Source organism: Comamonas testosteroni ATCC 11996 (genome assembly GCF_000241525.1).
Taxonomy (GTDB): domain Bacteria; phylum Pseudomonadota; class Gammaproteobacteria; order Burkholderiales; family Burkholderiaceae_C; genus Comamonas; species Comamonas testosteroni.
Genome location: NZ_AHIL01000020.1, coordinates 1 through 54,197, shown reverse-complemented (window position 1 = coordinate 54,197; position 54,197 = coordinate 1). Strand labels below are relative to the sequence as shown.

The following is a 54,197-nucleotide window of genomic DNA, read 5'->3' as shown; positions in this document are numbered from 1 at the left end:
TGTGGCGCGAGCACCCGGGCGCCGCCCATGTCTGCTGGGCCTTGCTGGCGGGCGGGCAATCTGCGGCCGTGGATGATGGCGAGCCCAGTGGAACTGCCGGTCGCCCCATGCTGGACGTACTGCGCCATCAGGACCTGGAGGGCGTGCTGGCCACTGTGGTGCGCTACTTTGGCGGGGTCAAGCTCGGCGCCGGCGGACTGGTGCGCGCCTACACCGACGCCGTGGCACAGGCCTTGCTGCAGGCCGAAAAAGTCGCCATTCAACGCATGCAGACCTTGCAGTGCACGGCCCCCTATCCGCTGGAAGGTCTGGTGCGGCGCATGGCCGACACTGCAGGCGCGGAGTTGCTGGAGGTCGATCACGGCTCTCTGGTGCGCTTCAAGCTGCAGATGCCCGAGGCCGATGCCGCCCAGTTCGTCAGTGCCCTCAATGAAAACGGTCAGGGCCGGATTGGCTGGCTCAAGCCGGACGAGCTGTAGATCGCAAAAAAAAGCCCGCCTTTGGCGGGTTTCTGAGCGGGCAATTTCAGCAGTTGCCTTTCTTGGCCTGGCCCGGTGGGCAGCCGTGGGGATGAGGCTTTTTGTAGCCATCGTCGTAGTATCCGCCGCGGCTGTCATAGACAGCACAGCCGCTCAGCACAAACATGGCCGCTGCCAAAGCAAACATCGTTTTCATGGGGTGACCTTTTCAGATTTTTGAGGGTGCCAGTCTATAGGCGGCCCCGTCCGCATTCTGTCAACAATCCTGTTGCGGCTTTCAATTGGCCGGCTGCTGCTGCTCGACCGCAACCTGCAGGTGCAGCAAGGTGAAGTACAGGGTTACATCGCCCTGCTGGTCGATGAAGGTACCTACGGCGCGCTGCAGGCGGGCGGCAATGCACATGCACTCCATGGCCTCGGGACGGCCGCCGGGAATCCGGGCCGTGGTGAGCAGTGCGAGCTGGTTCTGGCGGCCGAACTCATGCACGACTTCCAGCGCTTGGCCATGCTGCTTGGGAATGGCTTCGTTGGCCCAGCTCCAGACAAAGCTGCCGTCCTGCTCGCTGCTGGTTCCCACCAGGCAGACCGTGGCAATCACCTCATGCAGCGGAGCTTCCAGCGCCAGCAGGGCGCGATCGAGATCCCAGCGGTACCTGGGGCTGCCCTGCAAGCCGAATTCCTGGGGCCACTGTGCATTGCGGGCCTGCATCATTTCAACGGCCTCACGGCTCCAGGCAGCCCAGTCGGTGGTTTGTGCGTCGTTGCTCATTGCATATCCATTGCTTTTCAACAAAGCGCATTGTCAGGCAAGAAGCGGGCATGCCCGGGCCCGAAATCCTATGCCCCCGTCGGCCTGCGTTCAGCTCTTCATCTGCTGCGCTATCCAGTCGGCCAGCAGTTGCTGCACCGAGCCCGCTCCCCAACTCTGTACGGCCAGCAGGCAGTAGTGCGAGCCGTCTGGCACAAAGCCCATTGGGGCCACCAGCCGGCCGGCAGCGATATCGTCCTGTACCAGAAGTTGCGGACCCATGGCCACGCCCAGGCCCGCTGCTGCTGCCTGCAAACTCAGGTAGAAATGCTCAAGCACCAGATCACCTGCTGCTTGCGCCTGCTGGATCTGGGTGGGAGGCTGATTTGGCCGGTTTTTCCACCAATCCTCCCAGGCCTTGGGTCGTGTCTTGCTGTGCAAGAGCGTTGCATCGCCATGAAGCGCCAGACCGCCATCGGACTGCAACGCAAAGAAATGCGCCAGGCGGTCCGGATGGCAGACCGGCCCCATGCGCTCTGCGCATAAGGGCTGCATTTGGACATTGCGACCGCAGTCAAAGTCGTTGCGCCGAATGGCCAGATCGATGCCGCGCCCCCATTCCACGGCACCGCCGCCCGCAACCAGATGCACGGTGTGCTGCGGGTAGCGTGCCTGGAAGTCGCCCCAGCGCGGAATCAGCCAGCGCATCAGCAGCGTGGGCTCGCACGACAGCAGCAACGGCCTTCCAGCCGCCTGCTGCCGCACTGCCTCGGCCGCACGTGCCATCTGGCCCAGACCGGCATGCACCCCGTCGAACAACAGCCTCCCCGCTGCATTGAGAAAGACACGGCGATTGCGGCGCTCGAACAGCTGCGCCCCCAACTCCTCCTCCACCGAGCGCACCGCGCGGCTGATGGCTCCATGGGTCAGGTGCAGCTCATCGGCAGCGCGGCTGAAGCTCTCCAGCCGCGCTGCCGCTTCAAAACAGCGCAAAGCGACCAGCGAAGGCATTCGTTGTGGACTGCCGGCAGAAATATGTGAGTCTGAATCACTATTTTCTTGAGAAATCATCGTTATTCAAAAAACTTTGATCGCCCTAGAGTTCACAGCTACAGGGCACTGATTGCCATTCTCGTGCAACAGAGCCATCTCACAAACTGATATTTGAACTCAACCAATACACTGTATGAACGCCTGGCCCACCGTGATTCTCGTTACCTCTCTCGCCGTCATCAGCCCCGGCGCCGACTTCGCCATGGTCACCCGCACCAGCCTGATGGAATCGCGCCGTGCGGGTCTCTGGGTGGCGCTGGGCATCGGCTGCGGCGTTCTGATCCATGTGGCCTACACCCTGCTGGGACTGGGCATGGTCCTGCAACGCCTGCCCTGGCTTTTCAATCTGCTCAAATATGCGGGCGCAGCCTATCTGGTGTGGCTCGGAATTTCTCTCTGGCGCGGTGCCAGCCGTGCAAACGGCGATCGGCCAGAGTCCCGATCCAGTGCCGAACCAGGCAAGCCCAATGCAGCCAAAGGCCATGCGCCAGGCCGCTCGCTTTTCGTCCTGGGCTTTCTGACCAATGCACTCAACCCCAAGACAGCGCTGTTCATCCTCAGCCTGTTCATGCAAATCGTCGGCCCTGCCGTGCCCATGCCCACCCAGTTGGCCTACGGCCTTTTCGTCGCCATGGCCCACATGCTGTGGTTTGCGCTGGTAGCCTGTTTTTTCTCTGCCCCGATGCTCCAGCCCAAGGTGCAAGCCATACGCCCATGGGTAGATCGCAGTCTGGGCTGCGTGCTGCTTGTCCTGGGCCTGCTGCTGATCGCCACCGGCACACCGGCTACGTCGGATCTGATGAATGTCAGCATCTGACAGGAAAAGCCCGACAAGCCCAATAGCCGCAATGGCCGCCATAGCAGCATCTGCAACGCAAACGACAGCTTTGGAGCGCTCACCCGTGCCATGCTTGTCATGGTTGGCACCTATCAGCAAAACACCAAAGGAGACAAGCACCATGAAAAGCCACTACCCCTTTCCCGATCTGAACAGCCTGCCTGAAGACATCAGGCAACGTATCGCCGAGGTACAGCAAAAGTCGGGCTTTATTCCCAATGTTTTTCTGGCCTTTGCTCGCCGGCCGGCCGAGTGGCGCGCCTTCTTTGCCTACCACGATGCGCTGATGCTCAAGGAAGACGGCAGTCTCAGCAAGGGCGAGCGCGAAATGATCGTCACCGCCACCAGCGCTGCCAATCAGTGCCTGTATTGCGTAGTGGCTCATGGCGCCATCTTGCGCATCTATGAGAAAAAGCCGCTGATTGCCGACCAGGTGGCAGTCAATTACCGCAAGGCCGACATCAGCCCGCGCGAGCGGGCCATGCTGGACTTTGCCATGAAGGTCTGTCTGCACAGCGCCGAAATCGACGATGCCGACTACGAAGCCTTGTACCCTCACGGTTTTGACGACGAAGACATCTGGGACATTGCGGCCATTACCGCCTTCTTCGGACTGTCCAACCGGATGGCCAGCTTCGCGGGCATGCAGCCCAATCCCGAGTTCTATCTGATGGGCCGGGTGCCGCGCGAGAAAAAAGCCTGAAGCAACAAGCAGTAACTCGAGGGGGCAATCGCTGCAACTTGCATCGCAATGGAGCATCATCCCTCGCAGAGCAGCGGCCAACCCGGCAAAACGCTGTTTGCCGGAGGTCATCCAGATGCGCAATACCGTTTGCTGCCTCGCCGCCCTGCTCGCCACGCTCTGTGCCACCGCAGCTCATGCCACCTCGTGGGAGCTCAAGCCCGGTGGCGACAACCGACTGGAATTCACCGCCACTTTCGAGCAAACGCCGGTCACCGGCGTGTTCAAGGACTTCCGGGTTCGCTTTGATTTCGACCCTCAAAAGCCAGGCAGCAACAGGCTGAATGTCCGCATTCGCATCAGCAGCGCCGACATGGCCAATCCGGACATCAACCAGGCCATCGCCGGCAAGGACTGGTTTGACTATGTGCGTTATCCCGAGGCAGTCTTTGATGCCAGCGAGATTCTCGACGCCCCCGGCGCAGCCGGCCACCTGGCACGTGGCACCCTGCTGCTCAAAGGCCGCAGACAGCCGCTTGTGCTGCCCTTCAGGTGGAAGCCCGAGGAACGCCGCATGGAAGGCGAATTCGTTACCCATCGCTCGATATTTGATATCGGCACAGGAAAGTGGAAGAGCAGCAATGCCGTGGGAGACGCAGTGACAGTGAGATTTCGTGTCCAACTGCGCGAGTTGCCATGACATTGCCCAGACAGCTGATTGCAGTCCTGTTCGCTCTGATCACAGGCTGCTCGCAACCTGGCATCGAGCCAGCGCAGCCTCCCGGCCCGACGGCAAGGCCTGCGGACTTTCCTGCGGCCTTCTATGCCGATGCTGCTGCACGGGGCCAGTCGGTGCTTCAGATCGATTCCTCGCATTCCCTGGTCTCGATCACCGTTCGACGCGCTGGCGCTCTGGCCAGACTGGGGCACGACCATGTGATTGCCAGCCATGAGCTGCAAGGCTATGTGGCCCCTCAGCTTGGCCGCGCCGATCTTTATGTGGCGCTGGACAGGCTATCGGTTGACGAACCCGCTCTGCGTGCCAAGGCGGCTCTGGACACCCAGCCCAGCGCTGCCGATATTGAAGCGACGCGTGCCAATATGCTGAGCAAGCTGCTGCAAACCTCGGTCCATCCGTTTGCACTGATCCAGGCACATGCGTCCCCGCAAGCAGACGGCGATGTATTGCTGGCCCTGGAACTCACTCTTCACGGCGTCACACGCAGCCTGAGTGCACCGGCCCGAATCCGGAAGACGCCAGGCGAACTCCATATCAGCGGCTCGCTGAGCATCGATCAATCGAGCTTTGGCATCACGCCTTTGTCCATCCTGGGCGGTGCAATCCAGGTCCGCGACAGGCTCGAATTGAACTTCGAAGTGCGCGCAGTGCCACCTCAGAAGCAGGAACCCCGGTCATGAGAACAGCGCTTGTGGGTGCCTGCGGTGCAGCGGTGGCCCTGCTTTGCGGCGGTGTCCAGGTTTCGGCACAGGAGCTGCGCATAGAGACTGCCGAGAACAATGAGGCCATGACGGTGAATGCCTGGACCGTCATGCAAGTCAGGCTGGCCACGGCCTGGAGCGTGATTTCCGACTACGACCATCTGGCCGACTTTGTGCCGGATATGCAAAGCTCGCGTGTGCTGCAACGCGACGGCAACCAAGTGCTGCTGGAGCAAAAAGGCAGTCTGGGGTTTCTGTTTTTTCGCCAGGCAATCGAGGTCAGACTGGCTGTAACCGAATGGCCGCAGCAGCGCATCACCGCGCATGCGATCGGCGGCAACCTCAAGCAGATGGACGGCAGCTATACCCTGGAAACCCAAGCCGACGGCCGGGTACGCCTGGCCTACAGCGCTCGCCTGGTCCCTGCTTTCGCCATCCCGCCGCTGGTCGGCAAACCGGTACTGCGCCAGCTGCTGAAACGCCAGTTCAGGGCACTGGTGGATGAAATCCAGCGACGTGAGGCCTTGAAGCTTCAAGAGCACAAGCAGACACCAGAAAATTAGCAGCAGGCCGCTGCAAAGATCAGGTGGGCAACCGCTTCACTTCAATTGCTGCTGACGCCGCCTGCCGTGCGGGACGGTATTGGAGGCATGCAAGCCTGGCCCCTGTGCCTCAGGCTGCAGCCATGACTGCGCAGGCATCTGCAAGAACAAAGACTTAAATCGCAGAGGCCCTGAGATGGCGCGTGAATTGCTCAAACTCTGCAGCCATGCTGGCAATGGCTGCCCTAGGCAGTACCAGAGCCTGCATGGCGTCGATGAACAGATAGTAGTTCACGTCATCTTCGGCAAGCGACAGCACTCCTGACCACGGCAGTATCGTGTCTCCGCGAACCGAGGCTACCCTGATGGCATCCGACGAGAGCGTGACCGTTTGCGGCGACAGAAACGCTCCATCCGGCAGGAGCATGAGCTTGCGCATGGATGCCTGCGACAGGTAAGGCATTGTCACGACGGCGATCAAAGCGACGACCAGAAGGCAGGCAACCTGCCCCAGTGGGCCGGAGACCTCAGGAAACTCACGCATCAGTCGTGCGTAGGCTGCACCAGCCAGGCCAATGCAAAGCCACACCACAACCCGCAAGAGGAACGGCCAGGAAAGCATCCCAGCCTTCTGATGCCAGCGCCGCGAAACCATTTTCTGCAGGCGAAGAAAGTCGGCGGGAGTGAGAGTAAAGCTGGCGGTCATGTTCATGGTTTGTTGATGCGGCCACAGGTATGAGCGACCTGCAGCAGCGAGTATTGATCGAAAAATGACTGCTGCATCTCACACGGTCGATGGCTGGGGCTCATGAACGAATTCGTTACCGGCACCGCTACCGGCACTTTTACCTGCACTGTTCCAGCACCATAAGCCGGCGCACCGGGCATTACGGGGTGCGACCAGAGCTGTGCATGCGATACAGGCACAACCCATGCAGCCGCAAGATGTGAAGTTGCAGAAAATCGAGACAGCCATGTCTATGACGTGACGGACTTGAAGCATTGATCTGATTGCCTGCCACGTATCGATTGCGCTTCATCTTCCTCGAACGCCCGAATCGTCGAACAGCCTTGCTGCCAGCACTTGACCATCAAGCGCTGGCAGCGGCTTCAACTTCAGGCCTTGAAAGTCAACCAGGGCTTCAACCGCACACTCGCACGAATCAGCCCCGCCTCTTCCTGCGCCTGCAGCACCGGCCCTACGGGTTTGTAGGCGCTGGGCGCTTCCTCGATCAGTCGCTCTTCACGCAAGGTGATGCACTGCCAGACGGATTCGACCAACGGCTGCTTCATGCGCCGCGTGTCCTGTCTACGCACCTGGCGGCCCGCGCCATGGCTGCAGGAGCGCAGCCAGTCTTCATGGCCCAGACCTTTGACGAGGAAAGAGTAATCGCCCATCGAGCCCGGAATCAGCGCCCACTGGCCCTCATGCGCGGGAGTGGAGCCCTTGCGGTGTACGTTGAACTCGCCCTCGGTCATCACCACGTTATGGGGCACATCCACAATCAGGCGCGATGCATCGGGCGCGGCAATGCCTGCCAGCTCTTTGCGCACCAGCTCCGCCAGCGCCATGCGGTTGAACCACGCATAGCGCGCAGCCACGCCCATCGCTTGCAGATAGTCCTGCGCCAGCGCACCGCTCAGGCCATACAGACCATGCTGAGGGTGCTTGATGCCTTGCGGCCATTGCTGCCTGGCCAGCTCCATCCAGCGGCGGCCGACATAAAAGCCGACATCGCGCGAGCCAGTGTGGATCATCACCGTGACATCGCCCTTCCTGAGCCCCGCGGCATAGGCGGCATGGCGGTCGTAGACTTCCTCGACCACGCAGAACTCCAGAAAGTGGTTACCGCTTCCCAGGTCCGCGGCAGACGGCGGGCGCAGCAGCTCGCGCGCCTGCAAAAGGGCTTCAGGCGCGTAGCGACTCTGGCCCGCAAAGCCTTGCAGGCCCACGCACTCGGCCAGTTCGGCTTGCAGGCGGTCGCGGTTCACGCCTTGCCATAGACCCACGTCAGGCAACTGTTCAATAAAGGCCTGGGGACCCTCATCAAACAGCGCCTTGAAGCCTGCGCTGCGCACGGGCACATCGCGCCCGTTCTGCAAGATGACGCGGGTCAGCCGCCGCACGATGGTGCTTTTGTGCAGCTCAGCCTGCGCCTGCGTCAGGCCCGTGCTCAGCAGGCGTATGCCGCAATTGATGTCCGTGCCGATGGCCGCAGGAATCACGAAGTCTGGCGACGTGGCCACCACCGCCCCCACAGGCGCAATGCTGCCGGGGTGAAAGTCCGGCGTGGCACAGGCCTTGCAGACCGCGCCATGGCCTTGCGGGTCGGCAACCGAGGCGAAGTCCAGCAGTTGACTAACGGCCTTGTGCTCCAGCGGCAGGCTGTCGGGCAACAAAATGGTGGCCGCTGCCTGCTCGTTATGGATTTGATAGATATTGTCTCGGTACGAGACCTGGATGCCCTGACGTGACAGAGCTTTTTGCAGTCGGGAAAGCTTCCCGGAAGAATGCGGCATGATGCTGATAAAAACAGGTACGCAACAGCGCATCTCCGAATCTGGGAGATGCAACGCACCTTCGAGCAGCAGCATCAAGAAGGACTGATAAGGAGCCGATTCTAATGAGTAAGCGCCGGGCCGCCTAATCGGCGTTGCTAATATGCTGCAATGCGCAATGCAATTCCGCCCTTCCAGATTCCTGCGCCGCTGCAGACTTTGTATGACGCAGCTGCGGCCATGGGCCCGCAGTTCGGCCTGTCGCCCGAAGCCGTTTTTGGAGACTGCGGCCTGCGGCTGGAGATCCCCCCCGTACCGGGTTACATCGATTGGTGCACGCCGCGCAATGTGATGACGTTTGCGACCACGGGCTGCGACAGTGTTCATTACAGCTATCTGGTCGATGAGCGCCTGCCCGCTAGCGCCTGCCCCATCGTCATGACACTGCCCTGCGTGAACGAATTGAGCTGGGTGATTGCCGAGAACTTTCAGGAGTTCTTTGACTACGGCTATTACACAGGCTGGCTTGAGCTGGAGCAGTTGTACTACGAGGATGAAAAAGGCGAAGCCTGCTTTCACGAGGCAAGCCAGTCATTGAGCAATCTCGGCAGGCAACAACTGCCGCTGCTGCACAAGGCGTTGAATATGCAGGCTGTGCTGCCGACGCTGCAACGCTTTGGCGAGCTGCAGAAAAAGTACCAAGCCTTATTGAATATTCCACCCATGCCGCCAGAGCATGCCTGATTGCGCATCTGCCAATCGCATTGATCCCCATGCTCGCTGAGCGATACCGCTTTTCATTCGGAATTCAGTCCAGAAAGCGGGCAGCCACAGCAGGATCCGGCAGCATGCACTGCTCGCTTTTGCCAAACCAGTGATAGCGGTTTCTGGCGATCATGCGGTAGAGCGCATCGCGCAATGCAGCAGGTATCAACCTGATCACCGCTGTCAGTCGCCAGGGCCAGCCCAGTGCGTGCAGCACGCGCAAGATGGCATCCGTGTGCTGCCAGGAGTGCTGGCCGTCCACCAGCAGCAAGGTCTGCAGACCTTCCATGCGCAAGCCTGCATCAGCCAACAGCTTGCCGCCGACTTCGCCCTGTATGGCGGCGAACTGAAAAATGCCCTGCTTGTCGTGCTTGAGCAAGAACTGCACCCAGCCATTGCACAACAGACATTGCCCATCAAAGACCACAATCATGCTTGCTCCTCGGGCAGCAACAGATAGCCACGATAACTGGCCACCACGCCAATCAGGGGGACGGCCGCTTCGACATGAAATTGCATATGCTCCCCTGCCCCGGTTTCTTCGGCCACGATGCGCGGTGCAAGCCAGCCCGGGCACGGGAAGCCCAGAAAGTACAGACGCTGCAGTCGCATGAGAAGCCGTCCATCCACCGCCTGCAAGGCAAAGCAAAGTCGCGCCAGGCCAAGGCGCTCGATCAGATGGCCATTGTGCAACTGCATGGTTGAGCGCATGAGCTGCGAGGGGAAGATGCGAACCCAGGTTTCCGCCTTGGGACTGGCCTGCAGTTCGAAATGAATCGCCCCCTCGCTGGCAGTGCGTGGCGTGCCCAGAGCCAGCGCCAGCAGCTTGGCCGCCAGAGTCCGGGGAGCGCCGGTCTGCACCCGGCCCTCAAGCTCATGCTCGCCCTGCAGGCCATGAAAGCGCTGCAGGGCGGCATCGAGCTTGCTGAACTCATCGCCCATCGCCTGCTGAAACAACGAAGCGCTTGGCATCATCAAGCAATCTCCCTGATCTGAATATCCAGTCCCTGCGCTTCGGCCACAAAGTCCTGCAGCGTCAGCAGCCCCATGCAAGGCCTGGCGCCAGGCTCCAGCGGTGCACCCGCAGCCAGCTTGCGTACCAGCGCACAGGCGGCTAGCGTGGGAACATAAGGCCCGTCGCCCGAGCCCGCCATAAGCACCCAGCCGCGCTGGCAGGCTTGCCCCTTTGCATCCAGGCCACCGACCGTGACATGCATGGCCCCTGCATCGCTGCCCCAGTTCTTGAACCAGTCCGCCATGCGTTTGAGTCGGCGGGCATGTACAGACCAGTCCTGCACCAGCCCTCTGTGGGCCAGCCAGGCCATGGCATTCATCCCGCGCTGCAAGAACGACAGCTCAAGCCCGGCACCGAATCTGATGGACGGATTTCCTGCATAGCGAGGCGGTAGCAGCGCAAGATCCGGGATATCGCAGGCCGACAGCAGCCGCCGCCCAACAGGAGCCGGATAGTCGTGTCCATAGCTGCGCAGCCAGCCAATCAAGGCTTGCTGCCCCAAGCCAGGCAGCGGCTTGCCGCAATAGCTGAGGATGGCTGCGACGGTGGACAGGCCTCTATCCGTACGATTGCCCGGGCTGATGCCTATGTCGATATCGCTGACGCGAGCCATGCCCGAAGCCAGCGCATCCACGACCGCCGAGGACAGCGCTGGCACCGAGCTGGCACCGCTGAGCAGCAGCACGCCCGCAGCTTTGGCCTGCGGATCGAGCACATCGATGCCGCAGACAAAGTCACGCCCATCGGCCAGATCCACATAGTGGACGCCGGCCTGGGCGCAGGCTAGCGCCACGCGGTAGTCCTGCCCCTGAAACGGGCCCGAAGTGTGAATGAGTGCATCCACCTCCAGCGCCTTGAGCCTGTCCTCCAGACCCGGCGCCATCACGTCCACCACCGCGTGGCTCAGGCTTGAGCAAGCGCCCGGGGCCAGACTTTCAACCAGCGCCTGCGCCGCAGAGGCCGAGCGCCCTGCCACCACGATGTGCAAACCGCTTTGCCTGGCCAGCCTGGCAACCAGCCGACTGCCGAAGAAGCCGTAAGCACCGACGACCATGACCTTCAATTCACGCATGCCTCAGTGTAGCGGGACGCGGGTTTCACTCCGCAGCGCAAGCCCCGCAACAGCGAGCCTGCTCAGCCGCGTCATGGCTCGGCCACAGCCCGGCTACAGCCTGGTCACAGCCTGGTCACAGCCCGTACTTGCGAATCTTGTCGTGCAGTGTGGTCTTCGGGGTGTGCAGCGCCTGCGCCGTGCGCGTCAGGCTGCCTTCGTTGTTGCGCAAGGCTTCGGAAATCAGGGAGCGTTCTATGGACTCCATGGTCGCCGCCAGCGAAGCCGCAGCCTCGGGCGCCGTACCGGACGGGGACAGGCCGGCATCCAGCCCCAGCGTGATGCGCTCGGCCGTGTTGCGCAGCTCGCGCACATTGCCTGGCCAGTCGTGGGCAAGCAGCGCCTGCAGACGCTGCGGCGTCAGCTCGGCCACGGGCCGCTGGTGGCGGGCGGCGGCCTGCAACGCGAAATGCTCGAACAGCAGCGCAACATCCTCGCGGCGCTCGCGCAGCGGGGGCAGGTTCACGGTCACCACATTGAGACGGTAGTAAAGATCGGCGCGAAACAGGCCCTGGCGGCTGAGTTCCAGCAAATCGACCTTGGTCGCAGCAATCACACGGCAGTCGACGGCAATGAGCGTGTTCGAGCCCAGACGCTCCAGCACTCTTTCCTGCAGCACGCGCAGCAGCTTGGCCTGCATGGCCAGGGGCATGCTTTCGATCTCGTCGAGAAACAAGGTGCCGCCGCTGGCATGTTCGATCTTGCCGATGCGCTTTTTGCCCGCGCCGGTAAAGGCCCCGGCCTCGCTGCCGAACATTTCGCTGTCAAACAGCGTCTCCGGCAGGCCGCCGCAATTGATGGCGACAAAATTGCCGCTCTTGCGCCGGCTGGATTCATGCAGGCTGCGCGCGACTCTTTCCTTGCCGGTGCCCGTTTCCCCCCAGATCAGCACATCGGCCTCGCTGGCCGCCAAGCTTTGCAATGTGCTGCGCAACTGCTGCATGGGCAGCGAGCGCCCCAGCAACTGGTGCTGCAGCACATCCCGGCTTTGCAGCTGCTGGCGCAGGCTGCGCACCTCCAGCACCAGGCGACGGCGCTCCAGCGCACGGCGCACGGCTTCCACAAGGCGTTCGGGCGCAAACGGCTTTTCCAGAAAATCGGCAGCGCCATCCTTCATGGCTTGCACGGCCATGGAGATATCGCCATGTCCGGTGATGAGAATCACGGGCAGCTCGGCGTCCAGCACGCGCACGGCGGCCAGCAGCCCAAGGCCGCTCATCTGCGGCAAGCGGATGTCGCTGACCACGATGCCGGCAAAATCCGGAGACAGGTGCTTTTGCGCCTGCTCGGCACTGCTCACGCAGATGCAGTCCAGACCCTCCAGGCGCATGGTCTGCTCGCAGGCCATGGCGACATCGGCATCGTCTTCAACGATCAGGACTTTGAGGGAAGGGTTCATGGGCTGCAGGCAATCAGGACAGCGGCCGAGTATCCACCAAGGGCAGGCTCAGCGTGAAGATGGCCCCGCCTTCCGGATGGTTGCCGCCCGTCAGGCTGCCGCCTGCAGCCTGGGCGATCTCGGCCGACAGCGGCAGGCCCAGGCCCAAACCCAGCCCCTCGGGCTTGGTCGTGAAAAAAGGCTCGAACAGTCGCGCTTGAGCCTGATCGCTGAGTCCGGGACCATGATCGCGCACCGTGATCTGCGCCCAGGCACCGCAGCGGTTGCAGGCAATTTCCACGCACCGCGTATTGCCGCCCTGCACGGCGTCCAGCGCATTGCTCAACAGATTGATCAACACCTGCTGTACGCGATTGGCATCGCACCAGGCCCTCAGCTCGAGATCCGAGGGCTGTCGCACGATCATGACGCCGCTTTGGGCAATGCGCGGCTCCATGAGGGACAGAGCGCCATCGACCACCTTGGCCAGTTCAACCGGCTCGGGCTGGCCGGCGGACTTGCGGGCAAAGTTGCGCAACTGCCCGGTAATACGCCCCATACGCTCGGTCAGCTCAGCCATGCGCTGCAAATTGCTTTGCACCATCTCGCTCTGACCGCGTTCCAGAAAGCGCTGACTGTTGCCGGCCAGCGCCCGCAAGGCCGCCAGGGGCTGATTCAGTTCATGGGCCACTTCCGTGGAGAGCTGACCGATGACGGCCAGCTTGCCTGCCTGCACCAACTCGTCCTGCGCCGCGCGCAGCGTGGTCTCGGCCTGCATGCGCTCCATCACCTCCTGCTGCAGCGCCACGTTGGCACTCTGCAGATCGGCCGTGCGCTGCTGCACCTTGTTTTCCAGCACCTCGTTGGCCTGTTTCAGCGCTTGCTGGGCGGCCAGTTGTTCACGCACATGTCTGCGCCGCTGATACAGCAAAGCTCCCAGCAAAAGCATCAACGCAATCAACGCCCCCGTCACCCAGGCGCGACTGGCCGCCAACTGCAATGCAACGCTCAAGGGGGAAAGCACGGTAATCTGCCAGGGCGTGCCGGCCATAGGTCTGGACTGGGCCAGAAAGCGGCCAGCGCTCTGGTCTGCCGCAGCGTCCTTGACATCGGGAATACTCACCTGCCTGACGCCCGTGACGCTGCTCATACCACGCCAGCCCAGAGGCCGCAGGTTCAGACGGTTGTATTTCTGCGAGGCTTCCAGCTCGGCACGTCTTGCCTCATCCAGCGGCAGCAAGGTGGCAAAGCGCCAGGCAGGCATGTTGCTGAGAATGACCACTGTATTTTCATCGCTGACCAGTACCGGAGACTCCGCACTGGCCCAGGATTGTTCGAGCTGCGCCAGCCCGACCTTGACCACCACCACGCCATGCGTCTCGCCCTGCCCCAAGGTAGTGGTCAGGTAATAGCCGGGCTCGCCGCGCGTGGTGCCCACGCCGAAGTAGCGCCCGCGCCCTTCTCGCAATGCCTGCTGGACATAGGGCCTGAAACCGAGACTCTCGCCCACAAAGCTGTCGGCGCGGCGCCAATTGCTGGCGGCCAGCACATGCCCGTCGTGATCGAGCATGTAGACGCTGAGGGTGCCCGCACGACGGCTCAGCTCCTCCAGATAGAGATTGGCGCGAGACTGCAGTCTTTCGTCGCCCGGCGATTGCAGCAGCGACAGGATCTCGGGCTGCAAGGCCACGACATCGGGCAGAAAGGCAAATTTTTCGATCTCGCGCCGCAGGCTGGCGGCATAGAGATCGAGGCGGTTGTTGCCGGCAGCCACCACGGTCTCAAGACCGATCCTGACGAAGCCCTGATAGCCCAGCCAGCCGCCCAGGCTGCTTGCAGCCAGCCAGAGCAGGATCAGCAAAACAGCACGCAGGCGCGGGGGCAGGAAAGCTAACATGGTGCGAACCATGGTAGCAGCGCCCGGCACCGCAGGGGACAGGAATCCGGGCAACGGGAAAATCAGGCTCGAACGCGAATGGGCTCGGGCAGCATCTCAGGCTCGGCAGCCAGATCTGCGCACGACTCCTGCTCTTCGCTGCCTTCCCATTTGGCAACCACGGCCGTGGCAATGGCATTACCCAGCACATTGGTCAATGTACGGCCCATGTCCAGGAAGTGGTCGATGCCCAGAATCAGCAGGATGCCCGCTTCCGGCAAACCGAACATGGGCAGCACGGCGGCCACCACCACCAGCGAGGCACGAGGCACGCCGGCAATGCCCTTGCTGGAGATCATCAGCACCAGCAGCATGGTCAGCTGAGCAGTCAGTGTCATCTCGATGCCGTAGGCCTGAGAGATGAAGATGGCCAGGAAAGTGGTGTAGATCATGGAGCCATCGAGGTTGAACGAGTAACCCAGCGGCAGCACAAAGCCCGTGATACGCGGCTTGATCCCGAATTTTTCCAGCTGCTCCATGAGCTTGGGCAGCGTGGATTCGCTGCTGGCCGTGAAAAAGCCCACCAGCACCGGGCCGCGAATCAGCGACAGCAGACGGAAGACATCCTTGCCCAGCACCAGATAGCCGGCACCGATGAGCAGCACCCACAGCGCGGCCAGTGCAATATAGAAGCCCAGCAGGAATTTGCCGAACACCAGCAGCATGCCCAGTCCGTGAGTGGCAATGGTGCCGGCCACAGAGCCGAACACGCCCACGGGCGCAAAGCGCATCACGTACTCGGTCACGCGCAGCATGACATGCGAGGTCTCTTCCATCAGATCGACCAGCATGTGCTTTTTCTGGTGGTTCAGGTAGCCCAGAGCGATACCGAAGAACAGCGCGAACACAAGGATCTGCAACACCTCATTGGTGGCCATGGCCTCGAAGATGTTCTTGGGGAAGACATGGGTGATGAAATCCTTGAAATTCAGCGCTCCGGTCTTCAGACCCAGGCTCTCGGCATTCGTGGGAAGCTCCACCGTCAGGCCGTGACCGGGCTGCAGCACATTGGCAAAAACCAGGCCCAGAAACAGAGAGCAGAACGATGCCGCGATAAACCAGCCCAGCGCACGACCACCCACGCGGCCTACAGAGCCGGCATCGCCCATATTGGCCAGCCCCGCCACCAGCGTGGCAAACACCAGAGGCGCGATGATCATCTTGATCATGCGCAGAAATACGTCGGTGAGAATGCCGAAATAGCCGGCAATGTCTTTGGCTGTCTCCGGTGTCGCGGCGTTGGCGTGGACTAGATAGCCCACAACCACACCCAGAACCATGGCCAGCAGAACCATGATGGTCAGGCGGTTGGATTTCATTTCTTGGAATCTTGGTATGCGTTGTTTGAGCCGCTGCCTGAATCCAGGCCATGCAGGCACCGGACTCCGGCAGCGACAACAAACCGAGACGGACCGCCGACGGAACCGAGGTTTCGTCAGCAAGATCCAGCCCCAGTCTCACTTGGTCAGCCGCAGTGAAGCGGCGTGCCGTCCTTTAAGCACATACCGTGCCAACCAAAAGATCACCTCCAAGTCTTTGATTTGCTTATATTCAAAATACTTTTTTGCATAACAACCATCGGATTTCCGGACGGCATCACGATTGATGTACGGAATTCCGAACAGGATTCAGGCCGTTACTGCTGAACGTATCCAGTCCGGCAGCGCAGCGGCTTTCTGCCGGGGAAAATCCACCCAGATCACCGTGCCCCCGCCGGCGGCACAAATGACTCCCGGCTGCGTCACACGCTCCATGGTGGCCCAGGTCTCAAAGGTGGTGCGTGCGGGATCGCTGACAAACATCTTGAGCAGCACCTCGTCCGGATACGCAAGCTGCTGATAGAAATTGCAGAAGGCGTTGACGATGACCGGCCCTTGCCCCGCGGGGTCCGGATTCAGGCCCATGCCACGCATCCAGTCGATACGGGCAGTTTCCAGGTAGCGAAAGTACTGCGCGTTGTTGACATGCCCCATGGCATCCATATCGCCCCAGCGTACGGGAAAGCGCGTTTCATAGACCTGCTTCTTCAGCTCGGACAGCTCGATTTTCATGCCGGTATGTCTCCTGATTGAACGAGGTTTGCAACTGCATCATCACCTTGTTCTAGTTTCTTTGAGGGATGGCACGCCCTGGGGCGATCACTAGCCTATGGACTTTGCCGCAACACCGATTGATGCACTGTCGCCAAATCTGCACGGTCGTGCCGGGCTGTCAGCATAGAATCGCCCGCATCGCGGTTTTTGCAGACGCACCTGCCAAGGCCGCGCACGCCAGTTTTCCCAATCCAATATCAAGCGAGACTTTCCCGATGACAAACGAAGAGATCCTGGCCCAGTACGGCCCGCGAGAGGCCATGGAATATGACGTGGTGGTGGTGGGCGGTGGCCCCGGTGGCTTGGCCACTGCCATTCGCCTCAAGCAGCTGGCGGCCGAAAAAGGTCAGGATGTCTCCGTAGTCGTGCTGGAAAAAGGCTCCGAGCCCGGCGCACACACGCTGTCTGGCGCCATCATGGATCCTCGCGCTCTGACCGAGCTGATCCCCGACTGGAAGGAAAAGGGCGCTCCCCTGAACCAGCCGGTGACCGAAGACGCCATGGTCTTCCTCGGCGAGAAGAGCTCCCTGCGCACCCCCAACTGGCTGCTGCCCAAGTGCTTTCATAACGAAGGCAACTACATCGTGCGCCTGGGCTTTGTCACCAAGTGGCTGGCGGAACAGGCCGAAGCCCTGGGCGTGGAAATCTTCCCCGGCTTCACGGCCGCCGAAGTGCTCTACAACGAGGACGGCTCCGTCAAGGGCGTGGCCACCGGCAATATGGGCATCAGCAAGGAAGGCGAGCCCACGGGCGACTTCCAGCTGGGCATGGAGCTGCACGGCAAATACACCATCTTTGCCGAAGGTGCGCGCGGCCATCTGGGCAAGCAGATCATCGCCAAGTATTCGCTGGACGCCAACCGCGACCCGCAGACTTACGGTCTGGGCATCAAGGAACTCTGGGAGATCGACCCCAAGCGTCACAAGCCCGGCATGGTGCTGCACACCGCAGGCTGGCCCATGAAGAGCGACACCTACGGCGGCGCCTTCCTCTACCACCTGGAAGACAATCTGGTCACGCTGGGCTTCATCACCGGCCTGGACTATTCCAACCCCTATCTGTCTCCATTCGAGGAGATGCAGCGCTGGAAAACCCACCCCAATATCCGCTACTACCTGGAAGGCGACGAAGCCAACGGCATCAAGCCCGCCAAGCGCATCAGCTACGGTGCGCGCGCCATCACGGCCGGCGGCATCTCCAGCCTGCCCCGCTTTGTCTTTCCCGGCGGCGCGCTGGTGGGCTGCGAAGCCGGCTTCCTCAATGTCAGCCGCATCAAGGGCAGCCATGCCGCGATCAAGACCGGCATGCTGGCGGCCGAAGCTGCCTACGCTGCCATCGTCGCCGGTCGCCAGGGCGATGAGCTGACGGCCTATACCTATGCGTTCGAGAACAGCTGGCTCTATGAAGAGCTGTGGAAGGCGCGCAACTTCAAGGCCTGGTTCAAGAAGGGCCTGACCACAGCCACTGTGATGAACGGGCTGGAGCAATTCGTGCTGCGCGGCAACATCCCCTGGACGCTGCATCGCAACAAGCCCGACCATGCCTATCTGAAGCCCGCCGCCGAGTGCGCCCCCATCGAGTATCCCAAGCCCGACGGCAAGCTGACCTTCGACCGCCTCTCCAGCGTCTTCATCAGCAGCACCAATCATGCCGAGAACCAGCCAGCCCACCTGACGCTCAAGGACGCCAGCGTTCCTGTCGCAGTGAACCTGACCAAGTTCGCCGGCCCCGAGCAACGCTACTGCCCCGCAGGCGTGTATGAGTTCGTGGAAGACGAAGCCGATGCCGGCAAGCAGCGACTGCAGATCAACGCACAGAACTGCGTGCACTGCAAGACCTGCGACATCAAGGACCCGACACAGAACATTGTCTGGGTGACACCTGAAGGCGGCGGCGGCCCCAACTACTCAGGTATGTAATCCGTCCGCGATTGCATCCGGCCGCAGCAACTGCTCCAGATGCCGCATCACAAAGCCTGCGCCAGTCATTGCTGCGCAGGCTTTTTTCATGGGCTGAATGTTTTTAGCAACGCAGGCTGCCAAATGCCCACAAATTTGCAGCATCACAGAAAAAACGCACACCACCGCAACCGCCGTGAATCACCCCATGAAGGTCGCACGCCGGCGCAGAAAGAGCAATGTTCAAAAAACAGGCAGTTGCACCAATACGCTTGCTCATATCGCATCAGACGCAGGAAAAATGCGGGGCAAAACCAAAATCAGGACCCACTCAACGCAATATTGCGCGCCATTGCCCTGCATCCGCACACACTAACTTCTGCCAAATAGCGCTTTGCGCAGCTTTCATGCCATTTTTTCGCGATCATCGTATAGGGATAAACAAGGTTATCTCAATCACGAAGACAGCCGGATCGGTGCAGTAGACTTTGCCGCGAGGCGACGCGCATCACGCACTGCCGTCTTAATTCACCTGCAACACACAACAAACGCTGGAGATACACATGAAGCAGCTGTCCTTGGCCCGCATGGGCGCACTGGCCCTGGCAATTTCCGCCATGTCGGGTGCCTATGCCGCCGATACCAAGTCCGTGGCCGTGACCGCCATTGTTGAACACCCCGCCCTGGATGCAGTGCGCGACGGCGTCAAGGACGCCCTGAAGGCAGCCGGCTACGAAGAAGGCAAGTCCTTGAAGTGGCAATACCAGAGCGCACAGGGCAATACCGGCACCGCTGCCCAGATCGCCCGCAAGTTCGTGGGTGACAAGCCTGATGCCATCGTCGCCATCGCCACACCTTCCGCTCAGGCCGTGATCGCGTCGACCAAGACTGTGCCCGTCGTGTTCTCCGCCGTGACCGACCCCGTGGCCGCGAAGCTGGTCCCCAGCTGGGAGCCCTCCAAGAACAATGTGACCGGCGTTTCCGACCTGCTGGCCCTGGACAAGCAGATGGATCTGGTCAAGCAGGTCGTGCCCAATGCCAAGCGCATCGGCATGGTCTACAACCCCGGTGAAGCCAACTCCGCCGTGGTCGTCAAGGAACTGCAGGCCCTGCTGCCCAAGATGGGCTGGACCCTGGTGACCGCAGCCGCTCCCCGCTCGGTGGACGTCTCCAGCGCCGCACGCTCGCTGGTAGGCAAGGTGGACGTGATCTACACCAACACCGACAACAACGTGGTGTCGGCCTACGAATCGCTGGTCAAGGTGGGCCAGGACGCCAAGATCCCTCTGGTGGCTTCTGACACCGACTCCGTCAAGCGCGGTGCTGTGGCTGCCTACGGCATCAATTACCGCGATCTGGGCGAGCAGACCGGCCGCATGGTGGTGCGCATTCTCAAGGGCGAGAAGCCCGGCGACATCAAGCCCGAAGTCTCGACCAAGATGGAACTGTTCGTGAACCCCGGCGCAGCCGAAAAGCAAGGCGTGAAGCTGTCCGACACGCTGATCAAGTCCGCCGCGACCGTGGTCAAGTAATCCACTCCCTGTCGCCAGCACTGCCACCAGGCAGTGCCAGCGCAGCGGCAGGTGCCGTGGCAACATGGCCCTGCCGATTTTTTTAGACGTTTGCCGCGCCTGTCGCTCTCTCTATGTCTCTATTTTCCATCCTCGGTGCCATTGAAATTGGCCTGATATTCAGCCTGGTGGCGCTGGGCGTCTTCATCTCCTTTCGCTTGCTGCGTTTCCCCGATCTGACGGTCGACGGCAGCTTCCCCCTTGGCGGTGCGGTGTGCGCCATTCTGATTTCCACGGGCACCAATCCCTGGCTGGCCACGCTGGCCGGCACGGCAGCCGGAGCCGTGGCCGGCTTCATCACAGGCTGGCTCAACGTCAAGCTCAAGATCATGGACCTGCTGGCCTCCATCCTGATGATGATCGGCCTGTACTCGGTCAATCTGCGCATCATGGGCGGCCCCAATGTGCCGCTGATCAACGAGCCCACACTGTTCACCATGCTGCAGCCGGCGAACATTGAAGACTATGTGATGCGTCCGCTGATCATGCTGGGCTTTGTCATCGTGGCCAAGCTGGCTCTGGACTGGTTCTTTGCCACCGAACGCGGTCTGGCTATCCGCTCCACGGGCTCCAATGCCCGCATGGCCCGCGCTCAGGGCGTCAATACCGGCGCCATGATTTTGCTGGGCATGGCAATTTCCAACGGCCTGGTCGGTCTGGCCGGAGCGCTGTTCGTGCAGACACAGGGCGGCTCCGACATCTCCATGGGCATCGGCACCATCGTCATCGGCCTGGCGGCCGTGATCGTGGGCGAGACCATCCTGCCCTCGCGCAAGATCATCTGGGCCACGCTGGCCGTGGTGCTCGGCGCCGTGGTCTACCGCTTCTTCATCGCAGCGGCCCTCAATATCGATGCCATCGGCCTGAAGGCACAGGACTTGAATCTGGTGACGGCAGTGCTGGTGACCATCGCACTGGTGATTCCGCAAATCAAGAAGAAGCTGAAGAGAAAGTAACCCCCTGAGCGGCTTTGCCGCGTCCCCCAAGGGGGACGATGGCCTTTGCTGCGGGGCGGCCCTTGCTGGCCCTCTCGCCAAGGAACTGCAGCACTAACAAATGCTGCGCCCTCAGTGACTGATCGGAATACATCATGCTGAACGCACAAAACCTCGAACTCACCTTCAATCCCGGCACGCCGATCGAAACCCGCGCCCTGCGCGGCCTGTCGCTGTCCATCCCCGACGGGCAGTTTGTGACCGTCATCGGCTCCAACGGCGCAGGCAAGTCCACATTTCTGAACTGCGTCTCGGGCGACCAGAGCGTGGACAAGGGCAAGATCGAAATTGCCGGCATCGACATGACGCGCATGCCGGTATGGTCCCGCTCCAAGCAGGTGGCCCGGGTGTTTCAGGACCCCATGGCCGGCACCTGTGAAGACCTCTCCATCGAAGAGAACATGGCTCTGGCACACGAGCGCGGCAACCTCCGCGGCCTGTCCAAGGCAGTCAAGGCCAGCAATCGCGAGCTGTACCGCGACCGCCTGGCCACACTGGGCCTGGGTCTGGAAAATCGCCTGACCGACCGTATCGGCCTGCTCTCGGGCGGACAGCGCCAGGCAGTCAGCCTGCTGATGGCGGCGCTGCAGCCCTCGCGCATTCTGCTGCTGGACGAACACACGGCCGCTCTTGACCCGCGCACCGCAGACTTTGTGCTGCAGCTGACGGCACGCATCGTGCAGGAAGCCAATCTCACCACCATGATGGTCACGCACAGCATGCGCCAGGCGCTGGATGTGGGCACGCGTACCGTCATGCTTCACCAGGGCAATGTGGTGCTGGACGTCAGCGGCGAAGAGCGCTCCAAAATGGATGTGCCCGACCTGCTGCACATGTTCGAGAAGGTACGTGGCGAGAAGCTGGCCGACGATGCACTGCTGCTGAGCTGAAACCCGGCCCCATCCCTGCAAAAAGTCCGCCCTTGGCGGACTTTCTTTTTGATAGCTACCAACGCTTGATAGCTCTATGTATTAAATATTTTTATATCTGAAATCCATATAATTCAAGCGCTTGAAGCTCCTCTAAAGATAGCAACCACCTCAACCCAGCAGCTTGGCGCGCAGCTGCGCGAGCTCGTCCGAGCCCAGACCCAGCCCTTCGCTCAGGTAGCGACCCATCGAGCCGAAGCCGCGCTCCGCCTCGTCGAACTCCGCCTCCAGGTAGCTACGCTGCACGCCCAGCAGGGGCCAGTAGAGATCGGCTGCATCCTTGCCGTTGTGCGCCAGCATCTGCTGATAGGTGGCGTTCATCCAGGCCTCGGTGTAAGTATTGGTGAGCAGGTAGTCCTTCAGGATGGTGTCGCGCGGTACGCCGGCAATGGTGTGCAGCAGTGCCGCCACCCAACCCGTGCGGTCCTTGCCGGCGGTGCAGTGAAACAGTTGCGCATCGGCGGTAGACGCCATGGTCCTGAGCAGTTGCCCCATGCGAGCGCGCATGCCGGCGTCGCGCACCATCACACGGCCCATCTCCTCCATCGCGGCCTCGGCCTCCTTGGGCGTATGAAAGGGCGAGAACACCGGGTCGGCCGTGCCGAAGATGTTCATATACACATAGCGGATCCCCGGCGGCAGCCGGTCCGCGTCCTTGGCCGCCTCGTTCGTGGTGCGCAAATCGTAGGCCGTACCAATGCCCAGGTTGCCCAGCGTCACTGCATCGGCCGCGCTGGGCAATACCGCATTGGAGCGGTAGAACACGCCGCGCTTCAATGGCTGCCCTGCAGCGTTGCGGTAGACCGATGCGTCGTCCGCCCCGGCCAGGTCTCGGAAGTTGAGCATGGACGACAACCTTGGCGTGGCCGCTTTCGGCTCCATGCCATCACCGCCGCCGCAGGCGGCCAACAGTCCGCCAGCACCCGCAGATACCAGTCCCAGCAGCCCCAGGCGCAAGACCCGGCGCCTGTCCATGCTGCGATCGATCTCCGCGAATGAAACCACTCCTGTCACCCCCTTCATGCCTGCTCCTTTATGAGTAAAGGTCATGTATCCACCCTCCGTGGATCATTGACAGGCGCAGGCTATCAGCGATGGTTGACTTTACTTACCGGCGCTAAACCTTAGTCCGATTTGTCTAAGTACAAGCCTGGGAGCCAGAGCAGGCACCGATGGAAGAGCTTGCACAATCCCCCGGACGGTCGGGGCTCACGACCTCCCATTTGCGGCATGTGCCGATACACCGAGGCCCGGCTCAGCCCCAGGCTGCGCGCGGCCTCGGTCACACATTGCAGTGATGCGTCTTCAGCGCCTGCCGCAAAGCCGGGCGCTCGTCTTGCACCTGCGCCACCATGACCTCTTGCATGCCGTCCAGCGACAGCGTGCGCTCTGGCGGCAGCACAGGCGGCTGGCCGCCGTCGACTTGGGCCGGCAGATGTTCGGGAGCAATGGCCCCGTCGCCGCTCAGCACCATGGCTGTGCGCAGCACGTTCTTGAGCGCACGGATATTGCCCTGCCAGTCGTGGCGCATCAGCACCCGGCACGCGGTTTCGGTGATGGTCACGGCACGGCCCTAGAGCGGCAGACCGCCCTCCCTCAACAGGCCCTCAACAGGCCCTCAACAGGCCCTCGATCAGTGCGCCCTTGTCTGCACGGTCGCGCAGCGCCAGCAGCTCCAGCGTCACGCTGTGGAGACAGTAGTACAGACAGATCGAGCCGGAACTCTCCCTGGGCCACCATCTCTCGCAGGTCGCGTTGCGTGGTGCAGATCAGTTGCACATCGACGGAGATGGGCTGCTCCGAGCCCAGCGGGGTGACTTCACATTCGGCCAGCACGCGCGGCAGCCGCGTCTGCAAGGCCTGCATGCATGTCGCAGATCTCGCCGAGGAACAAGTCTCCGCCATGGGCCTGAGCGATCTTGCCGCCCGCGCCCTTGGCACGGGCGCCGGTGAAGGCGTCTTCGCGATAGCCGAAGAGCTCGCTCTCAACCAGTCTCGGGAATCGCCGCGCAGTTCACAGCCACGACGGGCTGGCCCGACGTACGCAGGCCTCGTGCGTGGCCTTGGCAAATGCCTCCTTGCCCGAACCCGATTCGCGGTACGGCACAATGGCCAAACCCTTTTCAGGCACACGCAGTGCCTGCCGGGCATTGGTCTGCATCTGTGGGTCCAGCCTGGCCCGTGATGCTTCACCAGGGCAATGTGGTGCTGGACGTCAGCGGCGAAGAGCATGCGAACATGGACATGCCCACCCTGCTGCATGTGTTCGAGAAGGTACGTGGCGAGAAGCTCGCGGATGACGCCTTGTTGCTCAGCTGATTCAAGCCGGACGGCCTGAGCGCACACAGCTCACTATCAAAAAAGAAGCTGCCAGTCCTTGATAGCTATTGGCTGGCGGCTTTTTTCATTTCAAGACAGAAAATATCGACAGCAAACATTTACATTTCGACAATTATTTTTGACGAAATGAAAAGACAAACAATCAAATAGACAAGGCTCCAGCGAACGAAGGCCGAGCATGAAGCCACTCTCGCCGACGATTTGACGAAGATATAAGGATATTTTTCTGAATTTCTGATCCAGTCATTAATTCTGAAATATCAAACACTTAGATATCGTTTCAAGCCATGGCGACCCCGATCCACAGCTCACGCTGTACGACTCGTGCGCAAATCGCTCACAATCTGCACCCTATCGGAAGCCACTGAGCACGATGCATGTCATCGCCGTTCACGCCGACCGCGTTGATATCCGGGGACTCCCGACATCAGGGCGCAACAAAAGGGCATGAGGCCGATGCTTTCACCAGCAGGACCACCAAGGCTTCATGATCCGCAAAAAAACCAATATCTCTCATGAGCGATAGCCAAGCAAAAACTGACAACGGTGGCTTGCACCGTTCCCTCAAGGCCCGACATATGTCGATGATCGCCATCGGCGGCTCCATCGGCACCGGTCTTTTTGTCGCCTCTGGCGCAACCATCTCGCAGGCAGGCCCCGGCGGCGCCTTGCTGGCCTACATGATCGTGGGCCTGATGGTTTATTTCCTGATGACCAGTCTGGGCGAGATGGCCGCGCACATGCCCGTCTCCGGCTCCTTTGCCACCTATGGCGCCAAGTACGTGGATGAAGGCTTTGGCTTCGCCCTGGGCTGGAACTACTGGTACAACTGGGCCGTGACCATTGCCGTGGACCTGGTGGCCGCACAGCTGGTGATGGCCTACTGGTTCCCGGGCACCAACGGCGTGCTGTGGAGTGCGCTGTTTCTGGCCCTGATGTTCGGCCTGAACGCACTGTCGGCCAAGGGCTTTGGCGAATCCGAATTCTGGTTCGCCGCCATCAAGGTGACCACGGTGCTGGTCTTCATCGCCATCGGCGTGCTGATGATCTTCGGCATTTTGCAAGGCGGCGCACCTGACGGAATCTGGGGCAATATTGCCAACCTGAGCACGGGCGACGCACCGTTTGCAGGCGGCTTTGCGGCCTTGATCGGCGTGGCCATGGTGGTGGGCTTTTCCTTCCAGGGCACGGAGCTGATCGGTATCGCCGCCGGCGAATCCGAAGATCCCGCCAAGAACGTGCCCAAGGCCGTGCGCAAGGTGTTCTGGCGCATTTTGCTGTTCTACGTCTTCGCCATCCTCATCATCGGTCTGCTGATTCCCTATACCGATCCCAAGCTGCTGCGCAACGACCTGGGCGATATCGCCGTCAGCCCCTTCACGCTGGTGTTCGAGCGTGCCGGCCTGCTGGGCGCCGCCGCCGTGATGAATGCCGTGGTGCTGACCTCGGTGCTGTCGGCCGGCAACTCCGGCATGTATGCCTCCACCCGCATGCTGTATGCGCTGGCCAAGCAGGGCATGGCGCCCAAGGTGTTTGCCCAGGTCAACACGCGCGGCGTGCCCGTGCTGGCATTGATCGCCACCACCGTGATTGCCGCTCTGTGCTTTCTGACCAATATCTTCAGCCCTGAAGTCGTCTACATCTGGCTGCTGAATCTGTCCGGCATGTGCGGCTTTGTCGCCTGGCTGGGCATTGCCATCAGCCACTACCGTTTCCGCAAGGGCTGCGAAGTACAGAACTACGATATGAACCAGCTGCCCTACAAGGCAGCGGCCTTCCCCTTCGGCCCCATCTTCGCCTTTGTGCTGTGCCTGATCATCACCCTGGGCCAGAACTACGAGAACCTGATCAAGGATCAGATCGACTGGGTCGGTGCCATCGCCACCTACATCGGCCTGCCTCTGTTCCTGGCCATCTGGTTTGGCTACAAATGGGTCAAGGGCACCAAGATCGTCAAATACTCGGAGATGGATCTGAACGGCTCGCGTTAATACCTAGTCATTTTTGATCCCTCCCAAGGCAGCTCCGGCAACGGCGCTGCCTTTTTTGCGTCTTTGGCCTGCCTCGGATGCTGTCGATTAGTCCCAACAGACGATTCATGTCATGACAAATATCTGAAGAATAAATGCTCACAGGCAACGGCCTGCACAGTTTTTTCACTAGGAAAACAAGAGCAATGCAACAAAAGACGATGAGCACAGCGCTGATGCTGTGCATGGGTTTGCTGAGCGCAGGAGCCGCCTGTGCCAAGGTTCCCGCCGCGGAAGCCGACAAGCTGGGCAAGGAGCTGACCTGCACCGGCGCCATCAAAGCCGGCAATGCCGATGGCAGCATCCCGCCATTCACGGGCAAGATCCTGGGCATTCCGCCCGGCGTGAAGTTCACCAAGTCCGTGGGACAGTTCCAGCCCGATATCTACGCCAACGAAAAGCCGCTGTTCGAGATCACGGCCGCCAACATGGCGCAATATGGCGACAAGCTCAGCGCCGGTCAGAAGGCGCTGCTCAGCAAATTCCCCACCACCATGCGCATTCCCGTCTATCCGGGCCACCGCGACTTCCGCTATGACGACGATATCTGCGCCGTCATCAAGCGCAATGCGCTGGAAGCCGAGGTAGTCAACGACGGCAATGGCGTCAAGGGCTTCATGGGCGCTCTGCCCTTCCCCATTCCCAAGACCGGCCTGGAACTGCTCTGGAACAACCTCATGCCCAGCCGCGCCAGCACCGAAGAGGTGGAACGCGACATGGCACTGGTGGGCGCAAGCGGCGATATCGCCTGGGGCCGCACCAGCTATATCCAGCTCAGCCGCTATGACTCCAAGGAAAATCTGGGCAAGCCCAACGAAGGCAAATACGCCTATGTGACCAATTTCTCCATCCTGCCCGAGCGCGAAAAAGGCGGCGTGATTCTGTCCATCGAGCCGATGAACTTCGGCACCGACAAGCGCCTGGCCTGGAATTACGATCCCGGCACTCGCCGCGTGCGACAACTGCCCGAGTTCGGCTATGACCAGCCCTCCCCCGGCACCAGCGGCAAGGCGACCATCGACTCCGAGCGCCTGTTCAATGGCGGCTCCGAGCGCTACGAGTGGACCATGCACGGCAAGCGCGAGATGTTCATTCCTGCGAACACCTTCCGCATCAACCAGCAGATGAAATACGCCGATCTGCTCAAGCCAGGTCACCCCAACCCGGCCTACACCCGCTATGAGCTGCGCCGCGTCTGGGTGCTGGAGGGCAAGCTCAAGCCCGGCTTCCGTCACCTGTACTCCAAGCGTGTGATGTTCATCGACGAAGACACCGGCCACGCCGTCTCGGGCGACTTCTACGACGCACGCGGCCAGTTGTGGCAGCACGGTGAAATCAATTACTACTATGCCTACGACATCAAGAAGTGGCACGCGGGCACATCGTTCTACTACGACCTGAATGCCGGCTCCTATGTGAGCATGAATCTGGTCCAGGAGCGCCCCAAGGCACCCATTCTGGGCAAGGACAACCTCAAGCCCAGCCAGTACACTCCCGAGGCGATTCGCAACCTGGGCAACTGATGGACAACAGGTGGGCCAACCACCGCGCGCACCGCACCGAAAGGTGTACAGAGAGGCCATGAGCCTCTCTTTTTTTATGGCCGCTCCCACCCCGAAACGGGAGCGCACTCCCGCATGTGCGCGGGCAGCGTGCTAGGATGAAACACGGCACCAGCACTGAAAACGCATAGCAGTTGGCGCCGTTTTCTCTGTCTTCGAGTCGATTTCAACGTGAGCATCATTCACAAGCAGTCAACGACCCACCCGGTCGCATGGCAGGGCGCGGATCTGGCGGGTGCCACCTCCCGGACTCATCGGCCATCCGCCGAACCCCTTGCCGCCATCGATGCCATGCGGGCCCGGTTCGGACAACGCCTTGAGTCACTTTGGAACAAGGCGTCCCCTCGGCCAATGTCGCAGCCTCGTCCCGTTTTTAATCCCTGCACAACAAAGCCAGACTAAGCTTGCAGAGGATTTAGTTCGCCGCAATCATGACTTCCATGCAATCCCTGGCCCGATGGCTGCCCTTTCTCAATTGGCCCAAACCGACTTTCGGCCTGCTGCGCGGCGAGTTCTGGGCTGGCCTGACCGTGGGCCTGATGCTGCTGCCCCAGGGCGTGGCTTACGCCGCGCTGGCGGGCATGCCACTGATCACCGGCATCTACGCCTCCATCATTCCGGCCGCAGTGGCCATTCTCTTCAGCCCCTCACCCCGCCTGGGCGTGGGGCCGACGGCGCTGAGCGCCTTGCTGATCGGCGCCTCTCTGACCGGCATGGCCGAGCCAGGCTCGGCCCAATGGGTGGTCCTTGCGGCATGGATGGCCATTCTGTCGGGCCTGGTGCAGTGGAGTCTGGGCGTGGTGCGCGCGGGCTGGCTGCTCAACCTGGTCACCTCCCCCGTACTGGCAGGTTTCACCCAGGCGGCTGCGCTGCTGATTCTGGCTTCGCAGCTGCCCACCCTGCTGGGCATGCGCGCTGACTGGTCCACCGTCTGGCATTCGCCCTCCATCTATCTGTTCAGCATCCAGTCCATCGCCTACGGCCTGGTCAGCATGGCCTTGCTGATGCTGGCCAAGAAATGGCGTCCTGCTTTTCCCTCAGCTATTTTCATCATCGGCCTGAGCGGCTTCATCAGCTGGCTCACGGGATTCGCCGATGCAGGCGGAGCCGTGATTGGCCACCTGCCTGCGGGGCTGCCCAGCTTCCAGTGGCCCGGCATGCTGGACTGGGAGCAGTTCGGCGCCCTGGTCATGCCGGTGCTGGTCATCTCCCTGGTCAGCTTTCTGGAGACGGCCTCCAGCGCCCAGGTAGAGCATCAGCAGGCCGGCACGCGCTGGAACGAGAACCAGGATCTGATTGCCCAGGGTCTGTCCAAGATCAGCGCCGGCCTGTTCGGCAGCTTTGCCACCAGCGCTTCTTTCTCGCGCTCTGCCGTCAACCTGCTCGCCGGTGCCAGGACCGGCTATGCCAACGTCTTTTCCATTCTGCTGGTGGTTGTGGTCGTGCTCTGGTTCATTCCCTGGCTCTACCATGTGCCTCAGGCAACGCTGGCAGCCATCGTGATCACCGCCGTGCTCAACCTGGTCAAGCCCAGCGCGATCCTCAAGCTGTTCAAGATCTCCAAGGTCGAAGCCAGCATCAGCGTCGCCACTCTGGTGCTGACCATCGTCACCGCCCCCCGCATGTACTGGGGCGTGTTCGCGGGCATCATGCTCAGCCAGGCTTACTACCTCTATCAGCACCTGCACCCGCGCATCATCGAGGTCGGCGAGCATCCCGACGGCAGCCTGCGCAGCCGCAAGCTTTGGCAACTGCCGCCCCTGGCACCTGAAGTCGTGGCTCTGCGCATGGATGCAGACCTGGACTTTGCCACGGCCACGGCACTTGAGCGCTACGCAGCCGATGCCCTGCAGCAAGCGCCCCAGGCCAGAGATCTGGCACTGCTGATGCAGTCCATCAACAGCATAGACATCACAGGTGTCGAAACTTTTGCACGACTGGAGCGCCTGGTCGCATTGCGTGGCGGTCTGCTGCACGTGGTGGGGTTGAAGTTGCCGGCCGAGCAAAGACTGGAGCGCGCCGGCCTGCTGCACAAGGAAGGCAGCCCCATCAGGCTCTATCGCACGGATGCCGACTTTCTGCGAACGCTTGGCAATTTCCCCACAGAACTGACCCGGATCAACGCTGACGAAAAGCCTACATCCACAAAAAGATAGGGGGCGCTGCTACACTGACGGCCATCATTGATAGTTTGTCGTGACCTCATCCGCCCCCCACCAATCCGTGTTTTTGCGCGATCTGCGCCTTGCCACCGCACACAATCTGGTGACTCGCGCGGGCGGTAGCGATAACCGTCTGCCCACTGACACTCCCACCCACTACCTGCAAGCATTGATTGATGGCTTGTGTGCGCTGTCTTTGCGGGACCCCCTCACGGGGCTGGCCAACCGACGCCATTTCCGCTCCGTGATCGAGCGCGAGATCGACCGCGTGGCCCGCTCCGGAGAAACCGCACTGCTGCTGATGCTGGACATCGACCACTTCAAGCAGATCAACGACGAGCACGGTCATATTGCTGGCGATATGGTGTTGCAGTCCGTTGCGCAGACCCTGTCCGAGATCATCCGCCCCATGGACACCCTGGCGCGCTTCGGTGGTGAAGAATTTGCCATCGTGCTGCCCGTGTGTCCTGCGCATCAAGGCCGCGCGGTCGCCGAACGCCTGCGCCAGGCCATCGAAAGCAACTCCATCGCCGTGTCCTCCGGCCAGTCGCTGAAGGTCACTGTGAGTATTGGCGGGGTCTACGCCCAGCAATGGATTCGCAGCACGGCGCAACTATGGACCGAGCGTGCCGATCGCCAGCTCTATCTGGCCAAATCGGCGGGACGCAACTGCGTCTGCGTGGAGGATCCGCCCGACAGTACGGTGAGTGCCGAGGAAAAAAGCCTGCTTTTCAGCCCTTTGCCCGCCGCCTCGTTAGAGGAAAATGTCTCTGACAATACAGCACCAGACGTAAACACCGACGCCGCAAGCCAGGTCATAACGCCTTGAGACGATGGACACCTTGGCCCCTCACCCTACTTTGCCCGCTCATATATCCATGGAAGATGCCCTGCGGGCGCCTGGCCGCAACAAGCAGGCCCACATCATTGCCGTCACCAGCGGCAAAGGCGGTGTCGGCAAGACTTTCGTCTCTGCCAATCTGGCTGCTGCGCTGACGCGTCATGGCTTCAACGTTCTGGTATTGGACGCGGACCTGGGCCTGGCCAATCTGGATGTAGTGCTCAACCTCTACCCCAAGGTCACGCTGCACGATGTGTTCACAGGTCGCTCCACGCTGGAAGATGCCATTCTGACCACGCCTGGCGGCTATTCCGTGCTGCTGGCAGGCTCAGGCATGATCGAGTACTCGCGCCTCACCCCCGAGATTCGCTCCCAGTTCATGCGCACGGTGGAGCTGCTGCGCCCGCGCTACGACATCATCCTGCTCGACACCGGTGCCGGCATCTCGGATGTGGTGCTGTTCTCCGTCTCTCTGGCAACCGAGGTGCTGGTCGTGGCCACGCCCGAGCCCACTTCGCTGACCGATGCCTACGCCGCCATCAAGGTGCTGGCCCTGCAGCAAAAGCGCCAGCAGATCCGTCTGGTCATCAATCAGGCGCAACGCCCCGGCGATGGCCGCGCCATCACGGGCCAGCTGCAGCAGGTGCTCAACCGCTTCGTGACCACCGAGTCCGGCCAGCCGCTGCAGCTGACCCACTGGGGCGATATTCCGGTCGACTCTGCCGTGCGCGAGGCCGTGATGCGCCGCCAGCTGCTGCTGCAGGCCATGCCCGGAGCACCCGCATCTCTCGCAGTGGCTCAGCTGTCCAATAAAATCAAGGCAGAGCTGACGGCCCCGGTCTGAGCTGCATCACCGTCGATGCAGCAGCCGCGCGGCCGCCCCCCGGATATCGACGTGGCCGACATACTCAACATCTCCTGCTACAAATTCACGCCCCTGCCCGACGCCGACCAGCTGCGCCAGACGCTGCTGGAGCGTGCAAATGACCTGAGCCTCAAGGGCACGGTGCTGCTGGCCGAAGAAGGCATCAACTTTTTCCTGGCCGGCCCTGCCGAGGCTGTACGCGGCTTTGTGGACCAGCTCAAGCAAGACCCGCGTTTTGCCGACCTGACGCCCAAGGAAAGCTGGTCCGAGACCGTGCCCTTTCGCAAAATGCTGGTCAAGGTCAAGAACGAGATCATCCGCATGGATCATCCCGCCATTCGACCCGCCCATGGCCGTGCGCCATCGGTCAGCCCGGTCACGCTGCGCCGCTGGCTGGAGCAGGGCCATGACGACGAGGGCCGCGAGGTGGTGACGCTGGACACGCGCAACGACTACGAAGTGGACGAAGGCGCATTTGCCGGCACGATCGACTGGCGCCTGACCAAGTTCACCGAATTTCCGCCTGCACTGCGCCAGCACAAGGACGAATTCGCCGGCAAGACCGTGGTCAGCTACTGCACGGGCGGCATCCGCTGCGAAAAGGCCGCCATCCTCATGCAGGACGAAGGCATCGAAAACGTCTACCAGCTCGAAGGCGGGATCCTCAAATATTTCGAGGAAACCGACGGCAAGTACTACGACGGCGGCTGCTTTGTCTTTGACGGCCGTGACTCGCTGGGCACCGATCTGTCGCGCACCGAGCTGGTTCACCCCCGCCCCATCAAAAAGCATCTGATGGACTAAGTCGCCCTTTCTGGGCGACTCCCAAAAAGAGAGCGGGTAGCGCTTTCCATCAAACGATTTCAGATACAAATCCATCTGAAATCAATGATGCAAAGGCGCTAGATGCTTCTTATTCAATAGCAGCCTGATACTGCTTATCTAGCCCAGCGCGCTGCCGCGCTGGCCACGCGCTCGCCAAACTGGCGTGCGGTTTCCAGATCGCCTGCGGCCATCTCGCCGGCCGATGAGTCAGAGGGTGACTGTGCCATGGCACCGCAGAAACTGCCCATCCAGTTCACATCGTTGCGCTGGGCGGCCTTGGTGTTCGAAGGCAGCAGGCCCAGTCCCACCCACACGCCGCCATGCTGCATGGCCAGGTGGTAGAAATAATCGAGCGTGACCTGCTTGTCGCCCTGCACGCTCGCGCTGTTGGTAAAGCCGGCAAACAGCTTGTCCTTCCAGGCCTGGGCAAACCAGGCCTTGGACGAAGCATCGGCAAATTTCTTGAACTGCCAGCTCGGAGCGGCCATATAGGTCGGCGCGCCAAAGACGATGGCGTCAGCCGCAGCCAGTTGCTCCCAGCCACCTTCGGGCAAATTGCCATCGGCGTCGATGGCCAGCAACTGCGCGAGCGCGCCCTGGGCTACGGATTGCGCCATGCGCTGGGTATGGCCGTAGCCGGAGTGGTAGACCACAACGATATTGCTCATGATTTCTTCTTTCCTGCTTTTCCTGCTTGCATCGACGCAGCCATCCGCCGCGCCATCGTGAATCTGTGCCAAATAAAGGCCCGCCGGATTGACACCCGGCGGGCCTTGTCTTGCGAGAGCGCGCTAGCTTATCAAAGCCATGACCGCTTGCGCACTTTCAGCCTGCGCGGCCTCATGCTTTAGGCTTTGCGGCCGTCCATGCTCCAGGCGCCTGCCCCATGGGCGGCGTAGCCAAGCAGACCGCCGACCACGGCGATGTTCTTCCAGAACAGCAGCTGCTGCATCATGGCGGCTTCTGCGGGCACGCCCCAGAAGTTATGGAAGAAGAAGCTGGCAATCAGCGTGAAAAATCCCAGGATCAAGGCCGCGCAGCGCGTGTGCCAGCCCAGCAATATGGCCAGACCGCCCACGATCTCGATCACCAGACCCACCGCCACCGCGACCTGGGGCATGGGCATGCCCACCGATGCGGCATAACCCACGGTGCCCGCAAAGCCGCTGATTTTCTGAATGCCCGCAGGCAGGAACAGCAGGGCAATCAGCACACGGCCCACCAGGTCCAGGGGATTTCGCAATTGATTCAACATCTCAACTCCAGTCATTGCGACCCAGGGCCGCGTTGGTTCATATCAGCACAAGCCTTGAAATCGTCAGACTCAAGGTTCCAGGTCAAACACCAGAACTTCCGCAGCCCGGCCATTGGCAAGGCGCAGGCGCTCCTCATTTTCAATAAGTGCGGCGTCACCGCTTGTCAGCTTTTGTCCATTCACGTCCAGCTCGCCACGCACCAGGTGCACATAGGTCTTGCGCCCGGCCGGCAGGGCCACCTCGGCAGCCTCTGCGCCGTCGAACAGACCGGCATACAAGCGTGCATCAGCGTTCATGGGAACCGAGCCCTCGGCACCATCGGGTGAAGCCACCAGACACAGACGCCCACGCTTTTGCGCCTCGCTGAATGTCTTCTGGGCATAGCCTGGCTCGATACCTGTGCGCGCGGGCAGCAGCCAGATCTGCAGAAAGTGCGTGGTCTGCTCCTTGGCATAGTTCTGTTCGCTGTGCACCACCCCCGAGCCAGCGCTCATGCGCTGCACCTCTCCAGGCAGGATGGGGGTTTCATTGCCCATGCTGTCCTTGTGCGAGAGCGCACCTTCGAGCACATAGCTGATGATTTCCATGTCGCGATGGCCGTGCGAGCCAAAGCCCGTGCCGGGTGCAATCCGGTCTTCGTTGATCACGCGCAGATTGCCGAAACCCATATGGCGCGGATCGTAGTAACCGGCAAACGAAAAGCTGTGATACGACTTGAGCCAGCCGTGGTCGGCGTAGCCGCGTTCCTGGGATTTGCGCAGAGTCATCATGGTGTGCTTCCTTTCGTTCAAGTGACTGTCTCTATGGGCTCTACTGTAGAAGTCGCCCGCCAGGCTGTGGCTGAACGGCGTTGATGGCATCATTCAAACTGTTTGAATCATCAATCTCACCATGCCCAGCTCCCGCGATGTGCTCACCCCCGACAGCCTGGCCATGCTGCAGGCCATTGCCGAAACCGGCAGCTTTGCCGCTGCTGCGCGCTCCCTGGGCCTGGTGCCCAGTGCACTGACCTACCGCGTGCGCCAGATCGAAGATGCGCTCGATGTGCTGCTGTTTGACCGCAGCTCGCGCCATGCCCAGGCCACGGAGGCCGGCCAGGCCTTGCTGCGCGAAGGCGCCCGCCTGCTGCAGGAGATCGACGCCGTGGCGCACCGCGTCAAGCGCGTGGCCACGGGCTGGGAGCCACAGCTGACCATCGTCATCGACGGGGCCGTGGCCCGCACGCCCATCTTCGAGCTGGTCGAAGCCTTTTATGCGCTGACCCCGCCCACCACACTCAAGCTGCGTGACGGCATTCTCAACGGCACGCTGGAAGTGCTGACCAGCGGCCATGCCGATCTGGCCATTGGCGTGGCGGTCAACACCAGCAACGTCTCCGAGCTGCAGACACGCGAAATCGGGGAGATAGATTTCGTCTTCGCCGTCGCGCCGCACCACCCGCTGGCCAGGCTCGACGAGCCGCTGTCCGACGAGTTGCTGCTGCGCCATCGCATGGTGGCTGTGGCCGACTCCGGCGTACGCACCAACACCAGCTTTGGTCTGGTCAACGGCCAGGACGTGCTCACCGTGGACAGCATGCAGGCCAAGCTGGAGGCCCAGATACGCGGCATTGGCGCCGGCTTCCTGCCGCGCGGCATGGTGCAGGCCTATCTGGATGCAGGGCTGCTGGTCACAAGACAGGTGCAGCGCGCCAGTCGCAATCTGCGCCTGCACTATGCATGGCCCGGCCCCTCCCACCGCACGCCCGGGCGAGCCCTTCAGTGGTGGCTGACGCAACTGGAAAGCCCTGCCACGCGCAAGGCGCTTATGGAAAACCATCACCGCCAATAAGCTGCTGCGCGTCGCGGCCGTCACGCGGGAGGTGTAGAGTGAGTTGCGCTGCAACAATTCAGCACAAGCAGCACTTGCTATCCTTTGGATAGCTGCTACGCTAGAACTCAAACGGTGTCGAAAAGGCTTTTTCATGAATGCTTCCCGCACTCGCGCGTCCGCAACTGCCTCCGCTTCTTCCCCTTCCCCGCATACCGGCGCCAAGCGCATTGCCGTCATCGGCGCGGGCATTGCAGGTCTGGCCTGCGCCCGCACGCTGATGCAGGCCGGGCATGACGTTCATGTCTATGAGCGCCTGACCCAGGCCGGCGGACGCATGCGCTCGGTCAGCGGCCCCTACGGCAGCTTTGACATCGGCGCCCAGTTCTTCACCGTACGCGACCCGCGCTTTCAGCAGGTGCTGGACACCACTCCCGGCAATCTGCGCGCCTGGAGCCTGAACAGCGTGCAGACCCGCAACGCCCAGGGCCGCAGAGTGGACAAGCACACGCCGGTGCGCGAGACCCACTGGGTCGGCATGCCCGATATGCAATCGCTGCCACTGGCCTGGGCAGCGCCGCTATGGGATGCCGGGCGTCTGCACCTGGGCCAGTCCCTGCGCGCCATGAGCCACCACATTGCCAGCGGCAGCCACCACAGCCGCCATCAATGGTCCCTGATGCTCGATACCGAAGACCACGGCCCGCAGATTGCAGCCGACTTCGATGCCGTGGTGCTGGCCGTGCCGGCGCCCGTGGCCGCGCAACTGCTGCAGACAGCACCGCAGGGTGCGGCCCTGGCCAGAACCCTGGCCCCCGTGGAAATGGCCCCCTGCTGGGCCATGACGCTGTCCTACCCCATGGCTGCGCAGGCCGGCCTGACCACACTGGGCCCCCAGTGGAATGCCGCACGCAGCACACATGAGCGCGTTGCCTGGGTGGCCCGCGAGTCCTCCAAACCCGGCCGCGCCCAGACCGAGCGCTGGACGATTCATGCCAATCCGCTGTGGTCCAACGAGCACCGCCACGACGACGCCACGCGCGTGCTTGCCAAGCTGCAAAAGGCCTTTGGCGAGATCACGGGCATCCGCGTTGCGCCGCGCCATGCCAGCGTCTACCTCTGGCAGCATGCCCAGACACTTGCGCCCCTGGGAAGACCGTTCAGCCACGACCCCTCGGCAGGCCTGGGCCTGTGCGGGGACTGGTGCATAGGCATGCGGGTGGAAGACGCTTTTGTCTCGGGTCTGGAAATGGGCCTGGCCCTGGCCTGAGCCAGCTGCACGCAGTCAAGGGGCGTAAGATGGCGTCCCTCATGACTGCGGCCCTCTCCCGTCCCCCCTCCAGCGCTCCCAGCACGGGGCCATATATCGGGCGCTTTGCGCCCTCCCCCACCGGAGCGCTGCATGCCGGCTCTGTGGTCGCGGCGCTGGCCAGTTGGCTGGATGCACGCGCCCACCACGGACGCTGGCTGATTCGCATCGAAGACATCGATCCGCCACGCTGCCAGGCGGGCGCCGACCTGGAAATCCTGCGCCAGCTGGCTGCCTGCGGCCTGCACTCCGATGCCCCCGTGGTCTGGCAGTCGCAGCGTCATGCACTCTATGAAAAAGCGCTGCAACAGCTACAGGCGCAAAAAATGGCCTACCCCTGCGGTTGCACGCGCAAGGACATCGAAGCCGCCTGGCAGGCACAGGGACTGACTCACGAACGGCATGTGGAGCGGCCCTACCCCGGAACCTGCCGTCATGGCCTGCAAGGCAAGCCCGCCAGAGCCTGGCGCTTTGCACTGGAGCAGCAGGTACATGATTTACAGGAAAGCCAGCCCGAAGTGCTGCCCCTTCAATCGCAGACAGCTACGCAAAGCATGGCACTCAGGCAACACTGCCTGGAAAGCAGCCGACCCGTGCTGCACTGGCAGGACCGGCGTCTGGGCGCGCAGCAGCAAGATCTGCTCGCCAGTGTGGGCGACTTTGTGCTGCGCCGCGCGGACGGGCTCTGGGCCTACCAGCTGGCCGTTATCGTTGACGACGCCGAGCAAGGCATCACCGATGTGGTGCGCGGTGAAGACCTGGCCGACAACACCCCCCGCCAGCTGCTGCTGCAGCGCGCCCTGGATCTGACCCAGCCGCGCTATCTGCACACGCCGCTGGTCTGCATGGAAAACGGAGAAAAGCTCTCCAAACAGCATGGCGCACCCGCCGTGGATGTCAGCCAGCCGCTGACCGTGCTGTCTGCCGCGGCGCAGCAACTCGGCCTGCCACAAGCGCCCGCAGCCGCATCCTGCAGCAGTGAAAGCCCCGCAAGCGCCTTGCCTTTGGCGCTGGACTTCTGGGTCCGGTGCTGGCGCCAAACCTACAATATCGCCCCGTGACTTCTTCAAATCCAACACCTACCACCGATATGGCCGAAAACGTGCCAGCCGCTGACGCATCCGCAGCATCCCAAGGCCAGGCGCCCGAAGGCGTGGCCTATCCCAAGACCATCAAAAGCTATGTGCGCCGCGCAGGCCGCACCACCACGGGCCAGGCCAAGGCTTTTGAGGAACTGGGTCCGCGCTTCCTGCTGCAATACCAGAAGGCTCCTCTGGACGCCGCAGCCGCCTACGGCCGCGACGGCAAGCTGATTCTGGAGATCGGCTTCGGCATGGGTGAAGCCACCGCCCATATCGCCCGCGTGCGCCCCGACGACAATTTCCTGTGCTGCGAAGTGCACGAGCCCGGCGTGGGCGCGCTGCTCAAGCGCATTGGCGAGCAGGAGATCGAGAACATCCGCATCCTCCAGCACGATGCCGTGGAAGTCATCGACAACATGCTGCCCGAAGCCTCGATCGACGGCGTGCACATCTTCTTCCCCGACCCCTGGCACAAGAAAAAGCACAACAAGCGTCGCCTGATCCAGAGCCCGCTGATCGCCAAGCTGGCCGCTCGCATCAAGCCCGGCGGCTATATCCATTGCGCCACCGACTGGGAACCCTATGCGGTGCAGATCCTGGAAGTGCTGAACGCAGAACCCATGCTGCAGAACACGGCCGAGAACTACGCTGAAAAGCCCGACTACCGCCCGCTGACCAAATTCGAAAACCGCGGCATCCGCCTCGGCCATGGCGTCTGGGATCTGGTGTTCAGGAAAAAATAACACCCCCTGAGCGGCTTTGCCTAGGCGGCCCCGCCGCTTCCCCCTCGCTGCTACGCAGAGGGGGACGACAGCATCGCTGCGGGGCGGCCCTTCCTCGGTGTCTCCGACTTGGGTTATGCCAGTTTCCAAGGATTCGCTCCAACAATAAAAAACGCTCCTCATCGAGGAGCGTTTTGTTTTGGGGCAAGGCAGCCTGGACTGCCTTTTGGTGCTCGCCTTACAGGCGCTCGGCCCAGAGGCGCTAGGCTCAGAGGCGCTCGGCCACCCAGGCCTGCACGCTGGCCAGTGCTGCGGGCACGGCTGCGGCATCGGTGCCGCCGGCCATGGCCATATCGGGCTTGCCACCGCCCTTGCCGCCCACTTGCTGGGCCACAAAGTTCACCAGCTCGCCGGCCTTGACCTTGGCGGTTTCAGCCTTGGTCACGCCTGCTGCCAGTTGCACCTTGTCGCCGTCCACGGCAGCCAGCACGATCACGGCCGCACCCAGCTTGTCCTTGAGCTTGTCCATGGTGTCGCGCAAGGTCTTGGCATCCGCTCCTTCGAGCTTGGCGGCCAGCACCTTCACGCCATTGACGTCGGCAGCCTGCGTGACCAGCTCGTCGCCCTGGCTGGAAGCCAGCTTGCCCTTGAGCGCAGCGATTTCCTTTTCCAGTGCCTTGATCTGATCCAGCGCACCGCCGATGCGGTTGGTCAGCTCGGCGGCAGGGGCCTTGAAAGCGGCCGCCGCCTGGTCCACGGTGGACTCCAGCGACTGCAGATAGGCCAGCGCATTCTCGCCGGTAATGCCTTCGATACGGCGCACGCCAGCGGCCACGCCGGATTCGCCCACCACCTTGAACAGGCCGATGTCGCCGGTACGGCTGACGTGAGTGCCGCCGCACAGCTCGCGGCTGGAGCCGATGTCCAGCACGCGCACGGTTTCGCCGTACTTCTCGCCGAACAGCATCATCGCGCCGGTCTTCTGGGCCGACTCGATATCCATCACGCGCGCATCGGTGGCGGTGTTGGCCAGAACCTCGGCATTGACGCGGGCTTCGATCTCGCGGATCTGCTCGGCAGTCACCGGGGCATTGTGCGCAAAGTCGAAGCGGGTACGCTCGGCATTGACCAGCGAGCCCTTTTGCTGCACATGGCCGCCCAGCACTTCGCGCAAGGCCTTGTGCATGATGTGTGTGACCGAGTGGTTGCGCATGGTCGCAGCGCGCACGGCGGTATCCACCTGTGCCTCAACGGCATCGCCCACCTTCAGGCTGCCGGCTTCCAGCACGCCGTGGTGACCGAATACATCGGCCTTGATCTTGAGCGTGTCTTCCACGGCAAAGCGGTTGCCGCCTGCAACGATCACGCCCTGGTCGCCGACCTGGCCGCCGGACTCGGCGTAGAAGGGGGTCTTGTCCAGCACCACGACACCGTTCTGGCCGGCCTGCAGCTCGTTCACGCTCACGCCATCGGCGTACAGCGCGACGATCTTGGCAGCCTCTGCCAGCTTGTCGTAGCCGGTGAACACATTGGCGTCCCCCGTGTATTCCAGCGCGCGATCCATCTTGAACTTGCCGGCTGCGCGGGCAGTTTCCTTCTGGTGCTGCATGGCGGCGTTGAAGCCGGCCTCGTCCACCGTCAAGCCACGCTCGCGCGCCACGTCGTTGGACAGGTCCAGCGGGAAGCCGTAGGTGTCATGCAGCTTGAAGGCCACATCGCCGGGCAGCACCTTGACGTCGCCAGCCAGTGCGCTGTCCAGGATTTCCATGCCGTTGGCCAGCGTCTCGAAGAAACGCTCTTCCTCGGCCTTGAGCACGCTGGTGATATGCGCTTCCTGCTCCTTGAGCTTGGGATAGGCATCACCCATCTGCACCACCAGGTCGGCCACCAGCTTGTGGAAGAAGGGAGTCTTCTGGCCCAGCTTGTAGCCATGACGGATGGCGCGGCGGATGATGCGGCGCTGCACATAGCCACGACCTTCGTTGGAAGGAATCACGCCGTCGGACACCAGGAAGGAGGTCGCGCGGATATGGTCGGCAATCACCTTCAGCGAAGGAGTGCTCAGATCTTCGGTCTGGGTTTCACGGCCGGCAGCCTTGATCAATGCCTGGAACAGGTCGATCTCGTAGTTGCTGTGCACATGCTGCAGGATGGCCGCCAGACGCTCCAGGCCCATGCCGGTGTCCACGCAAGGTGCGGGCAGCTTCACCACGGAGCCGTCTTCCTTCATGTCGAACTGCATGAACACGTGGTTCCAGATCTCGATGAAGCGATCGCCGTCTTCTTCCGGGCTGCCGGGAGGGCCGCCGGCAATATGCTCGCCGTGGTCATAGAAGATTTCCGAGCAGGGGCCGCAAGGGCCTGTGTCGGCCATCATCCAGAAGTTGTCGCTCTTGTACTTGCCGCCCTTGTTGTCGCCGATGCGGATGATGCGCTCGGCAGGCAGGCCGATGACGTTCTTCCAGATGTCATAGGCTTCGTCGTCTTCGTGATAGACCGTGGCCAGCAGCTTCTCGGCGGGCAGGCCGAAAACCTTGGTCAGCAGCTCCCAGCCCCACTCGATGGACTCCTTCTTGAAGTAGTCGCCGAAGGACCAGTTGCCCAGCATCTCGAAGAACGTGTGGTGGCGCGCGGTGTAGCCCACGTTTTCCAGGTCGTTGTGCTTGCCGCCGGCGCGCAGGCAGGCCTGCACCGAAGTTGCGCGGTTGTAGGGGCGCTTGTCCGTGCCCAGGAACACGTCCTTGAACTGCACCATGCCGGAGTTGGTGAACATCAGCGTCGGATCGTTGCCGGGAACCAGCGAGCTGGACGCGACAACCGTGTGGCCCTTGGAAGCGTAGAAATCCAGGAACGTCTTGCGGATGTCCGCAACGGAAAAAGTGGGTGTACTCATGGTGTTTGGTATGAAGACGCCTGCATGACGCCTGCGATCAGTACGGCCCGGCGCTGCTTTTTCAGGAGCTGCGCAGACAGGCAAATCAGCCGAACATTATAGGTTTGCGGCTACATACCCGCGCGGCCTTGTGCCGATAACAGCGATCATGAATTTTCATGCGTTGCATTAATGTCTTCATCATCGGCTTGCGGATAATCGGCAACCACTATGAGCGACACACCCAAACCCGAGACCTCCAAGCCCGCTGCCCCTGCCAAAAACCGCCTGGTGGTCTGGCTCATCGCCCTGCCCGTGATCATCTTTGGCGCACTCATGCTCATCGGCCAGTTCATGGACGACCCGCTCAGCAAGCAACGCTGGACGGAAGCAGAAACCATCAAGATCTGCTGGAAACAGACGGCCAAACCCGAGGCCGAGCGCAAGACCCAGGAGTTCAAAACCCCTCAGGACTGCGAACGCCTGGAGTTCGATTTCAAAACCCGCTACGGCGAAAACCCTTGAAGCAGCCGCGACGCAGCAAGCCCCGGGGGGCAGGCGTGCTGCGTGACTGACGGGCTTACTCTTCGCCCCAGTCTTCGTCCGAGCCCTCTTCCTCTTGTGCTGCAGCCAGCGCGATCATGCGGTCAAAGGTCTCGATGATCGCGATGCGGCGGTCCTGCTTGTAGCCCTCCTCGGGCTCCAGCTCGTCGATGCTCTGGTCCCAGGCCTGCAGATAGGTGGCTTTCCATTGCTCAAGCGTCTGCAGATCCGGCCACAGCGGATGCATGCCGCCATCGGCCATGGCGCACAGCAGCTCGATGCGGCAGGGAACCAGATCGGACTCCGTCTCGCCCGCCTGCAAAGCCTCGGGCGAGTCCAGGGCCTCGGCAATTTCATCGATGAGCTGGCCCGTGATATCGGCCAGCCAGTCCAATGCGGTGTCGTTATCGAAATTGCCGTGCGACCAAGTGCCCATGACCCAACTCCTTGCTGCGGTTAATCAAAAAATCAAGGCCCAACATAGCGAGCCTTGATGTCAGAACTGTGTCAGTCCGGGCAGTCGATCCAGGCGCGACAGGTCAACGGTTGCGATTTTTCATGGCGCGCTCCACCTCGCGCTTGCCTTCGCGGTCCTTGATCACATCGCGCTTGTCATGCTCGGCCTTGCCCTTGGCCAGGGCGATCTCGCATTTCACGTAACCGTTCTTCCAGTGCAGATTGATGGGCACCAGGGTATAGCCCTTTTGCTCGACCTTGCCGACCAGGCGCTTGATCTCGTCCTTTTTCAAGAGCAGCTTCTTGATGCGTGCCGAATCGGGATTGACGTGGGTGGAAGCCGTCTTGAGCGGGTTGATCTGGCAGCCCAGCAGGAACAGCTCGCCGTCCTTGATCAGCACATAGCCATCGGTGAGCTGCACCTTGCCGCTGCGCAGGGCCTTGACCTCCCAGCCGTGCAGCACCATGCCGGCTTCGTGGCGCTCCTCGAAGAAATAGTTGAAAGCTGCTTTTTTATTGTCGGCAATGCGCGACGATGTTTCTGGTTTCTTGGCCATGGAATATTAGTTGCAGGCGGACCGGAGATGAAAGCTCTCCCTACAATACTGGATTGCCGTCTCGCCTCTGAGCGATGATTTTAGTTTCGCATCGCGCCTCTGGGTATATTGACCTAGGCCAATTCCCTGCTCTTGCGCCCTGCTGATTGCTCTTTGTTCATGAAAAACGTCAACAAGTCCGTCCTCATCTGGTACAGCCCCGAAGAAATGTTTGCCCTCGTGACGGACGTGGCCCACTATGCCGACTTTCTGCCCTGGTGCGATCATGCCAAGATTCTGGAGCAGGACGACACAGGTATGACAGCCGAGGTAGGTATTGCGTTCAGCGGACTGCGCAAGTCTTTCGTGACGCGCAACACGAACAGTAGCATGGATGACGGCGGCAAGCAGGTCAGCATGCGTCTGGTCAAGGGACCTTTCTCGCGTCTGGAAGGGCACTGGCGCTTTCATCCCGTAGGCGACGGCACGCAACGCGCCTGCAAGGTCGAGCTGCAACTGGACTACGGCTTCGAGAACGGCGCCGTGGCCGCCATCATCGGCCCGGTCTTCGACCGCATCGCCGGCTCCATGGTCGACGCCTTCATCAAGCGCGCCGAGCAGATCTATGGCTGATGCTCTGCCCGAGGTGATCGACATCACGGTGTGCATCTCGCCCTGCTCCGGCACCGTGCAGGAAACCTTGCTGCAGCTTCCCGCAGGCAGCACTGTCCAGCAAGCTCTGGACGCCCTGACCGCCTCAACAGCCTTGGCGGACCTGCAACTGCCCGAACCCTTGGCCGGCATGGTCGGTATCTGGGGCAAAGTCACGAATCCGGGCCAGGCTCTCAAGCATGGCGATCGGCTGGAGGTCTATCGACCACTGACCGTAGACCCCAAGGTTGCCCGACGCGAACGCTTTGCCCGCCAGGGCGCACGCGGCGCAGGACTTTTCAAACGCCAGAGAGACGGTGCCAAGGCGGGCTACTAGCCAGCGGCCAGCGGGACTCAAAAAAAAGCGCCTTCAGAAGGCGCTTTTTTATCGAGATCCCGGCAAATAACTCGGCGAAGACTCCGGCGCCTACTGCGCCGGCTCTGCCATGGGCCCGCAATCGGAAGCGATCACGGCATCGGCGCGCTTGATCTCCGCATCGCGCGCTGCCTCATCCATGAAGCCACGCTCGCCCTTGGCATTCACATGGGAGAGCAAGCGACCTGACGCCAGGGTTGCCTTGGCCTGCCTGGCACGATTGCAGTTTTCCTGGCGCTGCTTTTCCTTTTGCAGCTTGTCGGCCTGGGTCTTGGCGGCTTCCTGCTCCTGCATCTTGCGCTTTTGCTCTTCCAGCCCCTTGTCCACACCGGCGTCCGCCACGGGCTTGGCCGCGCCGACCTCGGGCACTGCCGAAGGTGCTGCGGGCCTGGCACCGCCGGGGTTGCGCAAAATATTCTTGGCGGGGATATCGGCTGGCGGAGCCCTGTCGCTGAACACCTTGCGCCCCTGACCATCAATCCATTGCCACTGGGCAATTGCGGGAACCGTGCAGCAGGCGATGGCTGCAAACAAAGCGAACTTGATGGCGTGCATGGAGTCAATAAGTCTTGGACTGGCGTTGGGGATTCTGGGTCACGAGCCCACATTGTGCGGCAAGTCACAGGTACAATCTTTCTTTTGGAGCCATCACATGCGCCTTCTCGGAAAAGCACTGACCTTTGACGACGTCCTGCTCGTTCCCGCCTACTCCGAAGTCCTGCCCAAGGACGTTTCTCTCGCCACCCAATTCACTCGCAATATCCGCCTGAACCTGCCCCTGGTGTCTGCCGCCATGGACACGGTGACAGAAGCGCGTCTGGCCATCGCCATTGCGCAAGAAGGCGGTATCGGCGTGATCCACAAGAACATGACAGCCGAGCAGCAAGCCGCTGAAGTGTCCAAGGTCAAGCGCCACGAATCCGGTGTGGTGCACGACCCTGTGGTCATCACCCCCGAACACACCGTGCTGCAAGTGCTGCAGCTGTCGGAAGAACGCGGCATTTCGGGCTTCCCCGTGTGCGACGGCGGCAAGGTGGTCGGTATCGTGACCAGCCGCGATCTGCGCTTCGAGACCCGCTACGACGTCAAGGTCAGCCAGATCATGACGCCCCGCGAAAAGCTGATCACCGTCAATGAAAAAGACGGCACCAGCCCTGCAGAAGCCAAGGCACTGCTGAACAAGCACAAGCTCGAACGAATCCTGGTGGTCAACGACGCCTTTGAACTCAAGGGCCTGATTACCGTCAAGGACATCACCAAGCAAACCACTTTCCCCAATGCCGCACGTGACGCATCGGGCCGCCTTCGCGTGGCTGCCGCTGTCGGCGTGGGCGCTGGCACCGAAGAGCGCGTGGAACTGCTGGTCAAGGCCGGCGTGGACGCGATCGTGGTGGACACGGCTCACGGCCACTCCAAGGGCGTGATCGACCGCGTGCGCTGGGTCAAGCAGAACTACCCCCAGGTGGACGTCATTGGCGGCAATATTGCCACCGGCGCTGCCGCCCTGGCTCTGGTGGAAGCCGGTGCCGACGCGGTCAAGGTCGGTATCGGCCCCGGCTCCATCTGCACCACCCGTATCGTGGCTGGTGTGGGCGTGCCCCAGATCATGGCCATCTCCAACGTGGCCGACGCCCTCAAGGGCACCGGCGTGCCCCTGATCGGTGACGGCGGCATCCGCTTCTCCGGCGATATCTCCAAGGCTCTGGCCGCTGGCGCGTCCACCATCATGATGGGCGGCATGTTTGCCGGCACCGAAGAAGCTCCTGGCGAAGTGATTCTGTACCAGGGCCGCTCCTACAAGAGCTACCGCGGCATGGGCTCCATCGGTGCCATGCAGCAAGGCTCGGCCGACCGCTACTTCCAGGAATCGTCCACCGGCAACCCCAATGCCGACAAGCTGGTTCCCGAAGGCATTGAAGGGCGCGTGCCCTACAAGGGCTCCATGGTCTCCATCGTCTATCAGATGGCTGGCGGCGTGCGCGCCTCCATGGGCTACTGCGGTTGCGCCACGATCTCCGAGATGAACCAGAAGGCCGAGTTTGTGGAAATCACCGCAGCCGGCATCCGCGAATCTCACGTGCATGACGTGCAGATCACCAAGGAAGCACCCAACTACCGCGCTGACTAAGCAAGTCCCTTGAAATCTGACCAGATTGAAAAATCTGGTCAGAATGCTAAAATCTGGCCTGAACTACTGGTTCTAGCCAGATTTTTTGTTTTCCACCATGCAATCTATCGGTATCTACGAAGCCAAAAGCCGCTTTTCCGCCCTGGTCGAAATGGTCGAGCAAGGCGAGGAAGTACGCATCACGCGCCATGGCAAGGAAGTCGTGCGCATGCTGCCCATGCGCCGCAAACCCGTGATCACCGATGAGCAGATTGCGCGCGAGCTGGAGCAGATCTCGGCCCTGCAGCAGACGGTGAAAGCGCCGGCAGCTGCAACGAGCGCCGCAGACAGCATCACCGGCCTGCGCCACACCGGACGGAGCCAGGCATGAGCGCCACCGCTTTTGTGCTCGATGCATCCGTCACCGCCGCCTGGTTGCTGCCTGACGACGCCAGCGAGCACACCAGACGCCTCTACACCCGTATCCGCCGCGATGAAGTCGACCCGCAAGCCCCCAACCTCTGGCAATGGGAATGCGGCAACCTGATTGCATCAGGCGTGAATAATGGCCGTATCCCGCAGACTTCGGTCGAAGGTCTGTGGGGCGTGCTGGAAGCCATTCGTCACCGCGTGGAGCTGCACGACCTGGCTCCAGCACAGCACAAGGCCGTGCTGGATGTGGCGCTGGATACCGGCCTGCCCACCTACGATGCCGCATACCTGTGGCTGGCGCAGTCGCTGCGCCTGCCGCTGGCCACATTCGATGCAGCCCAGATTGCAGCCGCCCGCAAAAGCGGCGTCACCGTCTGGGCTCCCGAAGATTTCTAATCCCTTTTTGCCACCCTCTTGCCCTTGATCACCATGCAACACGACAAGATTCTTATTCTGGACTTCGGCTCCCAGGTCACACAGCTGATTGCTCGCCGCGTGCGCGAAGCCAATGTCTACTGCGAAGTCCACCCCTGCGATGTGAGCAGCGACTGGGTGCGCGAGTTTGCCGCCGACGGCAAGCTCAAGGGCATCATCCTGTCGGGCAGCCATGCCTCCGTCTACGAAGTGGATGACCGCGCTCCCGACGCCGTGTTCGAGCTGAACCTGCCCGTGCTGGGTATTTGCTACGGCATGCAGACCATGGCCACCCAGCTGGGCGGCAAGGTCGAAGGCTCCAACACCCGCGAATTCGGTTACGCCGAAGTGCGCGCCCATGGCCACACCAAGCTGCTGGAAGGCATCGAAGACTTCGTCACGGCCGAAGGCCACGGCATGCTCAAGGTCTGGATGAGCCACGGCGACAAGGTCACCGAGCTGCCCCCGGGCTTCAAGGTCATGGCCTCCACGCCCTCCTGCCCCATCGCCGGCATGGCCGACGAAGCACGTCGCTACTACGCCGTGCAGTTCCACCCCGAAGTCACGCACACCGTGCAAGGCCAGGCACTGCTCAACCGCTTTGTGCTCGACATCTGCGGCACGCAGGCAGACTGGATCATGGGCGACTACATCGAAGAAGCCGTGGCCAAGATCCGCGAGCAGGTGGGCGATGAAGAAGTGATCCTGGGCCTGTCCGGCGGCGTGGATTCGTCCGTGGCTGCCGCCCTGATCCACCGCGCCATCGGCGACCAGCTGACCTGCGTGTTCGTCGATCACGGTCTGCTGCGCCTGAACGAAGGCGATATGGTCATGGACATGTTCGAAGGCAAGCTGCACGCCAAGGTCGTGCGCGTCGATGCCTCCGACTTGTTCCTGGGCGAGCTGGCCGGCGTGTCCGAGCCCGAGCAAAAGCGCAAGATCATCGGCCGCCTGTTCGTGGACGTATTCAAGGCAGAGGCCGAAAAGCTCAAGGCTGCCAACGCCGGCTCCAAGGGCGCCACCTTCCTGGCCCAGGGCACCATCTACCCCGACGTGATCGAGTCGGGCGGTGCCAAGAGCAAGAAGGCCGTCACCATCAAGAGCCACCACAACGTCGGCGGCCTGCCCGAGCAACTGGGCCTGAAGCTGCTGGAGCCCCTGCGCGATCTGTTCAAGGACGAAGTGCGCGAACTGGGCGTGGCCCTGGGCCTGCCCCGCGGCATGGTCTACCGCCACCCCTTCCCCGGCCCCGGCCTGGGCGTACGCATTCTGGGCGAAGTGAAGAAGGAATATGCCGACCTGCTGCGCCGCGCAGATGCCATCTTCATCGAAGAGCTGAACAACTGGATCGACGAAAAGACCGGCAAGAGCTGGTACGACCTGACCAGCCAGGCCTTCACCGTCTTCCTGCCCGTCAAGAGCGTGGGCGTAATGGGCGACGGCCGCACCTACGACTACGTCGTGGCCCTGCGCGCCGTGGTCACCAGCGACTTCATGACTGCCGACTGGGCCGAGCTGCCCTACGGCCTGCTCAAGAAGGTCTCCGGCCGCATCATCAACGAAGTGCGCGGCATCAACCGCGTCACCTATGACGTGAGCACCAAGCCACCAGCAACCATCGAGTGGGAATAATTTACAGTGATTCCAAGACGTCCAGCAGCGTCTTGGATTTCGCATAACTATTTGAATTTCAAAGAGTTAAGTGTTTTTCGCAATCCTATACGGTGCAACGAAAACCACATAGTTTTACGGCAAATTTGACGGTAAATCCGTGATTTCCTGAGGCGCTGCTTTTCTTTACCGACACGTGTTGTGACGGTAAAGTTTTTAAAGAAAGGCAGCCATGCTCACAGACACAGAACTGCGCAAACTGCGCCCTAAAGACAAGGCATTTAAAATTGCTGACCGAGACGGCATGTACGTCTCGGTCTCCCCTGCTGGAACCAAGTCGTTCCGATACGACTACCGTCTCAATGGCAGACGTGAAACGCTGACCATTGGCCGCTATGACGAGTCTCTCGGATCAAAGTCCTCCCGTGAGTCAAGCGAGCTTGAGTTCGGTCTATCCGTTTCCCTGGCAGAAGCACGTGCGCTACTTGCAACAGCTAGACGCAGCGTCGAAGCGGGTGAATCACCATCCAGAAGCAAAGTTGAAAAGCGACAAGAAGCAGCAGACGCGCTGACTTTCTCAAGCTGGGCTGAGCGCTATTTCGCCGACAAAGCGGACCCCAACAACAGTGCACGTTTGGCCGATTCGACCATCGCCATGCGGCGCTCTGTCTATAAACGCTATCTGGAGGGCCCTTTTGGCAAGCTGAAGCTTGACGAAATCAAGCCAGCGCAGTTAATGAAACACTGCGAAAGCATTCGCGAAAAAGGTGCTTCTGCACCAGCTGTTCAAGTGCGCGAGATAGTCTTGCTGGTGTACCGCTTTGCGGCGGCAAAAGATAAGTCATTTTCGGCGCCAAACCCCGCGGAAGCCATTCGCCCCAGCGATATAGCGACATTCAAAGCGAGAGATCGTGCGCTAAGCCCAAGAGAAATACGAAAATTTCTTGAAGCTTTAGATACAACAGCCACTGCCGCAACACTCCGCCTAGCTTTACGCTTCGTCATGTTGACAATGGTTCGCAAGGGCGAATTCATAAATTCCACATGGGATGAGGTTGATTTTGATAATGCGACCTGGACAATTCCCAAAGAGCGCATGAAGACCGGAAAAGCGCATGTAGTTTATTTAAGCAATCAAGCACAAGATATTCTTATTACATTCAAAACCTGCTTTTCAACATCTAACCACCTTCATCCAGGTCGTTATGATATGAATACGCCGATAAGCAATGCAACACTTAATCGTGTTATCGAAGTAGCAGTTAAATCAATAAATTCCCAAGGGGAAGAATTTGAAAATTTTACAGTTCATGATTTAAGAAGAACAGCATCATCACTACTTAATGAAGCTGGTTTCAATAGAGATTGGATTGAAAAATGTCTAGCTCATGAGGAGGGGAGCATTCGCGGAATCTACAACAAAGCTGAATATGGGGAGCAGCGACGTGTAATGCTACAGGCATGGGCCGACATGATTGATGCATGGTGTAAAGGTGAGAGTGTGCGTGAAATAGTACGCAAAGCAAAAATATTGGCTGCAAACGTTGAGCTGGAAATTTAATGGAATAAAAATGCCTAACAAAGAAAAAATATATATTTTAAAGCATACGCCTGATGGATTTCAGCTGTCGCTTGAACGTGATTCTGAGGATTTTATTTTTGAAGAGCGAAAAAGCTCGCCACCAGGATTAGATGCATTAAAAATGCCTCGCTGGGATCATTGGTATCAACGAAAACTGGCTCGGCCATGGCAAGCTACTTTGCTTGGGATGAACATTGAGCCACACCCAAGTGTGAGGAGTGTTCTAAAACAGCACGCCCCTGATCGCTATCAAATATATAAAGATAGAATGGATATTCTGACAACTCTTATGGGGTATGAAATAGGAGTTGTAGAAGATCACTTGAAATCAGGAGAAAAGGCGAATGAAAATTATATTGAACTCTCAGAGTATTGCATATATGCTGAAAAATTAAATTGGGTCGATATGCATGAGATGCGAAATGGATTGAAATTAGACACCGCCCCTCCTGTTCTTGAACCTAATGCAAAGTTTGAGAAAAATGTTCTTTATGTTCTCGACGTGATACTTGAAAATTCTGTTGGAGAGTATAGAAATTCAAAAGGAGAGCGCAGCCCTCAAGCTGTTATAGATTGGGTGAAAAAAAAGGATGCGAGTATACCTATAGGTGCTTCAACATTAGCATTGTGGTTTAAAAAGATGAATAACATAATGAACTAAAAATATAGTAATCAACTTCTTGAAAAAATAAAAAATCAACCGCAATTGCGATTATTTTTCAGCAATTGCGGTATTTTTTTTATTTCATTAAATTTCTAATTAATCCATCGCGATACAGATGGATGCAAGCAGGGACGCCTGGCCTCCATCGCAAGCTCATAGCATTGATGGAAAAAGCCATGCAGAAGTTGATTCAAGAAGCGCTTGCACAAAAGCGCGAAACCCTGCTCCGTAAGCGTGAAGTACTGCGTTTGCTGGGCATGTCTAACAGTTCTTTCTATGCCTTCATTAAGGCTGGAAAAATTCCGCCGGGGGTTCCGATTGGCCCGCGTATGAAAGGCTGGCCAGCAAGCGAGATCGACGCTTACATTCAATCTTGCATCGCAAAACGCGACAGTCAGCAAGAAGGCGGTGTGGCATGAAGCTCAAAACCCTCCCCTTTAAAAAGGAAAAAATTCTGAGTGCCTTGGCACAGGTTGTAGCAGGGCACTGTGACCTCAAATCTGGCGTGACACTGATGGTCGGGCCGATCAATGACGGACAAGCCCTTCTGTGTCAAGCAACGATGGTCAAGGCACTGGTTCACGCATCGTCGTGTTTGCCTGTTCCTACGCCTGAACGCGACAACATTTTTTTCATGGATAGCGGGCCTGCACGGCAACTCGAACAATTAAGCGCTACTCGTGCCAAACTGGGCCTCATCGCATCGGAGCTCAAGAAGTGCGAATTCTTGAAGCGTGCGACTTCTTCGGTCTTGGATTGGACCAGTCCCGCAGCCGTTTTCATCTTGCTCAATTTGAAGGCGTTGAAGTCTGGCGGCTATGTTTTTCTGACGCAGCCTTCAGGTACTGAGCCTGATTTTCGAGGCCTTCTGCAACTGAATCGGATGGCCGAAGAGCATGACACTCGCGTCATCATGTTCTGTCCAGGAGTTGTTGACAGTGATAAATACTCATCTGTCGCAAACGAAATTTTCGTGGTCACGCCACGTGATCCCAACCCTGGCTACGAGCAGGCCTTTGAAATCTCGTGTCCTCAACTGGCGAGTTCATTGAGTCCAGCCAGTGGCAAGGTGCTCTGCTGTATACGGATGGGTCATGATGGTCTTGAATCTGAAATCACCCCCTACGTTGCTGATGACCTGAGAACACGGCTGATGGCAATTCTCAAAGCCGACGATTGGAGCCTGGAGAAGATTGGCGAGATCGTCAATCTCAATAAGTCGAATGTAAGCCGCAAGCTTAGCTTTGTCTCTACTTCCGTGCCGAAGGGTTGGGATGCTCGAATGTTGGACGAATGGCTTGAAGCATGCGGCCTGGACCCCATTGAGAGCGAAGGCACTGATGACGCCGGTTCTGCGGGCGATGATCAAACTGCCGAGTCCGAGGACTATGACGACGGTGATGATCTGGACGACTTGGATTGCGTCAAACCCGTTGCACGAGCCAGCCGCAACGAGCGCAACACGCGCAACGACGCCAAACCCAAGAAGAAAAATCGTTAGTAGCTTGGTGTTGGGGCTCTGTGTGCAATCAGTGTTCCAACACATTCGACTAGCCATGTTTCTGGTAGCTCTAATAAGTATGCAATCAATAGCTGTAGCTATGTAGATATGCACGAGTACTGATCTATAGCTGTACTACTACCGGCATAGAGCTACCCACCACCACCATCACAGCAGCTCGGCAAAACGGCGCAAGCCCCACCGGGCTAGGCAAGCTGTATCCGGTGCACCAACGCTGTTCAGTGCTCATCTGCACTCAGCGCAAACAAAAACTGTAAATAACTTGAGCATCGACAGCATGGTGCTCTGTGCCTCATCACGCCCGCAAACCGCTACGGCGGGCACGCCTGCGACATAGCGCTCGAACTGGCGGAGATCAGGCCACAGCTCCATGCACCAGATGCAATCGATGTGCGTGACAGCCATCGAGTTCGTCCACCAAGTTCAAAAAGCAATGGTATGAAACTACGTCCCAAACCCCTGATGCCTGTCGTGGATCGTCTGGCATGGAAGCTGAAGTGGCGCTGCAGCAATGACCGCGAGCACCCTGACTATCAAAGCGTCCTCAGCAACGTAAAAGCAGAGATCAAAGCTGGAAATTGTGCATGGGCCTTTCTAGCAGGCCCTAAGTACTGCATCAATGTCCACGTTCTGTTTGATGGAGAAAGTAATGCCCTAATTCAGCTCGTGGCAGTTGACCCTGTACGCCAAAAATGCGGCCTACGGATTGAATGCAACCCCGCAAAAATGCAGTCTGGTGATGTTGAAAAGCTTCACGCGGTCATGCGTCGCATCATCGGTCACCGTGAGTACAACCGCTTGATGCGTGAGCCGCTGCTCCAAGTGTTTCATGTTGCTGTCGACATTCTGTACCTGGCCCTAGACAAAGTATTGGTGCAGTACAAAAACGGCCAACTTATGACGGTGTTCGGTAAGCGTGTTAACGCCAAGGGCATCATCGAAGGCTACAACTTTGGCAGCGTCGAGAGCAACTATCAAACCACTGTCTATGACAAGCACCTTGAGCGCGTACATGCAGCGGTCATGGAGATCGCAAGAACAGGCAGCACAGGCACAAACGCTGATCCGCTGACAGCCAACCGGATCAGACAGCTCAAGAAAGCCATCAACGGCTGCGAGACCACACGTGTTGAAGTGCGTGGCAAGAAGATGCTGGGGCTTCCCTTGTGGAAGCTGCCGCAGCAAACCAACCGCTTTGAGCGCTTTAGCTTCGCTGATCTATCTGCTGCTGGCTCCGAGTTGCCTCCACTCATCGAGAAAGCGTTCCAGGCAATGTGCCGTCAAGACGGCGTGAAAGCCACGCTGGCTGCGTTCAAGCACACTGAGTACGCGCGCAGCGTTCCCAAGTACTGGCGCAGTCACCAAGCTACGTGGTGGCAGCCGGCGCAGCTGTGGGAGCAGGCTTGTGCAGCGTTGCGGGAATCCAGAATTTTTCCGCCCGCTGCGTTTGAGCCTCCCCACAACCGCAAGTAGAGCCTCAGCGTTGCGCAACTGGATAGTTGCTGCTCTGAATCCTATGGCTGGATGGCATGCGCTGTCTGGCCATTTTTATTGCTGTGCAGCAGCGCTTTTGATATGCATTGCCGCGCACTATTGCCGATAGCAGAAAAACGCGGCACGAATGTTCTGGCAGCTTCTAGCGTCATTGACCTAAGT

57 protein-coding genes and 1 pseudogene (1 of these 58 running past the window's edge) are annotated in these 54,197 nt (G+C 60.4%); 34 read left to right on the top strand and 24 right to left on the bottom strand.

All coding sequences use genetic code 11. From position 1 onward, the window contains the following. Positions 1-479 carry the 3' portion of an IMPACT family protein gene (locus CTATCC11996_RS08105; protein WP_003074998.1) on the top strand. It extends 118 nt beyond the left edge of the window, so the window shows 479 of its 597 coding nt (coding positions 119-597); its start codon lies beyond the left edge, outside the window; it ends in the stop codon at positions 477-479. Between the two features lie 46 nt (positions 480-525). Here CTATCC11996_RS08105 and CTATCC11996_RS25865 read toward each other — a convergent pair whose 3' ends face one another. From CTATCC11996_RS25865 to CTATCC11996_RS08090, 3 genes are all read right to left on the bottom strand, one after another. After that, complete coding sequence (locus CTATCC11996_RS25865) at positions 526-675, bottom strand: hypothetical protein (RefSeq protein ID WP_003064948.1); 150 nt, start codon at positions 673-675, stop codon at positions 526-528. Between the two features lie 81 nt (positions 676-756). Beyond that, a complete protein-coding gene (locus CTATCC11996_RS08095) occupies positions 757-1,248 on the bottom strand; it encodes a DUF6882 domain-containing protein (protein ID WP_003074994.1) in 492 nt (163 codons plus the stop codon). Between the two features lie 90 nt (positions 1,249-1,338). Continuing rightward, complete coding sequence (locus tag CTATCC11996_RS08090; RefSeq protein ID WP_003074992.1) at positions 1,339-2,238, bottom strand: LysR substrate-binding domain-containing protein; 900 nt, start codon at positions 2,236-2,238, stop codon at positions 1,339-1,341. A 175-nt stretch (positions 2,239-2,413) separates the two neighbouring features. On the opposite strand from CTATCC11996_RS08090, the gene CTATCC11996_RS08085 reads away from it, so the two are divergent. From CTATCC11996_RS08085 to CTATCC11996_RS08065, 5 genes are all read left to right on the top strand, one after another. Continuing rightward, positions 2,414-3,097, top strand: a complete 684-nt coding sequence (locus CTATCC11996_RS08085; RefSeq protein WP_003074990.1) for a LysE family translocator — start codon at positions 2,414-2,416, stop codon at positions 3,095-3,097. Positions 3,098-3,239: 142 nt separating this feature from the next. Then, positions 3,240-3,821, top strand: a complete 582-nt coding sequence (locus tag CTATCC11996_RS08080) for a peroxidase-related enzyme (RefSeq protein WP_003074988.1) — start codon at positions 3,240-3,242, stop codon at positions 3,819-3,821. Between the two features lie 115 nt (positions 3,822-3,936). Beyond that, complete coding sequence (locus tag CTATCC11996_RS08075; RefSeq protein ID WP_003074987.1) at positions 3,937-4,500, top strand: YceI family protein; 564 nt, start codon at positions 3,937-3,939, stop codon at positions 4,498-4,500. Beyond that, a complete protein-coding gene (locus CTATCC11996_RS08070; RefSeq protein WP_003074985.1) occupies positions 4,497-5,219 on the top strand; it encodes a YceI family protein in 723 nt (240 codons plus the stop codon). Before CTATCC11996_RS08075 ends, CTATCC11996_RS08070 begins: the two co-directional genes overlap by 4 nt. Then, positions 5,216-5,803: an SRPBCC family protein gene (locus CTATCC11996_RS08065; RefSeq protein ID WP_003074983.1), complete on the top strand. Its 588-nt coding sequence runs from the start codon at positions 5,216-5,218 to the stop codon at positions 5,801-5,803. Before CTATCC11996_RS08070 ends, CTATCC11996_RS08065 begins: the two co-directional genes overlap by 4 nt. 154 nt (positions 5,804-5,957) lie before the next feature. Here the strand turns inward: CTATCC11996_RS08065 and CTATCC11996_RS08060 are convergent, their stop codons facing one another. Then, entirely contained in the window at positions 5,958-6,494 is a 537-nt protein-coding gene (locus tag CTATCC11996_RS08060; protein ID WP_003074981.1) for a YcxB family protein, read from the bottom strand. Positions 6,495-6,898: 404 nt separating this feature from the next. Then, positions 6,899-8,377: an RtcB family protein gene (locus tag CTATCC11996_RS08055; protein ID WP_003074979.1), complete on the bottom strand. Its 1,479-nt coding sequence runs from the start codon at positions 8,375-8,377 to the stop codon at positions 6,899-6,901. Positions 8,378-8,452: 75 nt separating this feature from the next. On the opposite strand from CTATCC11996_RS08055, the gene CTATCC11996_RS08050 reads away from it, so the two are divergent. Further along, positions 8,453-9,025, top strand: a complete 573-nt coding sequence (locus CTATCC11996_RS08050; protein WP_003074976.1) for a hypothetical protein — start codon at positions 8,453-8,455, stop codon at positions 9,023-9,025. A gap of 64 nt (positions 9,026-9,089) precedes the next feature. Here the strand turns inward: CTATCC11996_RS08050 and CTATCC11996_RS08045 are convergent, their stop codons facing one another. The 7 genes from CTATCC11996_RS08045 to CTATCC11996_RS08015 all read right to left on the bottom strand — a co-directional run bounded on the left by CTATCC11996_RS08045 (position 9,090) and on the right by CTATCC11996_RS08015 (position 16,537). Continuing rightward, positions 9,090-9,479: a thiol-disulfide oxidoreductase DCC family protein gene (locus tag CTATCC11996_RS08045; protein ID WP_003074975.1), complete on the bottom strand. Its 390-nt coding sequence runs from the start codon at positions 9,477-9,479 to the stop codon at positions 9,090-9,092. After that, on the bottom strand, positions 9,476-10,021 hold the full coding sequence (locus CTATCC11996_RS08040; protein ID WP_003074973.1) for a DUF4166 domain-containing protein: 546 nt from the start codon (positions 10,019-10,021) through the stop codon (positions 9,476-9,478). Before CTATCC11996_RS08040 ends, CTATCC11996_RS08045 begins: the two co-directional genes overlap by 4 nt. Continuing rightward, complete coding sequence (locus CTATCC11996_RS08035; protein WP_003074971.1) at positions 10,021-11,133, bottom strand: saccharopine dehydrogenase family protein; 1,113 nt, start codon at positions 11,131-11,133, stop codon at positions 10,021-10,023. The genes CTATCC11996_RS08040 and CTATCC11996_RS08035 overlap by 1 nt, the downstream gene beginning before the upstream one ends. 115 nt (positions 11,134-11,248) lie before the next feature. Then, on the bottom strand, positions 11,249-12,571 hold the full coding sequence (locus tag CTATCC11996_RS08030; protein WP_003074969.1) for a sigma-54-dependent transcriptional regulator: 1,323 nt from the start codon (positions 12,569-12,571) through the stop codon (positions 11,249-11,251). Between the two features lie 13 nt (positions 12,572-12,584). Next, a complete protein-coding gene (locus CTATCC11996_RS08025; RefSeq protein ID WP_236597836.1) occupies positions 12,585-14,447 on the bottom strand; it encodes a sensor histidine kinase in 1,863 nt (620 codons plus the stop codon). A gap of 62 nt (positions 14,448-14,509) precedes the next feature. Beyond that, positions 14,510-15,805, bottom strand: a complete 1,296-nt coding sequence (locus CTATCC11996_RS08020; protein ID WP_003074964.1) for a dicarboxylate/amino acid:cation symporter — start codon at positions 15,803-15,805, stop codon at positions 14,510-14,512. A 309-nt stretch (positions 15,806-16,114) separates the two neighbouring features. Next, positions 16,115-16,537 carry an acyl-CoA thioesterase gene (locus CTATCC11996_RS08015; protein WP_003074962.1) on the bottom strand — a complete coding sequence of 141 codons (423 nt, stop codon included), beginning with the start codon at positions 16,535-16,537 and terminating at the stop codon, positions 16,115-16,117. A 257-nt stretch (positions 16,538-16,794) separates the two neighbouring features. On the opposite strand from CTATCC11996_RS08015, the gene CTATCC11996_RS08010 reads away from it, so the two are divergent. The 4 genes from CTATCC11996_RS08010 (at position 16,795) to CTATCC11996_RS07995 (ending at position 21,933) form a co-directional block, all read left to right on the top strand. Next, a complete protein-coding gene (locus tag CTATCC11996_RS08010; RefSeq protein WP_003074960.1) occupies positions 16,795-18,498 on the top strand; it encodes an electron transfer flavoprotein-ubiquinone oxidoreductase in 1,704 nt (567 codons plus the stop codon). A 542-nt stretch (positions 18,499-19,040) separates the two neighbouring features. Then, positions 19,041-20,009 carry an ABC transporter substrate-binding protein gene (locus tag CTATCC11996_RS08005; RefSeq protein WP_003074958.1) on the top strand — a complete coding sequence of 323 codons (969 nt, stop codon included), beginning with the start codon at positions 19,041-19,043 and terminating at the stop codon, positions 20,007-20,009. Between the two features lie 113 nt (positions 20,010-20,122). Continuing rightward, positions 20,123-21,004, top strand: coding sequence for an ABC transporter permease (locus tag CTATCC11996_RS08000; RefSeq protein WP_003074956.1), 882 nt, complete (start codon positions 20,123-20,125; stop codon positions 21,002-21,004). Between the two features lie 134 nt (positions 21,005-21,138). Next, positions 21,139-21,933, top strand: a complete 795-nt coding sequence (locus tag CTATCC11996_RS07995; RefSeq protein ID WP_003064901.1) for an ABC transporter ATP-binding protein — start codon at positions 21,139-21,141, stop codon at positions 21,931-21,933. A gap of 150 nt (positions 21,934-22,083) precedes the next feature. Here the strand turns inward: CTATCC11996_RS07995 and CTATCC11996_RS07990 are convergent, their stop codons facing one another. The 5 genes from CTATCC11996_RS07990 to CTATCC11996_RS26175 all read right to left on the bottom strand — a co-directional run bounded on the left by CTATCC11996_RS07990 (position 22,084) and on the right by CTATCC11996_RS26175 (position 24,133). Further along, positions 22,084-23,022: a tyrosine-protein phosphatase gene (locus tag CTATCC11996_RS07990; protein ID WP_080569842.1), complete on the bottom strand. Its 939-nt coding sequence runs from the start codon at positions 23,020-23,022 to the stop codon at positions 22,084-22,086. 232 nt (positions 23,023-23,254) lie between these two features. Continuing rightward, on the bottom strand, positions 23,255-23,536 hold the full coding sequence (locus CTATCC11996_RS26185) for an AAA-type ATPase lid domain-containing protein (RefSeq protein ID WP_050878837.1): 282 nt from the start codon (positions 23,534-23,536) through the stop codon (positions 23,255-23,257). A gap of 32 nt (positions 23,537-23,568) precedes the next feature. Next, complete coding sequence (locus tag CTATCC11996_RS26180) at positions 23,569-23,838, bottom strand: sigma 54-interacting transcriptional regulator (protein ID WP_050878835.1); 270 nt, start codon at positions 23,836-23,838, stop codon at positions 23,569-23,571. After that, on the bottom strand, positions 23,792-23,965 hold the full coding sequence (locus tag CTATCC11996_RS26470) for a sigma 54-interacting transcriptional regulator (RefSeq protein WP_256682787.1): 174 nt from the start codon (positions 23,963-23,965) through the stop codon (positions 23,792-23,794). The genes CTATCC11996_RS26180 and CTATCC11996_RS26470 overlap by 47 nt, the downstream gene beginning before the upstream one ends. A gap of 21 nt (positions 23,966-23,986) precedes the next feature. After that, a complete protein-coding gene (locus CTATCC11996_RS26175; protein WP_233506313.1) occupies positions 23,987-24,133 on the bottom strand; it encodes a sigma-54 factor interaction domain-containing protein in 147 nt (48 codons plus the stop codon). A gap of 20 nt (positions 24,134-24,153) precedes the next feature. Here CTATCC11996_RS26175 and CTATCC11996_RS26170 point away from each other — a divergent pair. The 7 genes and pseudogenes from CTATCC11996_RS26170 to CTATCC11996_RS07955 form a co-directional block, all read left to right on the top strand. Then, a pseudogene (locus CTATCC11996_RS26170) lies at positions 24,154-24,291 on the top strand (ABC transporter ATP-binding protein); the annotation flags it as partial. 536 nt (positions 24,292-24,827) lie between these two features. Continuing rightward, complete coding sequence (locus tag CTATCC11996_RS07980; RefSeq protein ID WP_034348448.1) at positions 24,828-26,303, top strand: amino acid permease; 1,476 nt, start codon at positions 24,828-24,830, stop codon at positions 26,301-26,303. A 185-nt stretch (positions 26,304-26,488) separates the two neighbouring features. After that, complete coding sequence (locus CTATCC11996_RS07975) at positions 26,489-27,865, top strand: DUF1329 domain-containing protein (RefSeq protein ID WP_003074947.1); 1,377 nt, start codon at positions 26,489-26,491, stop codon at positions 27,863-27,865. 470 nt (positions 27,866-28,335) lie between these two features. Next, positions 28,336-30,060 carry a SulP family inorganic anion transporter gene (locus CTATCC11996_RS07970; RefSeq protein ID WP_034348445.1) on the top strand — a complete coding sequence of 575 codons (1,725 nt, stop codon included), beginning with the start codon at positions 28,336-28,338 and terminating at the stop codon, positions 30,058-30,060. 40 nt (positions 30,061-30,100) lie between these two features. After that, positions 30,101-30,895 carry a GGDEF domain-containing protein gene (locus CTATCC11996_RS07965; protein WP_003074940.1) on the top strand — a complete coding sequence of 265 codons (795 nt, stop codon included), beginning with the start codon at positions 30,101-30,103 and terminating at the stop codon, positions 30,893-30,895. A gap of 4 nt (positions 30,896-30,899) precedes the next feature. Next, on the top strand, positions 30,900-31,751 hold the full coding sequence (locus CTATCC11996_RS07960; RefSeq protein ID WP_042438298.1) for a MinD/ParA family protein: 852 nt from the start codon (positions 30,900-30,902) through the stop codon (positions 31,749-31,751). 51 nt (positions 31,752-31,802) lie between these two features. Next, the gene (locus tag CTATCC11996_RS07955) at positions 31,803-32,576 is read left to right on the top strand and encodes a sulfurtransferase (protein WP_034348479.1); all 774 of its coding nucleotides are present in this window, start codon (positions 31,803-31,805) and stop codon (positions 32,574-32,576) included. 134 nt (positions 32,577-32,710) lie between these two features. On the opposite strand, the gene CTATCC11996_RS07950 is transcribed toward CTATCC11996_RS07955, so the two are convergent. The 3 genes from CTATCC11996_RS07950 to CTATCC11996_RS07940 form a co-directional block, all read right to left on the bottom strand. Then, on the bottom strand, positions 32,711-33,265 hold the full coding sequence (locus CTATCC11996_RS07950; protein ID WP_003074934.1) for a flavodoxin family protein: 555 nt from the start codon (positions 33,263-33,265) through the stop codon (positions 32,711-32,713). Positions 33,266-33,444: 179 nt separating this feature from the next. Then, the gene (locus CTATCC11996_RS07945; protein WP_003074932.1) at positions 33,445-33,852 is read right to left on the bottom strand and encodes a DoxX family protein; all 408 of its coding nucleotides are present in this window, start codon (positions 33,850-33,852) and stop codon (positions 33,445-33,447) included. A 69-nt stretch (positions 33,853-33,921) separates the two neighbouring features. Then, positions 33,922-34,623 (bottom strand): pirin family protein, encoded by a 702-nt coding sequence (locus tag CTATCC11996_RS07940; protein ID WP_003074930.1) that lies wholly within the window; start codon positions 34,621-34,623, stop codon positions 33,922-33,924. 121 nt (positions 34,624-34,744) lie between these two features. Between CTATCC11996_RS07940 and CTATCC11996_RS07935 the strand changes: the two genes are divergently transcribed. From CTATCC11996_RS07935 to trmB, 4 genes are all read left to right on the top strand, one after another. Beyond that, positions 34,745-35,683, top strand: coding sequence for a LysR family transcriptional regulator (locus CTATCC11996_RS07935; RefSeq protein WP_003074929.1), 939 nt, complete (start codon positions 34,745-34,747; stop codon positions 35,681-35,683). A 133-nt stretch (positions 35,684-35,816) separates the two neighbouring features. Next, positions 35,817-36,932, top strand: coding sequence for an NAD(P)/FAD-dependent oxidoreductase (locus CTATCC11996_RS07930; RefSeq protein WP_003074927.1), 1,116 nt, complete (start codon positions 35,817-35,819; stop codon positions 36,930-36,932). A gap of 41 nt (positions 36,933-36,973) precedes the next feature. Beyond that, positions 36,974-38,032: a tRNA glutamyl-Q(34) synthetase GluQRS gene (gene gluQRS / locus CTATCC11996_RS07925; protein ID WP_003074925.1), complete on the top strand. Its 1,059-nt coding sequence runs from the start codon at positions 36,974-36,976 to the stop codon at positions 38,030-38,032. 29 nt (positions 38,033-38,061) lie between these two features. Next, positions 38,062-38,796 carry a tRNA (guanosine(46)-N7)-methyltransferase TrmB gene (trmB, locus tag CTATCC11996_RS07920; RefSeq protein WP_003074922.1) on the top strand — a complete coding sequence of 245 codons (735 nt, stop codon included), beginning with the start codon at positions 38,062-38,064 and terminating at the stop codon, positions 38,794-38,796. A 247-nt stretch (positions 38,797-39,043) separates the two neighbouring features. On the opposite strand, the gene alaS is transcribed toward trmB, so the two are convergent. Beyond that, the gene (gene alaS / locus CTATCC11996_RS07915; protein ID WP_003074920.1) at positions 39,044-41,668 is read right to left on the bottom strand and encodes an alanine--tRNA ligase; all 2,625 of its coding nucleotides are present in this window, start codon (positions 41,666-41,668) and stop codon (positions 39,044-39,046) included. A gap of 210 nt (positions 41,669-41,878) precedes the next feature. On the opposite strand from alaS, the gene CTATCC11996_RS07910 reads away from it, so the two are divergent. After that, positions 41,879-42,172, top strand: a complete 294-nt coding sequence (locus CTATCC11996_RS07910) for a hypothetical protein (RefSeq protein WP_003074918.1) — start codon at positions 41,879-41,881, stop codon at positions 42,170-42,172. 55 nt (positions 42,173-42,227) lie between these two features. Here CTATCC11996_RS07910 and CTATCC11996_RS07905 read toward each other — a convergent pair whose 3' ends face one another. Then, a complete protein-coding gene (locus CTATCC11996_RS07905) occupies positions 42,228-42,626 on the bottom strand; it encodes a DUF4259 domain-containing protein (protein ID WP_003074915.1) in 399 nt (132 codons plus the stop codon). A gap of 103 nt (positions 42,627-42,729) precedes the next feature. Next, positions 42,730-43,203, bottom strand: coding sequence for an SsrA-binding protein SmpB (gene smpB / locus CTATCC11996_RS07900; protein ID WP_003054725.1), 474 nt, complete (start codon positions 43,201-43,203; stop codon positions 42,730-42,732). Positions 43,204-43,362: 159 nt separating this feature from the next. Here smpB and CTATCC11996_RS07895 point away from each other — a divergent pair, with 159 nt between their 5' ends. Both CTATCC11996_RS07895 and CTATCC11996_RS07890 read left to right on the top strand, forming a co-directional pair. Next, a complete protein-coding gene (locus tag CTATCC11996_RS07895) occupies positions 43,363-43,815 on the top strand; it encodes a type II toxin-antitoxin system RatA family toxin (protein ID WP_003064868.1) in 453 nt (150 codons plus the stop codon). Then, positions 43,808-44,170, top strand: coding sequence for an RnfH family protein (locus CTATCC11996_RS07890; protein ID WP_003074913.1), 363 nt, complete (start codon positions 43,808-43,810; stop codon positions 44,168-44,170). The genes CTATCC11996_RS07895 and CTATCC11996_RS07890 overlap by 8 nt, the downstream gene beginning before the upstream one ends. 90 nt (positions 44,171-44,260) lie before the next feature. On the opposite strand, the gene CTATCC11996_RS07885 is transcribed toward CTATCC11996_RS07890, so the two are convergent. Further along, a complete protein-coding gene (locus tag CTATCC11996_RS07885) occupies positions 44,261-44,764 on the bottom strand; it encodes a DUF4124 domain-containing protein (RefSeq protein ID WP_003074911.1) in 504 nt (167 codons plus the stop codon). A 97-nt stretch (positions 44,765-44,861) separates the two neighbouring features. Between CTATCC11996_RS07885 and guaB the strand changes: the two genes are divergently transcribed. From guaB to CTATCC11996_RS07845, 9 genes are all read left to right on the top strand, one after another. Beyond that, the gene (gene guaB, locus CTATCC11996_RS07880) at positions 44,862-46,337 is read left to right on the top strand and encodes an IMP dehydrogenase (RefSeq protein WP_003074909.1); all 1,476 of its coding nucleotides are present in this window, start codon (positions 44,862-44,864) and stop codon (positions 46,335-46,337) included. 97 nt (positions 46,338-46,434) lie between these two features. Further along, complete coding sequence (locus CTATCC11996_RS07875; RefSeq protein WP_034348441.1) at positions 46,435-46,707, top strand: type II toxin-antitoxin system Phd/YefM family antitoxin; 273 nt, start codon at positions 46,435-46,437, stop codon at positions 46,705-46,707. After that, positions 46,704-47,144, top strand: coding sequence for a type II toxin-antitoxin system VapC family toxin (locus CTATCC11996_RS07870; protein WP_003064858.1), 441 nt, complete (start codon positions 46,704-46,706; stop codon positions 47,142-47,144). The genes CTATCC11996_RS07875 and CTATCC11996_RS07870 overlap by 4 nt, the downstream gene beginning before the upstream one ends. A gap of 33 nt (positions 47,145-47,177) precedes the next feature. Further along, complete coding sequence (gene guaA / locus CTATCC11996_RS07865) at positions 47,178-48,794, top strand: glutamine-hydrolyzing GMP synthase (RefSeq protein ID WP_003074904.1); 1,617 nt, start codon at positions 47,178-47,180, stop codon at positions 48,792-48,794. Positions 48,795-49,005: 211 nt separating this feature from the next. Further along, entirely contained in the window at positions 49,006-50,334 is a 1,329-nt protein-coding gene (locus CTATCC11996_RS24865; RefSeq protein ID WP_003074902.1) for a tyrosine-type recombinase/integrase, read from the top strand. A 10-nt stretch (positions 50,335-50,344) separates the two neighbouring features. After that, entirely contained in the window at positions 50,345-51,016 is a 672-nt protein-coding gene (locus CTATCC11996_RS25475; RefSeq protein ID WP_138983846.1) for a hypothetical protein, read from the top strand. A 179-nt stretch (positions 51,017-51,195) separates the two neighbouring features. Continuing rightward, complete coding sequence (locus CTATCC11996_RS07860) at positions 51,196-51,438, top strand: helix-turn-helix transcriptional regulator (RefSeq protein ID WP_042438310.1); 243 nt, start codon at positions 51,196-51,198, stop codon at positions 51,436-51,438. After that, a complete protein-coding gene (locus CTATCC11996_RS07855; protein ID WP_003074898.1) occupies positions 51,435-52,520 on the top strand; it encodes a hypothetical protein in 1,086 nt (361 codons plus the stop codon). The genes CTATCC11996_RS07860 and CTATCC11996_RS07855 overlap by 4 nt, the downstream gene beginning before the upstream one ends. A 459-nt stretch (positions 52,521-52,979) precedes the next feature. Beyond that, positions 52,980-54,014, top strand: coding sequence for a hypothetical protein (locus CTATCC11996_RS07845; protein ID WP_003074893.1), 1,035 nt, complete (start codon positions 52,980-52,982; stop codon positions 54,012-54,014). The last annotated feature ends 183 nt before the right edge of the window (positions 54,015-54,197 follow it).

What these genes read in the sequence shown, in the direction of transcription:
- CTATCC11996_RS25865 (WP_003064948.1), bottom strand. Translation starts at nt 675, where the DNA reads ATGAAAACGATGTTTGCTTTGGCAGCGGCCATGTTTGTGCTGAGCGGC.
- CTATCC11996_RS08095 (WP_003074994.1), bottom strand. Translation starts at nt 1,248, where the DNA reads ATGAGCAACGACGCACAAACCACCGACTGGGCTGCCTGGAGCCGTGAG.
- CTATCC11996_RS08090 (WP_003074992.1), bottom strand. Translation starts at nt 2,238, where the DNA reads ATGCCTTCGCTGGTCGCTTTGCGCTGTTTTGAAGCGGCAGCGCGGCTG.
- CTATCC11996_RS08085 (WP_003074990.1), top strand. Translation starts at nt 2,414, where the DNA reads ATGAACGCCTGGCCCACCGTGATTCTCGTTACCTCTCTCGCCGTCATC.
- CTATCC11996_RS08080 (WP_003074988.1), top strand. Translation starts at nt 3,240, where the DNA reads ATGAAAAGCCACTACCCCTTTCCCGATCTGAACAGCCTGCCTGAAGAC.
- CTATCC11996_RS08075 (WP_003074987.1), top strand. Translation starts at nt 3,937, where the DNA reads ATGCGCAATACCGTTTGCTGCCTCGCCGCCCTGCTCGCCACGCTCTGT.
- CTATCC11996_RS08070 (WP_003074985.1), top strand. Translation starts at nt 4,497, where the DNA reads ATGACATTGCCCAGACAGCTGATTGCAGTCCTGTTCGCTCTGATCACA.
- CTATCC11996_RS08065 (WP_003074983.1), top strand. Translation starts at nt 5,216, where the DNA reads ATGAGAACAGCGCTTGTGGGTGCCTGCGGTGCAGCGGTGGCCCTGCTT.
- CTATCC11996_RS08060 (WP_003074981.1), bottom strand. Translation starts at nt 6,494, where the DNA reads ATGAACATGACCGCCAGCTTTACTCTCACTCCCGCCGACTTTCTTCGC.
- CTATCC11996_RS08055 (WP_003074979.1), bottom strand. Translation starts at nt 8,377, where the DNA reads ATGCTGCTGCTCGAAGGTGCGTTGCATCTCCCAGATTCGGAGATGCGC.
- CTATCC11996_RS08050 (WP_003074976.1), top strand. Translation starts at nt 8,453, where the DNA reads ATGCGCAATGCAATTCCGCCCTTCCAGATTCCTGCGCCGCTGCAGACT.
- CTATCC11996_RS08045 (WP_003074975.1), bottom strand. Translation starts at nt 9,479, where the DNA reads ATGATTGTGGTCTTTGATGGGCAATGTCTGTTGTGCAATGGCTGGGTG.
- CTATCC11996_RS08040 (WP_003074973.1), bottom strand. Translation starts at nt 10,021, where the DNA reads ATGATGCCAAGCGCTTCGTTGTTTCAGCAGGCGATGGGCGATGAGTTC.
- CTATCC11996_RS08035 (WP_003074971.1), bottom strand. Translation starts at nt 11,133, where the DNA reads ATGCGTGAATTGAAGGTCATGGTCGTCGGTGCTTACGGCTTCTTCGGC.
- CTATCC11996_RS08030 (WP_003074969.1), bottom strand. Translation starts at nt 12,571, where the DNA reads ATGAACCCTTCCCTCAAAGTCCTGATCGTTGAAGACGATGCCGATGTC.
- CTATCC11996_RS08025 (WP_236597836.1), bottom strand. Translation starts at nt 14,447, where the DNA reads ATGTTAGCTTTCCTGCCCCCGCGCCTGCGTGCTGTTTTGCTGATCCTG.
- CTATCC11996_RS08020 (WP_003074964.1), bottom strand. Translation starts at nt 15,805, where the DNA reads ATGAAATCCAACCGCCTGACCATCATGGTTCTGCTGGCCATGGTTCTG.
- CTATCC11996_RS08015 (WP_003074962.1), bottom strand. Translation starts at nt 16,537, where the DNA reads ATGAAAATCGAGCTGTCCGAGCTGAAGAAGCAGGTCTATGAAACGCGC.
- CTATCC11996_RS08010 (WP_003074960.1), top strand. Translation starts at nt 16,795, where the DNA reads ATGACAAACGAAGAGATCCTGGCCCAGTACGGCCCGCGAGAGGCCATG.
- CTATCC11996_RS08005 (WP_003074958.1), top strand. Translation starts at nt 19,041, where the DNA reads ATGAAGCAGCTGTCCTTGGCCCGCATGGGCGCACTGGCCCTGGCAATT.
- CTATCC11996_RS08000 (WP_003074956.1), top strand. Translation starts at nt 20,123, where the DNA reads ATGTCTCTATTTTCCATCCTCGGTGCCATTGAAATTGGCCTGATATTC.
- CTATCC11996_RS07995 (WP_003064901.1), top strand. Translation starts at nt 21,139, where the DNA reads ATGCTGAACGCACAAAACCTCGAACTCACCTTCAATCCCGGCACGCCG.
- CTATCC11996_RS07990 (WP_080569842.1), bottom strand. Translation starts at nt 23,022, where the DNA reads ATGACCTTTACTCATAAAGGAGCAGGCATGAAGGGGGTGACAGGAGTG.
- CTATCC11996_RS26180 (WP_050878835.1), bottom strand. Translation starts at nt 23,838, where the DNA reads ATGCAGGCCTTGCAGACGCGGCTGCCGCGCGTGCTGGCCGAATGTGAA.
- CTATCC11996_RS26175 (WP_233506313.1), bottom strand. Translation starts at nt 24,133, where the DNA reads ATGCAGACCAATGCCCGGCAGGCACTGCGTGTGCCTGAAAAGGGTTTG.
- CTATCC11996_RS07980 (WP_034348448.1), top strand. Translation starts at nt 24,828, where the DNA reads ATGAGCGATAGCCAAGCAAAAACTGACAACGGTGGCTTGCACCGTTCC.
- CTATCC11996_RS07975 (WP_003074947.1), top strand. Translation starts at nt 26,489, where the DNA reads ATGCAACAAAAGACGATGAGCACAGCGCTGATGCTGTGCATGGGTTTG.
- CTATCC11996_RS07970 (WP_034348445.1), top strand. Translation starts at nt 28,336, where the DNA reads ATGACTTCCATGCAATCCCTGGCCCGATGGCTGCCCTTTCTCAATTGG.
- CTATCC11996_RS07960 (WP_042438298.1), top strand. Translation starts at nt 30,900, where the DNA reads ATGGACACCTTGGCCCCTCACCCTACTTTGCCCGCTCATATATCCATG.
- CTATCC11996_RS07950 (WP_003074934.1), bottom strand. Translation starts at nt 33,265, where the DNA reads ATGAGCAATATCGTTGTGGTCTACCACTCCGGCTACGGCCATACCCAG.
- CTATCC11996_RS07945 (WP_003074932.1), bottom strand. Translation starts at nt 33,852, where the DNA reads ATGTTGAATCAATTGCGAAATCCCCTGGACCTGGTGGGCCGTGTGCTG.
- CTATCC11996_RS07940 (WP_003074930.1), bottom strand. Translation starts at nt 34,623, where the DNA reads ATGATGACTCTGCGCAAATCCCAGGAACGCGGCTACGCCGACCACGGC.
- CTATCC11996_RS07935 (WP_003074929.1), top strand. Translation starts at nt 34,745, where the DNA reads ATGCCCAGCTCCCGCGATGTGCTCACCCCCGACAGCCTGGCCATGCTG.
- CTATCC11996_RS07930 (WP_003074927.1), top strand. Translation starts at nt 35,817, where the DNA reads ATGAATGCTTCCCGCACTCGCGCGTCCGCAACTGCCTCCGCTTCTTCC.
- gluQRS (WP_003074925.1), top strand. Translation starts at nt 36,974, where the DNA reads ATGACTGCGGCCCTCTCCCGTCCCCCCTCCAGCGCTCCCAGCACGGGG.
- trmB (WP_003074922.1), top strand. Translation starts at nt 38,062, where the DNA reads ATGGCCGAAAACGTGCCAGCCGCTGACGCATCCGCAGCATCCCAAGGC.
- alaS (WP_003074920.1), bottom strand. Translation starts at nt 41,668, where the DNA reads ATGAGTACACCCACTTTTTCCGTTGCGGACATCCGCAAGACGTTCCTG.
- CTATCC11996_RS07910 (WP_003074918.1), top strand. Translation starts at nt 41,879, where the DNA reads ATGAGCGACACACCCAAACCCGAGACCTCCAAGCCCGCTGCCCCTGCC.
- CTATCC11996_RS07905 (WP_003074915.1), bottom strand. Translation starts at nt 42,626, where the DNA reads ATGGGCACTTGGTCGCACGGCAATTTCGATAACGACACCGCATTGGAC.
- smpB (WP_003054725.1), bottom strand. Translation starts at nt 43,203, where the DNA reads ATGGCCAAGAAACCAGAAACATCGTCGCGCATTGCCGACAATAAAAAA.
- CTATCC11996_RS07895 (WP_003064868.1), top strand. Translation starts at nt 43,363, where the DNA reads ATGAAAAACGTCAACAAGTCCGTCCTCATCTGGTACAGCCCCGAAGAA.
- CTATCC11996_RS07890 (WP_003074913.1), top strand. Translation starts at nt 43,808, where the DNA reads ATGGCTGATGCTCTGCCCGAGGTGATCGACATCACGGTGTGCATCTCG.
- CTATCC11996_RS07885 (WP_003074911.1), bottom strand. Translation starts at nt 44,764, where the DNA reads ATGCACGCCATCAAGTTCGCTTTGTTTGCAGCCATCGCCTGCTGCACG.
- guaB (WP_003074909.1), top strand. Translation starts at nt 44,862, where the DNA reads ATGCGCCTTCTCGGAAAAGCACTGACCTTTGACGACGTCCTGCTCGTT.
- CTATCC11996_RS07875 (WP_034348441.1), top strand. Translation starts at nt 46,435, where the DNA reads ATGCAATCTATCGGTATCTACGAAGCCAAAAGCCGCTTTTCCGCCCTG.
- CTATCC11996_RS07870 (WP_003064858.1), top strand. Translation starts at nt 46,704, where the DNA reads ATGAGCGCCACCGCTTTTGTGCTCGATGCATCCGTCACCGCCGCCTGG.
- guaA (WP_003074904.1), top strand. Translation starts at nt 47,178, where the DNA reads ATGCAACACGACAAGATTCTTATTCTGGACTTCGGCTCCCAGGTCACA.
- CTATCC11996_RS24865 (WP_003074902.1), top strand. Translation starts at nt 49,006, where the DNA reads ATGCTCACAGACACAGAACTGCGCAAACTGCGCCCTAAAGACAAGGCA.
- CTATCC11996_RS25475 (WP_138983846.1), top strand. Translation starts at nt 50,345, where the DNA reads ATGCCTAACAAAGAAAAAATATATATTTTAAAGCATACGCCTGATGGA.
- CTATCC11996_RS07860 (WP_042438310.1), top strand. Translation starts at nt 51,196, where the DNA reads ATGCAGAAGTTGATTCAAGAAGCGCTTGCACAAAAGCGCGAAACCCTG.
- CTATCC11996_RS07855 (WP_003074898.1), top strand. Translation starts at nt 51,435, where the DNA reads ATGAAGCTCAAAACCCTCCCCTTTAAAAAGGAAAAAATTCTGAGTGCC.
- CTATCC11996_RS07845 (WP_003074893.1), top strand. Translation starts at nt 52,980, where the DNA reads ATGAAACTACGTCCCAAACCCCTGATGCCTGTCGTGGATCGTCTGGCA.